This is a genomic window from Mycobacterium sp. NGS57, from assembly GCF_059812405.1.
In genome coordinates this window covers 1-57671 of sequence record NZ_JCALCP010000015.1, presented here as the reverse complement: position 1 = coordinate 57671, position 57671 = coordinate 1, and the positions used below count along the sequence as shown (strand labels likewise).

Sequence of the window (57671 nt, the reverse complement as noted above, 5' to 3'; positions counted from 1 at the left end):
CACGCGCCGTAGGGCGAGTTGAACGAGAACGACCGCGGTTCCAGGTCGTCGACGGCCAGCGCGTGCCCGTTGGGGCAGGCCAGCTTCTCGGAGAACCGCTGCTCGCGGGCGTGGCCATGTTCGTCGTGATCGTCGGGAAACTCCAGCACCACGATGCCGTCGGCCAGGTTCAGCGCGGTCTCCACCGAGTCGGTGAGCCGCTGCTTGGCGGAGGCCTTGACGGTGAGCCGGTCGACCACCACCTCGATGTCGTGCTTTTCCTGCTTCTTCAGCTTCGGCGGGTCGGTCAGCGGGTGCACGACGCCGTCGACCCGGACCCGGCTGTAGCCCTGCGCGTTGAGCTTGTCGAACAGGTCGGCGAACTCGCCCTTGCGGGTGCGCACCACCGGCGCGAGCACCAGAAAGCGGGTGCCCTCGGGCATCGCCAGCACCTGGTCGACGATTTGCTGGGGCGTCTGGCGGGCGATGCGATGACCGCAGACCGGGCAGTGCGGCGTGCCGGCGCGCGCGTAGAGCAGCCGCAGGTAGTCGTAGACCTCGGTGATGGTCCCGACGGTCGAGCGCGGGTTGCGGTTGGTCGACTTCTGATCGATCGACACGGCCGGCGACAGGCCCTCGATGAAGTCGACGTCCGGCTTGTCCATCTGCCCCAGGAACTGGCGGGCGTAGGCCGACAGGGACTCCACGTAGCGGCGCTGGCCCTCGGCGAAGATGGTGTCGAACGCCAGCGAGGACTTGCCCGACCCGGACAGGCCCGTGAACACGATCAACGAGTCGCGGGGCAGGTCGAGGTCGACGCCGCGCAGGTTGTGCTCGCGGGCGCCCTTGACGATCAGGCGGTCAGCCACTGGGTTCCTTTCACGGGACCCCTCTCACGACGTGCTATGGCGAATAATGGCGGATAGTACGCACACCGCATCCCATGCTATGTGCCCATACCGACAAGTCATTGCGGACCAGTAACGTGGCCGCTATGACCGTCCTGAACGACGACTACACCGGACACGTCGACCCCGGCACCGCGGCCCGCCGGACCCTACCCGGCGCCACGATTCTAAAGGCGTCGGTGGGCCCGATGGACAACAACGCCTATCTGGTGACGTGTTCCGCCACGGGCGAAACGCTGCTGATCGACGCCGCCAACGACGCCGACGACCTGATCGCCCTGATTCGGCAGCACGCGCCGAAGGTGTCACTGATCGTGACCAGCCACCAGCACTTCGACCACTGGCAGGCGCTGGAGGCCGTGGCGCAGGCGACCGGGGCGCCGACGGCCGCCAACGAGATCGACGCGGACCCGCTGCCGGTCAAGCCGGATCGTTTGCTGGCGGGCGGCGACACCGTGCAAATCGGCGAGCTCGTCTTGGACGTCATCCACCTGCGCGGGCACACGCCCGGCTCGATCGCGCTCGCCCTCGACGGGCCGGCTACCGGCGGGGTCACCCAGCTGTTCACCGGCGACTGCCTGTTTCCCGGCGGGGTTGGTAAGACGTGGCAGCCCGGGGATTTCGACCAGCTGCTCGAGGACGTCACCGCCCGGGTGTTCGACGTCTACGACGACTCCACGGTCATCTACCCCGGCCACGGCGACGACACCGTGCTGGGCGCCGAACGCCCTCACCTGAGCGAATGGCGCGAGCGCGGCTGGTAGAGCCGATCAGCTCGTCGTGTGCACGATCAGCACGTCGACCTTGGCCCGACGTGAGACGTTGGCCGGCACCGACCCGAGCAGCCGGCCCGCGATCGTGCTCAGGCCGACGTTGCCGACGACCAGCAGGTCGGCCTTTTCGTCCTCGGCCAGCTTGACCAGCGCGTCGACCGGCGCGCCGACGATCGGGCGCTCCTCGACGTTCGTGGCGCCGGCGGCGTGCGCCCTCTCCTTGGCGTCCTGCAGGATCGCGTAGATCGGCGCCGTGCCAGACACCTTGTAGCTCTCGTCGCGCAGCGCGTCCGCGGCCCGGGTGTCCTCGTGCTGGGGCAGGTACGCCGAGGCGATGATCAACTTGGTCTCGGCCCCCGAGATTTGGGCCGCCCGATCCACCGCACGCATCGATGAATCCGAGCCGTCGGTCCCGACCACCACGGTCCGATAGGCGCTCATTTACCCTCCCAGTTTCGGTTGGTCAGCCAGATGACACTATCGCGTTTGCCGGACAAAGAGGGGACCAGATTATCGGCTCCGCGTGGCGTGGCGCGAGCGGCATTTGCGGGGCCACGCTGCGCAAACGAGCCCGATCCGCGGCGGTGCGACGGCCGGGTCGGCGCCGCCGGGGCGGAAAGCCTTGCCTGGCGGAGGTTTTCGTCGAGTGCGGGCGGCGCGGCGCAAATGCGCCGCCCGGGACCCTACAGTGACAAGCATCATGGCCATGTCCACTGTCGATCCGGCCGCCTCCGACACCCCCGGCGTCGCTGACGAGGCCGCGTACGTCCGCCCGCGGGGCACGTTCGACCCGTGGGCGATCGCGGCGCTGGCCACCGTGATCAGCGCCGCGTGGGCGTGCCGGCCGTCGCTGTGGTTCGACGAGGGCGCGACGATCTCGGCCTCGGCCAGCCGGACCCTGCCCGAGCTGTGGCGGCTTTTGGGCCACATCGACGCCGTGCACGGGCTGTATTACCTGGTCATGCACGGTTGGTTCGCGATGTTCCCGCCGACCGAGTTCTGGTCGCGGGCGCCCAGCGCGCTGGCGATCGGCGCGGCGGCCGCCGGCGTCACGGTGTTCACCCGGCAGTTCGTCGAAGGGCGGGCCACCGCGGTGTGCGCGGGCGTGGTGTTCGCGATCCTGCCGCGCACCACCTGGGCGGGCATGGAAGCGCGCTCGTACGCCTTCGCCGCGGCCGCGGGGATCTGGCTGACGGTGCTGTTCGTCGCCGCCGCCCGGCGCAACCGCCCCCGATGGTGGCTGGGCTACGTGCCGGCGCTGATGGTGTCGATCCTGCTGAACCTCAACCTGGTGCTGTTGGTGCCGGTCTACGCCGCGATGCTGCCGTTGCTGGTGCCGCGGGGATCCCGCCGGTCTCCGGTGATCTGGTGGGCGGCCGGATCGGCCGTCGCCGTCGGCGCGATGACGCCGTTCCTGCTGTTCGCCCACGACCAGGTGTTCCAGGTCAACTGGATCTACCCGGTCAGCTGGCATTACGCGTTCGACATCGTCCTGCGGCAGTACTTCGACCACAGCGTTCCGTTCGCCATCGCCACGGGCGTGCTGGTCGTCGCGGCGGTGGCGGCCCGGCTCAGGGGCGCGCGCGGACCGGCGGGCGACACGCGGGCCCTGCTGCTGGGCTGCGTGGCGTGGCTCGTGCTGCCCACCGCGCTCGTCGTCGTCTACTCGGCCGTCAGCGAGCCGATCTACTACCCGCGCTACCTGATTTTCACCGCGCCCGCGGCGGCCGTCGTGATGGCGCTGTGCATCGTCACGGTCGCGCGCAAGCCGTGGCCGATCGCGGCCGTCGTGCTGCTGTTCGCGGCGGCCGCGCTGCCCAATTACCTGTTCACGCAGCGCTGGCCGTACGCCAAGGAGGGCTGGGACTACAGCCAGGTGGCCGACCTGATCGGCTCGCACGCCGCGCCCGGCGACTGCCTGATGGTGGACAACACCGTGCCCTGGCGGCCCGGGCCGATCCGCGCCCTGCTGGCCACCCGGCCGGCGGCCTTCCGGTCGCTGATCGACGTGGAGCGCGGCGCCTATGGGCCTCAGGTCGGCTGGTTGTGGGACGGCCACGTCGCGGTGTGGTTGACGACGGCCAAGATCAACAAGTGCCCGGCCATCTGGACGATCACCGACCACGACCCGTCGCTGCCCGATCACCAGGCGGGCCGGTCACTGCCGCCGGGCAAGGCCTTCGGGCGCGCGCCGGCGTACCGGTTCCCGGGTTACCTCGGCTTCCACATCGTGGAGCGGTGGCAGTTCCACTATTCGCAGGTGGTCAAATCGGTGCGCTGAGCTCGAATGTTGGTGATGTATCCTCGATACATACATCGTCAACATTGGGAGGCTGATGTGTCGGTGACTCAGGTAGACCTCGATGACGAAGCGCTGGCCGAGGTGATGCGAATCGCTGGGGTCCACACCAAAAAGGAGGCTGTCAACCTCGCGATGCGCGATTACGTCGAGCAGTTCCGGCGTATCGAGGCGATGGCGAGGTCTTACGAGCACGCCAGGGGGTGGGACTACGAGGGTTGGCTCGCGGCTCGGGCCGATGAGAGGGCTGTCGGGCCTTGATCTACTTCCTGGTGGATTCCTCCGCGGTCTGGCGTCTCCAACGGCAACCGGAGCTCTTCCAGGCCTGGAGCCCCGCGATTAGCAGGGGCGCCGTCGGATCGTGCGGTCCGCAGCGTGCCGAGTTCCGTCGCTCGGCGCGAAACGTCGAGGAGTTCGGCCAGATGAACCAGACGTTTCGTGACGTCTACCCGGATGTTCCCGTGCCGAAATCGGTGTGGCGCTGGATCGATGCGGCGCAGCACCGGCTGGCGGGCGCGGGCGCGGTGCGGGCCCTGTCAGTCGTCGATCTGCTGGTCTGCGGCACTGCCGCTGCCAGGGGTCTGGTGGTCCTGCATGACGATGCCGATTACGAACTCGCGGCGCGCCATCTTCCCGATGTCACAGCGCGCCGGCTGATAGCGGGCTGAGTTCAGCGGGTGCCGCGCACTGCGCGATACGACGCGACGACGCCGGCCGCTGTCAGCGCGGTGAAAACCGCGAACAGCCAACGGGCCGCCGCGGCCTCACCACCCCGGGTCGCGTTGACGACGACGCCGGCGATGCCCGCGCCGAACGCCCCCGAGACGAGCTGCACCGTGTTGATCGCCGCGGCCGCCGCGACGCCCTCGGCCGGGTCGTCGACGGAATCCATTGCGCGCACGGACAAATGGGGCCACGCCATCCCGATCCCGATCCCGGCCACCATCAACGCCAGCGTCCAGGCCGTCACGATCGCCGCCGACGCGTTGTCGCGCTGGGTCAGCGCGCCCAGCGCCAGCCCCGACGCCACCACCACCGGCGCGACCGCGATGACCCGGCCGATCGCGCGCGGATTCTCCAGCGAGGCGCTGACGATCTCGGAGACGGTCCAGCCGACCGCCAGCGCCGCGCCCAGAAAGCCCGCCGCCACCGGCGAGAGGTGCGCCAGCCGCTGCCCGAACAGCGGCACGTAGGTGTCCACCATCGCGCCGATCATCAGCACGCCCATGCTCAGGTAGATCCACTTCAGCGGCCCGGGCCCGAACACGCTGGGCGGCAACACCGATGCGCGCGCCCGCCAGTCGACGACCGCGAACGCCCCGAGCAGCACCACGGCGGCGGCGAGCAGCCCGGCCGTCGCGGCGATATTGTGCGGGAGCTGGGCGACGCTGACGGCCAGCGCCGCCGCGCCGATCAGCAGCAGTGACCACACCGGCACCCGCAAAACCGTTGTGGTACCGGCCCTTTCGGCACGGCCGGCGGGCAGCGCGATCGGCACCAGCAACGCCATCAGCGCCGTCAGGACCGCCATCGCCACGAACGCCCACCGCCACAATCCGAATTGCGCGAACAGCCCGCCCGTCGCGGGCCCGACCACCGTCGCCACCCCCCACATCGCCGATACCAGCGCCGAGGCCCGCGTCCACAGCGAGCGGGGCAGCGCCGCGTTGATGACCGCGTAGCCGAGGCCGGCCAGCAGCCCACCGGCCACGCCCTGCAACGCGCGCGCGGCGATCAGGACCCCCATGTCGGGGGCCGCCCCGCAGGCCAGGCTCGAGGCGCCGAACAGGGCCAGCCCCGTCAGGTACGACGGGCGCGCCCCGACGCGGACCAGCATCGGGTTGACCATGGTCGCCGCGACCACCGACCCGACCAGGTACAGCGTGGTCACCCAGGCGTACAGGCGGCTGCCGCCGATCTCGGCGACGGTGTCGGGCAGCAGGCTGATGGTCAGGAACTCGTTGGTGGCGTACAGCGCGACACCCCCGGCCAGCACGACCGACGTGCCCAGGTGCCTGGCGCCGAGCAGCTCGCGCCAGCTGCCGGTGACGTTGTCGGTGTGCGTCACTTCAGGCCGGCGGCATCCATCCCGCGCAGTTCCTTTTTGAGGTCGGCGATCTCGTCGCGGAAGCGCGCCGCCAGCTCGAACTGCAGGTCGCGGGCGGCGGCCATCATCTGCGCGGTGAGGTCCTTGATCAGGTCGGCCAGTTCGGCGCGCGGCATGTTGGAGGTGTCGCGGCCCTCGATCACGCCGGCGCTGACCGCGCGCCCGGGCTCGCCCTGCGCGCGCCGGCCGCGGGAAATGCTGCGCCCCGAGCCCATCTCGACGGTTTCACTGTCGTCGGCCTCGCGGTAGACCTGGTCGAGGATGTCGGCGATCTTCTTGCGCAGCGGCTGCGGATCGATGCCGTTGGCCTCGTTGTAGGCGGTCTGCTTGGCCCGGCGGCGTTCGGTCTCGTCGATCGCCTCTTTCATCGAGTCGGTGAGCTTGTCGGCGTACATGTGCACCTCGCCGGACACGTTGCGGGCGGCGCGGCCGATGGTCTGGATCAGGCTGCGGGTCGAGCGCAGGAAGCCCTCCTTGTCGGCGTCGAGGATCGCCACCAGCGACACCTCGGGCAGGTCGAGGCCCTCGCGCAGCAGGTTGATGCCGACCAGCACGTCGTAGTCGCCGAGCCGCAGCTGTCTGAGCAGCTCCACCCGGCGCAGCGTGTCGACCTCGGAGTGCAGGTAACGGACCCGGATGCCCATCTCGAGCAGGTAGTCGGTGAGGTCCTCGGCCATCTTCTTGGTCAGCGTGGTCACCAGCACCCGCTCGTCGGCGTCGGCGCGTTTGCGGATCTCGCCGATCAGGTCGTCGATCTGGCCCTTGGTCGGCTTGACCACCACCTTGGGGTCCACCAGGCCGGTGGGGCGGATCACCTGCTCGACGAACTCGCCGCCGGTCTGGCTCAGCTCGTAGGGGCCGGGGGTGGCGGAAAGATACACCGTCTGGCCGATCCGTGAGGCGAACTCCTCCCAGGTCAGCGGGCGGTTGTCGACGGCCGACGGCAGCCGGAACCCGTAGTCGACGAGGTTGCGTTTGCGGGACATGTCGCCCTCGTACATGCCGCCGATCTGCGGCACGGTGACGTGCGACTCGTCGATGACCATCAGGAAGTCTTCCGGGAAGTAGTCCAGCAGCGTGGCCGGCGGCGAGCCCGGGCCGCGCCCGTCGATGTGCCGCGAGTAGTTCTCGATGCCCGAGCAGAACCCGACCTGGCGCATCATCTCGATGTCGTAGTTGGTGCGCATCCGCAGCCGCTGGGCCTCCAAAAGCTTGCCCTGGTTCTCGAACTCGGCGAGCCGCTCGGCGAGCTCCTCCTCGATGGTGGAGATCGCGTGCGCCATGCGTTCCGGGCCGGCCACGTAGTGGGTGGCGGGGAAGATCCGCAGCGAGTCGACCTGGCGGACGACGTCGCCGGTCAGCGGGTGCAGGTAATACAGCGCCTCGATCTCGTCGCCGAAGAACTCGATGCGCACCGCGAGCTCCTCATACGACGGGATGATCTCGACGGTGTCGCCGCGCACCCGGAACGAGCCGCGGGTGAACGACAGGTCGTTGCGGGTGTACTGGACGTCGACCAGCAGCCGCAGCAGGCCGTCGCGGGGCACCTCGGTGCCGACCCGCAGCTCGACCGAGCGGTCCAGGTAGGACTGCGGGGTGCCCAGGCCGTAGATGCACGACACCGAGGCCACCACCACGACGTCGCGGCGGGACAGCAGCGACGACGTGGCGGAGTGCCGCAGGCGCTCCACGTCGTCGTTGATCGAGCTGTCCTTCTCGATGTAGGTGTCGGTCTGCGCGATGTACGCCTCCGGCTGGTAGTAGTCGTAGTACGACACGAAGTACTCGACGGCGTTGTGCGGCAACATCTCTCGCAGCTCGTTGGCCAGCTGGGCGGCCAGCGTCTTGTTCGGCGCCATCACCAGGGTGGGGCGCTGCAGGCGCTCGATGAGCCAGGCGGTGGTGGCCGACTTCCCGGTGCCGGTGGCGCCGAGCAGCACAACGTCGCGTTCTCCCGCCCTGATCCGCCGCTCCAGCTCCTCGATGGCGGCGGGCTGGTCGCCGGCCGGGGCGTGCGGGCTGACCACCTCGAAGTGGCCGCCGGCGCGCACCAGCCCCTCCACCTCCTCGGCGGCGGGGCGGTATTCCGAGTGCGCGATTACCGGATGTTCAGTGGCGAAGGCCATGGGACCAGGGTAGAGCGGGTCACCGACAAGCCGTCCGCCGCGAGGGGCCGCAAAATGCCGCGCCACGCGGCGTGGCGCCGTACAAACACGGGCGCTCGCGGTAAGAGGGAGGGCTAGTGCGAGGGGCGGGTCCAGGTCCGGGTGACCGGGTCGCACTGCAGCAGGTAGCCGTCGTTCGAGGTGGTCATGGCGAACACCGAGGTGTTGGGGCGGTCGCAGGAGCTGCCGGAGGCGTGCATGCCCATCGTGATCGGGGCCCGGGCCCAGGTGTTGCCCTCGCAGACGACCTGCTCATTGTTGGTCGGGTCGTAGGCCAGCTTGTCGACGTCGCCGCACAGCCCGCCGAGGACGGGCGGCGCAGGGTGCGACGGCGTGGCCGCCGCGCTGATCACCTGCGCGGGATCGGCCAGCGGCACGGCGGGGGCGTCGCCGATGCGGGCGGCGACCACCGGCACCCGCGCCACCGCGCCCTGGGCGCCGCATTCGTCGCTGAGCACCGTCTCGGTCACCGTGCCGCGCAGTGTGCCGTCGGCCTGCGGCGCCAGCGACCACGCGATCGTCTCCTGCTGGGTGGCCCGGACCTGCCCGTTCGGCTGGGTGCAGCCCAGCCGAACCTGCTGCGGCGTGCCCTGCCAGTAGCCGGCGACGAAGCGCAGCGCGTCGGTGTGGCCGCCGTCGGTGGTGCTGACCATCGTGTGGTTGGCGTGGTTGAGCTCGGTGCCGGTGGCCGCGCACCCGTCGGCCGTGCACGCCGAGCGAAAGGCCCACCAGCTGGTGGCGGCCCCGTCGTGGCGGACGGGGACGCCGTTGGCGGTCTGCTTGCTGCGGTCGAAGGTCAGCTGGTAGGTGCCGTTGAGCGCCGGCCCGCCGGGCAGCGCGGGGGCGGCGCTCGGCGCCGGCACCGACGGCTTGGAGGCGAGCGCCGGCGCGTTGGCCGGCGGGGTCGCCGCTTCGAACGAGTACAGGGTCGACCAGGTCGCCGCGATCGCGATCAGCACCGCGCACAGCAGCGCGGTCGCCCACCGGGTGCGCGACGAGAACCGGTGGTGCAGCCTCCGCCGGTGCGCGGGCTGCGGCGCCACGGCGTCGCCGGCTTCGCCGGCAACCTCGACGGCGGACGAGAAGGCGGACGAGAACGCGCGGCACCGTTCGAACCTGTCCTGAGGTTGCTTGGCAAGGGCCTTGGCGAAGACGTCGTCGAGGTGCGCCAGCTCCGGGCGGTGGTCGCTGAGCGTTGGCGGGTCGTCGTGCAGGTGCTGGCTGATCACCGCGACGGGATTGGGGTGCTGGAAGGGCGGCGCGCCGGTCAGCAGGTGAAAAGCCGTGGCGGCCAAGGCATATTGGTCCGCCCGGCCGTCGATGTTGGAGCCCGTCAGCTGTTCGGGCGCGGCGTAGGCCACGGTTCCGACCGCGACGTTCGTCTCGGTGATGCCGCTGATGTTGGCGAGGTGGCGGGCAACCCCGAAGTCCGCCAACAGGATTCGGCGCTCGCCCTCCTCCGGGTGGGTGAGCAGGATGTTGGCGGGCTTGACGTCGCGGTGCAGCAGCCCGCGGTCGTGCGCGTAGTCCAGCGCGCCGGCGACGGCCCGCACGATGGCGCACACCTCCTCGACCGGCAGGCCCTCGCGGTGGCGTTCCTTGACCAGCCGGGCGGCGTCGGTGCCCTCGACGTAGTCCATCGAAATCCACAGGTGCCCGCTGAATTCGCCGCGATCGTGCACGCCGACGATGTGCGGGTGCCACAGCGTGGCCGCCAGGTCGGCCTCGCGGTTGAACCTCTCGCGGAACTCGGTATCGGCGGTGACGGCCTCGGCGAGGACCTTGATGACGTCGCGGCGCGGCAGCCGGGGGTGCAACGCCAGGTAGACCTCGGCCATGCCGCCCGCGCCAAGCTGGCGCAGGATCGTGTAGCCCGCGAACGGCGCGCCGCCGCTCAGGGCGCGGCGCGGCCCGCCGGCCTCGGCGTCCGGGGCCGAATTGACCGGCGGAATGCGGTGCAGCAGGTGCGCGACGGTCGCCGAGGGCAGCGAGTGAAAGCCCGCGCGCAGGGCCTCGCGGGCCAGCCGTGGGTTGCTCAGCAACCGGCGCCCGGCGTCGAGTCGCCGGGTGGCCCCCCTACGTTCGTCCATCGATGGCTGCCCCTCCTGGTTCGCGTTCGAAGATGCCGGACCCCGGTGGGCGGTTGATCTCAGCAGGCTGTGAAACGGCTATGAGTCGCCGGAGCGACACAAAGACAAATCACAGGCGAGTCCCATGGAGGACACCGGAGCCGCGGACCGATACTTGAACGGTGACTCGACCCGCCCCGCCTGTCCTGACGATCCGGCACGAGGCTGCTGGTGGGTCCCAGCGTTCCTTCGCGGCCGGCCACGAGGTCGTCGTCGGCCGGGACACCAACGCCGACTTGCGGATTGCGGACCCCCGGATCTCCCGCGCGCATCTGATCGTGCGGTTCGATCAGGGCCGATGGCTGGCGATCGACAACGGCTCGCTGAACGGAACCTATGTCAACGGCTACCGGATGCCGGTCATCGACATCCACGACGGCCAGAGCATCAATGTCGGCAATCCGCAGGGGCCGCGGCTGACGTTCGCGGTCGGCCCGCAGCAGGGGCAGGCCAGCCAGCGGCCCCAGCCGCGGCCGGCGCGGGACTCCGGGCCGCCCACCCTGGCCTGGTCGGCGCCGCTGGAGCGGACGAACCCGACGGCCCCGCCGCGCGCGGTGCCGCCTCAGCCTCCCCCGCCGCCGCCCGGGCAGCCGGCGCGGCCTTCCGGCCCGATCAGGCGGCGCCCGGCGCCACCGCCACCCCTGTCGCCACCCGTGCAGACGACGCGGATCCCCGCCGCGCCGCAGCCGGCGGACGCGCCGCCGCCGGCCGAGTCCACGGTGATCGACGTCAAGAATGCCGACGTGTCGGACCTGGCCACCCGCTTCATGAAGCTGCTCTCGCCACGCATGTCGGCGGCCGCGCAAACGGCCGGCGCCAAGACGATCGGGCGCGCCGCCGACAGCGACATCGTCGTCTACGACGTCCTCGCTTCGCGCCACCACGCCACGCTGGTGCAGACCCCGCTCGGCACCGAGATCCGGGATAACAGCATCAACGGGACGTTCGTCAACGGCACCCGCGTGGGGTCGGCGATCCTTACCGACGACGACGTCGTGACCATCGGCAACGTCGACCTGGTGCTGCGCGACGGCACCCTGGTCCCGCTGAGTGAGGTCCCGTCACGCGGCGGCGGCCTGGAGGTGCGCAACGTCAAGTACGTCGTCGACAACGGCAAGCAGCTGCTCGACGACATCTCGCTGAGCGCCCGGCCCGGGACGCTGACCGCGGTGATCGGCGGGTCGGGCGCCGGCAAGAGCACGCTGGCCCGGCTGATCGCCGGCTACACCAGCCCCACCTCCGGCTCGGTGACCTTCGCGGGCCACGACATCCACGCCGAGTACGCGTCGTTGCGCAGCCGCATCGGCATGGTCCCCCAGGACGACGTGGTGCACCGCCAGCTCACCGTCAACCAGGCGCTGGGCTACGCCGCCGAGCTGCGGCTGCCGCCCGACACCGGCAAGGCCGACCGCGCCAAGGTCGTCGCCCAAGTGCTCCAGGAGCTTGACCTGACCAAGCACGCCGACACCCGCGTCGACAAGCTCTCCGGCGGGCAGCGCAAGCGCGCCTCGGTGGCGCTGGAGCTGCTGACCGGGCCGTCGCTGCTGATCCTCGACGAGCCGACGTCGGGCCTCGACCCCGCGCTGGACCACCAGGTCATGGCGATGCTGCGGCAGCTCGCCGACGCCGGCCGGGTGGTGATCGTGGTGACGCACATGCTGTCCTACCTCGACATCTGCGACCAGCTGCTGCTCGTCGCGCCGGGCGGCAAGACGGCCTACTTCGGCCCGCCCGACCGCATCGGTGACGCCATGGGCACCACCAACTGGGCCAAGATCTTCACCCAGGTGGGCGCCGACCCCGAGGAGGCGAACCGGCGGTTCCGGGCCGAGGCCCAGGAGCGACCGCAGAAGCCGCCCAGGAGCGACGAACCGGGCGACCTGGGCGCGCCCGTGCACACCAGCGTGCGCCGGCAGATCTCGACGGTGGCCCGCCGCCAGGTCCGCCTGGTCGTCGCCGACCGCGCCTATTTCGTCTTCCTGGCGCTGCTGCCGTTCATCCTGGGCGCGCTGTCGCTGACCGTGCCGGGCTCCAGCGGATTCCGCGTGCCCGACCCGCACGGCGGCACGCCCGACGAGTCCGCGCAGATACTCAACCTGCTGCTGCTGGCGGCGGCTTTCATGGGCACCGCGCTGACGATCCGCGACCTGGTCGGCGAGCGCGCGATCTTCCAGCGCGAACAGGCCGTCGGCCTCTCGACGTCGGCGTACCTGCTGGCCAAGACCGCGGTGTTCTGCGGGTTCGCCATCCTGCAGTCGGCGATCACGACGACGATCGTGGTGGTCGGCAAGGGCGCGCCGACCCGGGGCGCCGTCGTGCTGGGCCAGTCGACCGCGGCCGCCACCGTCGAGCTGTTCTTGACCGTCGCCGCGACGTGCGTGGCGTCGGCCATTCTGGGGCTTGCCATTTCGTCGCTGGTGCGGTCCAGCGAGCAGATCATGCCGCTGTTCGTGGTGTCGATCATGGCGCAGCTGGTGCTGTGCGGCGGCATGGTGCCGGTGACCGGCCGGCTGGCGCTGGACCAGCTGTCCTTCGCGATGCCGGCGCGCTGGGGGTACGCCGCCGCGGCGTCGACGGTCGACGTGCGGCACCTGGTGCCGGATTCGCTGCTGCCCCAGGACCGGTTCTGGCAGCACCTGGCCAAGATCTGGCTGATCGACATGGGCATGCTGGCCGCGTTGTCGGTGCTCTATGGCGGCTTCGTGCGCTGGAAGATCCGGTTACGCCGATAGGCTGAGCTCATCCATCCCCCGAAGCACGAAACGTTCGACCTGAACGCCCGCACCAACACCGACCCGAAGGGCATCGTGCGGGCCGTCGACGAGTACGTGGTGCGCCCGTGGGGGCTGTACCTGGCCCGCCCCACCCCCGGCCGGGCCCAGTTCCACTACCTCGAATCGTGGCTACTGCCCGCGCTGGGCCTGCGCGCCACCGTCTTTCACTTCAACGCCGGCCACGAGCGCGACCACGACTACTACCTCGACGTCGGCGAATACACGCCCGGCCCGACGGTGTGGCGTTCCGAGGACCACTACCTCGACCTCGAGGTGCGCACCGGCGCCGGGGCGGAGCTGACCGACATCGACGAACTGCTCGATGCCGTGCGCCATGGGTTGCTGGGGCCGGACATCGCCGAGCGGGCGGTACGGCGCGCAGTGGCCGCCGTCGACGGGCTGGCCCGCAACGGCTACGACCTGTCGCGGTGGCTCGGCACCCGCGGTGCGGACCTCACCTGGCGCGGCGCCGGAGCGGTTTCCTGACGGGGCCCAGGGGTATCACTGCGGGATGCGACGTGAAGACGCTCTGCCCGCGGCGGTGCGAGCGGCGCTGCACGACGAGCCGGTGCCCGACTGGCGCTCCCCCACCCTGGCCACCCTGACCGAGAAGCGGTTCTCCGACCCGGCCTGGATCTTCGAGCGCAAGTTCGACGGGATGCGCTGCCTGGCCTTCCGCGACGGCGACCGGGTGCGGCTGCTGTCGCGAAATCGACTGCCGCTCAACGGCACCTACCCGGAGTTGGTGGACGCGCTGGGCGCGCAGCGCACGACCCGGTTCGTGCTCGACGGCGAAGTGGTGGCGTTCGAGGGGCGCCGGACCAGCTTCGCCCGGCTGCAGGGACGGCTGGGCATCACCGACCCCGAGGTCGCCCGGGCGTCGCCGGTGCGGGTCTTCTACTACGTGTTCGACCTGCTGCATCTCGACGGCTCGTCGACCACCGAGGTGCCGCTGCTGTGGCGAAAGCGGCTGCTGCGCAAGGCCATTGATTTCGAGGATCCGCTGCGGTTCGCGCCGCACCGCCGCGAGGACGGCGTCTCGGCCTACCGCCAGGCGTGCGAACGCGGCGACGAGGGCGTGATCGCCAAGCTCGCCGACTCCCGCTACGACGGCCGCCGCTCACCGAACTGGCTGAAGTTCAAGTGCGTGCGCGACCAGGAATTCGTCGTCGGCGGCTACACGGGCCCCAAGGGCAGCCGCATCGAGTTGGGCGCGCTGCTGCTGGGCTACCACGACGGCCGCGACCTGGTCTACGCCGGCAAGGTGGGTACCGGTTTCGACGAGCCCACCCTGCGCCGCCTGCACGCTCGACTGTCGCCCCTCGAGCAGGGCTCGGCGCCGTTCACCCGGGGTCTGGTGCGCGAGAACGGCGCCCGCTGGGTGCGCCCGGAGCTGGTGGTCGAGGTCGGGTTCAGCGAGTGGACGCGCGACGGCAAGCTGCGCCATCCGCGCTACCTGGGTCTGCGCACCGACAAGGACCCCGCCGACGTCGTCCGGGAGACGCGCTGATGGCACCGCGGGTCGAGATCACCCATCCGGATCGCGTCGTGTTCCCGGCGGACGGCATCACCAAGGGCGAACTGGCCGACTATTACGGCGAGGTCGCCGCCACCATGGTGCCGCACCTGAAGGGCCGGGCGCTGACCGTGCAGCGGTTTCCCCGCGGCATCGGCGAAAAAGGTTTCGTGCAACAGGATTTCGCCGACTCGCTGCCGGACTGGATGGGCAAAGTCGAGGTGCGCCGGGAGGGAGGGGCGGGCGGCACCTTGATCCACCCGGTGGCCGACAGCCCGCAAGCATTGCGGTGGCTGGCCAACCAGAGCTGCGTGACCCTGCACGTGTGGCAGTCGCGGCGCGACCGGCTGCACCACCCCGACCGGCTGGTATTCGACCTCGACCCCTCCGACGGCGACTTCGCCGTGGTGCGGGCGACCGCCCGCACCGTGGCCGGGCTGCTCGACGACCTCGGGCTGGCGTGTTACGTGCAGACCACCGGGTCGCGCGGCCTGCACGTGGTGACCCCGGTGCGCCCCGACACCGATTTCGACACCGCCCGCCAGTTCGCCCGCGATGTCGCCGAGGTGGTCGCGGCCGACGACCCCGCGCACCGCACCGTGGAGGCCCGCAAGGACAAGCGGGGCGATCGCGTGTACCTGGACATCATGCGAAACGCCTACGCGCAGACCGCGGTCGCGCCGTACTCGGTCCGGGCCCGCGCGGGCGCCCCGGTGGCCACCCCGCTGGAGTGGGACGAGCTCGACACACACGGCTTGCGCGCGGACCGGTTCACGATCCGCGACCTGCCCAAACGCCTTGCCGGGCAACGCGACCCGTGGGCCGGCATGCCCCGGCACGCCCGTTCGCTGTCCGGCCCCGCGCGGCGCCTGGCGAAGCTTCGTGCCTGAGCTGCCCGACGTCGAGGGGTTTCGGCGCGGGCTGGCCCCCTGCCTTCCCGGCCGCCGGATCCGGCGCGTGCGGGTGCACGACCCCGGCATCCTGCGCAACACCACCGCCGCGGCGCTGGGCCGGCAACTGGAGGGCCGTCGCTTCGATGACCCGCGCCGGCACGGCAAGTGGCTGATCCTGCCGACCGACGGCCCGACGCTGCTGGTGCACAGCGGGATGACGGGGCATCCGCACTACGCCGCCGATGCCGCCGAGACTCACGAGCCGTACGAGCGGCTGGTGCTCGAGCTGGACCGGGGCGAACTGCGCTACGCCGACCTGCGCAAGCTGCGCGGGGTGTGGCTGGCCGACGACGACGAGGACGTCGCGGCCGTGACGGGGCCGCAAGGCCCCGACGCGCTGGGGCTCGGGTTGCCGGCGTTCCGCGAGGTGCTGCGGAGTCGACGGGGCCGTGTGAAGCCCACGCTGATGGACCAGTCGGTGATCGCGGGCCTGGGCAACTTGCTGACCGACGAGATTTGCTGGCGGGCCCTGATCGCGCCGTCTCGTCCGGTCGCCGACCTGAGGCCCGACGACGTCGCGCGGCTGCACACCGCGATGACCCGGGTGCTGCGCACGTCGGTGCGGCACGGCCGGGTGCCCGGGCTGCCGCGGTGGCTGACCGGGGTGCGCGACGAACCCGACCCGTCCTGCCCGCGGTGCGGCACCCGTCTCGCGCGCGGACGGGTCGGTGGGCGGACAACGATGTGGTGTCCTCGCTGCCAGTCCGAGTAATCTCGGCGGCTATGAGCAACCACAGGTGGATCGCGATCGCGGCCCTGACCGCCCTCGCGGCGGGTTCTCAGCTAAGCCCGGCGACCGCGCGGGCGGAGTTGCACAACATCACCTACCGCGCCCGGATCGACGCCATGACCACCGGCAGCCAGGCCACGTTCGTGATCAACGCCGGCCAGACGAACACCGCCGGTCTGGGCACGATGCCCGGCACGGTGTTCGAGGCCGACACCGTGCTGCCCGACCCGCAGCAGGCCGGCATGGCGATCGTGGTGCACTGGCCGTACTCGGCGAACGTGCACTGCGAGATCGACGTCGACGACAACGTCTTCGTTCAGGTCGACCAGGTCGTCCGGCCCGCGCCCGGCAATGCGGGTCCGCAGAACGGTGTGCTGCCGTGCGGGGCGCCGCTGCCCGGGTAGGCCCTTCAGTCACCCTGGCCACACCGGTCCCCGCCACGGACCACCACTCCAGTTGCCCGCCTCGGAGCGACAAGGGGCTGGTGTGACTGCTGTGACCAGCCGCCGCTACGCCCGCCACCCGGTCAAGCCGGCCCACTCCCACGCGCGCCGGTAGGCATCGGCGAACCACGGCTCCTTGGCGGCGACATAGGCCGAAACGTCACCGCCCGCAGCCTGTTCGGCCTCGCGCTTGACGGCCAGGTAGTCCGCGCGCGCCTCGGCGTCGGCCGTCAGCCAGTCCACGAACAGCAGCGCGAACCGCTGATTGGGCCGCCCGTCCACCCGGATGTGCACATTGGTCGGCCGGCCCGGGTCCGCCGAGCCGTGAATCCGCTTGCCCCACAGGGCAGGATCGGGGGCTTCGCCCCCCTTGGCCACGTCCTCGGTGATGCCTTCGATGCGGGGGTAGCCGGCCGCCAACAACGGCTCGGCGAGTTCGTCGGCCACGGAAAGCGATTCGACGCTGATCTGCACGTCGATGACGTCCTTGGCGGGGAAGTCCGGCACGGCCGTCGACCCGATGTGATCGATCCGCAGCGCCCGATGGCCGCACGCGGTCTTCAACCGGTTGACGATGCGCAGCGCCTGTTCCGGCCAGGCCGGGTCGGGCGACACCAATCGTGCGGGCGCCCTGGCGATTTCACCCGCACTCAGGTTGTGCGCGAACGGCACGATGCGGTCGTCCCACACCGTACGGGCCCGCTCGACCAATTCGTCTTGCGTGCCCGAGTTGTCCAGCCAGATGTCGGCGACCGCGCGGCGCTGCTCGTCGTCGGCCTGCGCGGCGATCCTGGCGCGGGCGTCTTCCTCCGGCATGCCGCGCTGGTCGACGAGCCGCCGCAGCCGCACCTCGACGTCGGCGTGCACGATGACCACGAGCGGGAACAACGGCGCCATCCCGGACTCCACCAGCAGCGGAATGTCCTCCACCACAACCGAATCGGCCGGGACCGACGCGATGATCTCCGCGCGCCGCTTGCCCACCAGCGGGTGCACGATCCCGTTGAGCACCCCGCGCGCGTCGTCGTCGCGAAACGCCTTGGCGGCCAACGCCGGGCGGTCCAGCGCTCCGTCGGGAAGCAGGATGTCGCCACCGAACGCGTCGACCAGGGCCGCCAGGCCCGCGGTGCCGGGCTCGACCACCTCGCGCGCGATCACGTCACCGTCGACGATGACCGCACCGCATTCGGCGAAGGTGGCCGAGAGCGCCGACTTGCCGGCGCCGATGCCACCGGTCAACCCGATGCGCAGCATCCGCGGCCGTATTAGGCGTTGCCGGCGAGCTTTTCGCGCAGGGCCGCCAATTGCGCGTCGCTGGCCAGCGAACCACCCGCCGACTTCTCCGACGACGTGCCGTTGGCCGGCGCCGACTCACCGGCGGCATGCGCCGCCGACTCGGCCTCGGCGAACTTCTCCATCTGCGCGGTGTGCATCTTGTGCCGCCGCTCGGCCTCGGCGTAGCGTGCCTCCCACTCCTGGCGCTGTGCGTCGAAGCCCTCGAGCCACTCGTTGGTCTCGGAGTCGAAGCCCTCGGGGAAGATGTAGTTGCCCTGCTCGTCGTAGCTGTCGGCCATGCCGTACTTCGCCGGGTCGAATTCCTCGGTGTAGTCCTCGTTGGCCTGCTTCAGCGACAACGAGATCCGGCGGCGCTCCAGGTCGATGTCGATGACCTTGACCATCGCGTCGTCGCCGACGGCGACCACCTGGTCGGGCACCTCGACGTGGCGCTCGGCCAGCTCGGAGATGTGCACCAGGCCCTCGATCCCCTCCTCGACGCGGACGAACGCGCCGAACGGAACCAGCTTGGTGACCTTGCCCGGCACGATCTGGCCGATCGCGTGGGTGCGCGCGAAGTGCCGCCACGGGTCTTCCTGAGTCGCCTTCAGCGACAACGAAACCCGCTCGCGGTCCATGTCGACGTCGAGCACCTCGACGGTGACCTCGTCGCCCACCTGTACCACCTCGGACGGGTGGTCGATGTGCTTCCAACTCAGCTCGGAGACGTGCACCAGGCCGTCCACCCCGCCGAGGTCGACGAACGCGCCGAAGTTGACGATCGAGGAGACCACACCCTTGCGGATGCTGCCCTTCTGCAGCTGGTTGAGGAACTCGCTGCGCACCTCGGACTGGGTCTGCTCCAGCCAGGCCCGCCGGGACAGCACCACGTTGTTGCGGTTCTTGTCCAGCTCGATGATCTTGGCCTCGATCTCCTTGCCGATGTACGGCTGCAGATCGCGCACCCGCCGCATCTCGACGAGTGAGGCGGGCAGGAAGCCGCGCAACCCGATGTCGAGGATCAGGCCGCCCTTGACCACTTCGATGACCGTGCCCTTGACGGCCTCGTCCTTCTCCTTGAGGGCCTCGATGGTGCCCCAGGCGCGCTCGTACTGGGCGCGCTTCTTGGACAGGATCAGCCGGCCCTCTTTGTCCTCCTTGGTGAGAACCAGGGCCTCGACCTCGTCACCGACGGAAACGACCTCGTTCGGGTCGACGTCGTGCTTGATGGAGAGCTCGCGGGCGGGGATGACCCCTTCGGTCTTGTAGCCGATGTCGAGGAGCACCTCGTCCCGGTCCACTTTGACGATCGTGCCCTCGACGATGTCGCCATCGTTGAAGTACTTGATCGTTTTGTCTATTGCGGCGAGAAAGTCCTCGCTCGAGCCAATGTCGTTGACGGCTACTTGGGGCGAGGTGACGGTGGGACTCGGCATGTTGTTGGGTTGCTCCGGACAGGTTGGGTCGTAGGGACAAAACGGGATTTACCTGTCGAGGCTACTCGACGTGGCACAACCTGGACAAACCCGGTGCCGTCGGCTCACGCCGGGCGGTGTTCCACGCGGGTGGTGAGCGCGCCGTGGTAGCTCATCGGCACGGGGAACGACAGCCACGCCTCGGACATCGGCCCGCCGTCGGCGCGGGCCGCGTCCACCACCTTCGACCTGCTGCGATGCCGCGATCTCGGCCTTCCCGCAATAGCGCGAGGGCGCCCGGGCGTCCGCCATCGTCATAAACGACCGTGTGTCTATTAGGGTGGGGGGTCGTCTTGAAAGGGCAGCGCGGCACCGCCGTCCCAGCACAGGGTAGTGAGGTGTTCGACCAGCGCGGACCGGGGCATGGTCCCGGCGCGGCACCACCATTCGGCGGCCGACACCGCCGACCCGACGATGGCGCGCGACCACGGCGCCGCGGCGGCGCGGGCTTCCTCGGAGCGCGACGACGCGGTCAGCATCAGTTCGACCGCGCCGGCCAGTTGCTCGAAGACGCCGGTCGACGGGTCGACGGTCAGGGCCCGGTAGAGGTTCGGCTCGGCTTCCAGCCACGTGGAGATGACGTCGAAGAACAGCGCCATGCGCTGCCGCAGGTCGATGGAACCGGCTGCGCGCGTGGTGATTTCATCGAGCAGGCGCTGCGCGGTGCGTTGGCTCAGCGCCGCCACCAGCGCGTCGCGGTTGGGGTACATCGCATACACCGCGGACCGGACGAAGCCGGCCTCGGCAGCGACGTCGACCAGGCCGGCGGCGGGACCCTTGGCGCGGATCGCCCGCTCGGCGGCGTCGAGCAGCACGGCCCGCCGCTCGGCCGGGTCCACCCGGGAGCCGGCCGGGCGACCGCGACCGCGCTTGACCGGGCGCATGCTCAGTGCGCCGCCGCGTCCCAGCTGCGGCCGTAGCCCACCGACACCTCCAGCGGGACGTCGAGCGGGTAGGCGCCGCCCATCTTGTCGCGGACCAGCTCCTCGAGCCGTTCGCGTTCGCCGGGCGCGATTTCGAACAGCAGCTCGTCGTGCACCTGCAGCAGCATGCGCGAGGCCAGCCCGGCCTCGTCGATCGCCTTGTCGACCTCGATCATCGCCACCTTGATGATGTCGGCGGCGCTGCCCTGGATGGGCGCGTTGAGCGCCGCCCGCTCGGCGGCCTCGCGCACCTGGCGGTTGCTGCTGTCCAGCTCGGGCAGGTAGCGCCGCCGGCCCAGCACCGTTTCGGTGTAGCCGTCCTTGCGGGCCTGCTCGACGACGTCCATCAGGTAGTCGCGCACCCCGCCGAACCGGGCGAAGTAGGCGTCCATCTGTTCCTTGGCATCTTCGGTGGAGATCTTCAGCTGTTGCGACAGGCCGTAGGCGCTCAGGCCGTAGGCCAGCCCGTACGACATCGCCTTGACCCGGCGGCGCAGTTCGGCGGTGACCTCCTCGATCGGCACGCCGAACGCCCGCGAGGCGACGAACGAGTGCAGGTCCTCCCCCGTATTGAAGGCTTCGATGAGGCCCGCGTCGCGGGACAGGTGGGCCATGATCCGCATCTCGATCTGGCTGTAGTCGGCCGTCATCAGCTCGGAGTAAGCCTTGCCGACCACGAACGCATCGCGGATCCGGCGGCCGGCCTCGGTGCGGATGGGGATGTTCTGCAGGTTGGGCTCGGTCGACGACAGCCGGCCCGTCGCCGCGATGGTCTGGTTGAACGTGGTGTGGATGCGCCCGTCGGAGGCCACCGAGTTCAGCAGCCCGTCGACGGTGACCTTGAGCCGGGTGACGTCGCGGTGGGTGAGCAGGTGTTGCAGGAACGGGTGGCCGGTCTTGTCGAACAGTGACTGCAGGGCGTCCGCATCGGTGGTGTAGCCGGTCTTGGTGCGCTTGGTCTTCGGCATCTCCAGCTCGTCGAAGAGCACCGTCTGCAATTGCTTGGGCGAGCCCAGGTTGATCTGCTTGCCGATCACCTCATAGGCCGCCTCGGCCGCGTCGCGGATCTGGTGGGCGAAATCGCTTTGCAGCTCGCCGAGCAACTCCAAATCCACTGCGATGCCGGCGTTTTCCATCCCGGCCAGCACCCGCTGCACCGGCAGTTCCATGCCGGATAGCAGCGACGTGGAGTTGATGCGGGCCAGCTCCTCGTCGAGCGCGTCGGCCAGGTCCAGCACCGCGACGGCCCGCAGGATCAGCGTCTGCACCGCCTGGTCGTCGGTGCCCTCGGTGTCGTCGAGCAGCGAAAGCTGTTGCTGCTCGGGGTTTTCCGCGCGCAGTTCGCGGCGCAGGTAGCGCAGCGACAGGTCGTCGAGGGAGAAGCTGCGCTGCCCGGGGCGCACCAGGTAGGCGGCCAGCGCGGTGTCGGAGGTGACGCCGGCCAGCGTCCAGCCCCGACCGGCCAGGTCGTGCATCGCCAGCTTGGCCTCGTGCAGCGCCTTGGGCGGGCCCGGGTCGGCCAGCCACGACGCCAGCGCGGCCTCGTCGTCGGGGTGCAGCGTCGCGGTGTCGAGGTAGCGGCCGTCGCCGTCGGCGGACACGATGGCCAGCGCGGTGGCGTCGGCGTCGTAGGCGAGGTGGGTGCCGACGACGGCCAGGCCGAACCGCCGCCCGGAGCTGTGCTCGGCCAGCCACGCGGCCAGCTCCCCGGCTTCCAGCGCGCCGCCGCGCACGTCGAACCCGGCGTCGACCTCGGGCTCGACCGCGGCCAGCGTCTCGAACAGCCGGTCGCGCAGCACCCGGAACTCCAGGTCGTCGAACAGGCGGTGGATCTGGTCGCGGTCCCACGGCAGCAGCCGCAGCGTGTCCGGGGTCTGGGCCAGCGGCACGTCCTTGACGAGGTCGGTGAGCTCGCGGTTGCGGATGACGCCGGCCAGGTTGGCGCGCAGCGCGTCGCCCACCTTGCCGCGCACCGAGTCGACGTTGTCGACCAGCCCCTGCAGCGAGCCGTACTCGGCGATCCACTTCGACGCGGTCTTCTCCCCCACCCCGGGGATGCCGGGCAGGTTGTCGCTGGGATCCCCGCGCAGGGCGGCGAAGTCGGGGTATTGCGTCGGGGTCAGCCCGTACTTCTCGACGACGGCCTCGGGGGTGAAGCGGGTCAGCTCGCTCACGCCCTTGCGCGGGTAGAGCACCGTCACGTCGTCGCTGACCAGCTGCAGGGAGTCGCGGTCGCCGGTGACCACCAGGACGCGGTAGCCCTCGTTCTCGGCCTGGGTGGCCAGCGTGGCGATCAGGTCGTCGGCCTCGAAGCCCTGCTCCGAGAGCACCGTGATGCCCAGCGCGTTGAGTACTTCCTTGGTGATGTCGATCTGGCCGTGGAACTCGTCGGGCGTCGCCGACCGGTTGGCCTTGTACTCGGGGTAGCGCTCGGAACGGAACGTCTGCCGGGAGACGTCGAACGCCGCGGCGATGTGGGTGGGGGCCTCGTCGCGCAGCAGGTTGATCAGCATGGCGGTGAAGCCGTAGACCGCGTTGGTGGTCAGCCCGCCGCGGGTCTTGAAGTTCTCGGCGGGCAGCGCGTAGAACGCCCGGAACGCCAGCGAATTGCCGTCCAGCAGCATGAGCGTCGGCTTGGGGTCCGCAGTCACGCTCTCACTCTAGGCACGCGGGGTGACGGGTCCGGCGCCGCGGCGAAACTGCAACACGTTTCAGTTTTGTGCCCGCGCTGGGTAGGCTGGCCGGGTGCAAGAGGTCACCAGCCCACAACCCGCGATCGACGGTTGGTTCGCCGCCGACGACACCGGCAAAGCCCACCTGATCGGCGCCAAGTGCCCCGCGTGCGGCACCTACGTGTTCCCGCCCCGGGAGAACAACTGCCCCAACCCCGGCTGCACCAACGACGCGCTGGAGTCGGTCGCGCTGTCGACGCGGGGAACGCTGTGGAGCTACACCGAAAACCGCTACGCGCCCCCGCCGCCGTACCCGTCGCCGGATCCGTTCGAGCCGTTCGCCGTCGCCGCGGTGCAACTTGCCGACGAGGGTTTGATCGTGCTGGGCAAGGTGGTCGAGGGCACGCTGGCCGCCGACCTGAAGGTCGGCATGGAGATGGAGCTGACCACCATGCCGCTGTTTGTCGACGACGAGGGCGTGCAGCGCGTCGTACACGCCTGGCGGCGCGCATCATGAGCGCGCCCGAACCCGTCTACATCCTGGGCGCGGGCATGCACCCGTGGGGCAAATGGGGCCGCGACTTCACCGAGTACGGCGTGGTGGCCGCCCGTGCCGCGCTGGCCGAGGCGGGCCTGGACTGGCGCCAGATCGAGTTGGTCGCCGGCGCCGACACCATCCGCAACGGCTATCCCGGGTTCGTCGCCGGGGCGACGTTCGCGCAGAAGCTGGGCTGGAACGGGGTGCCGGTCAGCTCGAGCTACGCCGCGTGCGCCAGCGGTTCGCAGGCGCTGCAGAGCGCGCGGGCCCACATCCTGGCGGGCCTGTGCGACGTCGCGCTGGTGATCGGCGCCGACACCACGCCCAAGGGCTTCTTCGCGCCCGTCGGGGGCGAACGCAAGAATGACCCCGACTGGCAGCGCTTCCACCTGATCGGCGCGACCAACACCGTGTACTTCGCGCTGCTGGCGCGGCGGCGGATGGACCTCTACGGCGCCACGCTCGAGGACTTCGCTCAGGTGAAGGTCAAGAACTCCCGGCACGGGCTCAACAATCCGAATGCCCGCTACCGCAAGGAGAATTCGATCGACGACGTGCTGGCCAGCCCGGTCGTCTCGGATCCCCTTCGGCTGCTTGACATCTGCGCGACGTCCGACGGCGCGGCCGCGTTGATCGTGGCGAGCAAGTCGTTCGCCGAGAAGCACCTGGGCTCGGTGGCGGGTGTGCCGTCGGTGCGCGCGATCAGCACGGTCACCCCGCGCTATCCCCAGCACCTGCCCGAATTGCCCGACATCGCAACGGATTCCACCGCGACGGTGCCGGCGCCGGATCGGGTGTTCAAGGACCAGATCCTCGACGCGGCCTACGCCGAGGCGGGCATCGGGCCCGAGGATTTGAGCCTGGCCGAGGTCTACGATCTGTCCACCGCTTTGGAGCTCGACTGGTACGAGCATTTGGGCCTGTGCGGTAAGGGCGAGGCCGAGGGCCTGCTGCGCAGCGGCGCCACCGCGATCGGCGGCAGGATCCCGGTGAACCCGTCGGGCGGGCTGGCCTGCTTCGGCGAGGCCATCCCGGCCCAGGCGATCGCGCAGGTGTGCGAGTTGGCCTGGCAGCTGCGCGGTCAGGCCACCGGCCGGCAGGTGGAGAACGCCACCGTCGGCGTCACCGCCAACCAGGGCCTGTTCGGCCACGGCTCGTCGGTGATCGTCGCCCGCTAGGTTTTTATTCGGCGCCCGTTGGGGCGCGAGCGTCCGCAAATGTACGCATTTGACGGCGTGTCGGCGTACAGACGCGGGCGCTCGCGGTTGGGGAAAGGCTATTCGGCGGGGTTGTCCAGGGTTTCCAGGACGACCTCGGCCACCCGCTTCATGGTGGTGCGCCGGTCCATCGCGGCGCGCTGAATCCACTTGAACGCCTCGGGCTCGGTCATGCCCTGCTTGCTCTGCAGCACGCCCTTGGCGCGTTCGACGAGCTTGCGGGTCTCCAGCTGGTCGGTCAGTGTGGCCACTTCCCGCTCCAGCTCGCTGATCTCGCCGAAGCGGCTGACGGCCAGCTCGATGGCCGGGATCAGGTCGCTGATGGTGAACGGCTTGACCAGGTAGGCCATGGCGCCGGCGTCGCGGGCCCGCTCGACCAGGTCGCGCTGGCTGAACGCGGTCAGCACCACGATCGGCGCGATGCGTTTGCCGGCGATCTCCGTCGCCGCGTCGATCCCGTCGCGGCGCGGCATCTTCACGTCCATGATCACCAGGTCCGGCTTGTGCAGCTCGGCCAGCTCGACGGCCTCCTGCCCGTCGCCGGCCTCGCCGACGATTTCGTAGCCCTCCTCCCGCAGCATCTCGGCCAGGTCCATGCGGATGAGCGCTTCGTCTTCGGCGATCAGGACCCGGCGCGGCGCGGCGGCGTCGGTGTCGGTCGTGGGGCCTGCCATGACCGACATTGTGTCGTGGGCGGCTGCCAGGGCGACGTCGGGGGTTGCTCTAAGGTGGGAGGCCGGATCGAGCCCTCGTATCCCAACTGGCAGAGGAAACGGATTCAAAACCCGTACAGTGTGAGTTCGAATCTCACCGAGGGCACCGTAGACAGGCATGGCCAAGCCGATCCCTTCAGCCGAAGCGACTCTTCGGTCTCGCTTCGACGTGTGGGACTGGCTCGCAGTCACCGGGCTCGGTATCTCCGCGGGTGTCGTCGTCCTGTCCGGAGCCCTGATCGGCAGTAACTCCAATCTCGTCAAACGATGGTGTCTGGCCGGCCTGATCGCAGGAACTCTGGCGTCAATCGTCCTGACTGGTCTGACTTATCGGCGAACCAAGGCTCGCGAAGTCGAGGCAATCGATAACGCTCGTCTGCGGGAGGAGACCGCACGGCGCATCGAGATAGCTGCTCGTACGGAAGCGCAGATCGAGATCGGCTCAGCGATAAATCCGATGATCACCAGCATGCTGAAGGGAATCGCCGACCTCCGGGGTGCCGGCCCAACTGATGCTTCAGCTGCTCGACGGAGCCTACGCGAAACGGTGCAAGAGCTCGCGGTGAACATCGCACCGAGAGTCGTCGGCCCCAAAGATGAAACGCGGTCATGCTACTTCGATTTTCAGCCCGGTCCCCCTAAAAGGCTGGTCCCTACCCATCAAGGCGGATGTGTTCGGTATTTGGACCCGAAGATCGAATCATTCGTCGCGGGCACCCGACATGGCGACCATGTCATCGGCAAGGTTCAGACAAATCAGTCTGAGTTCTATCCCGACTTGGATGAGTCGAAACCGGACGGATTTGATATCAGCACGTTGGGTTACCGAACATTCATTTCAGTACCGGTGGCGTCGGCCCTCGGCGCTAACAGCACCGCATACGGACTTCTATCGGTCGACGCGACAAAGGCAGGGCAACTCGGCACTACGGGGCTCGCCAACCGCGACGTGGCCCTGATGCAGGTGCTGGCAGGCCTGGTCACTGTCGCGATGGCAGTCGCCCACGAGCCAGAAACACCAGCGGCGAACGAGCAAGCGTGGACGCCGGCCAAAGCGTCAACGACGCCAGGCCGCGGCAAACATCGCCTAGACACGATCAGGCGACGCCTGTCGCGACGCAACGATGTCACCTGACTCCGCCTACACTGGACGTACGGTTCTGCCACACGGTCGCGAAAGGGGTGACAACGATGGCGGTCGAGATCGAACAGCGCGAAGATCAGCGCCGCGAGGCCGAGTACGTTGAGCAGCGGATCCTGCGCGACCCCGTCGGGTACTTTCGTGACGAAAGGGACCGCGTGACCAGGGAAGTCGAACAGGCTCTCGTCGAACACCCGACCGACTGAGAACGAGTAATAGCACCCGTTCCCGACCGCCACCGAACGATGATTGAGGCGCCGTTCCTGGGTGCGCCCACACCGCGATGATGCTCTACACCATCGGCCACGGCGCCAAAACCGCCGAGGAACTCACCGCCGCGCTGCGCCGGCACGACATCAGGCTGCTGGTCGACGTGCGCAGCTTCCCCGGCTCGCGGCGCAACCCCGACGTGTCCAAGCAGGCGATGCCGGAGTGGCTCAACGCCGCCGGGATCGCCTACCGGCACGAACCGGACCTCGGTGGGCGGCGCAAGCCGCCGACCACCCCGATACCGCGCGACCAGTGGTGGGAGAACGCGTCGTTCGCCAACTACGCCGCGCACACCCGCACGCCCGAATTCCAGGAGGCGTACCGGCGACTGCTGGACGAGGACGAGGCCACCAACGTGGCCGTGATGTGCGGGGAGCCGACCTGGTGGCGTTGCCATCGGCGCATGATCGCCGACCTGGCCACCCGCGACGGGCGCGAAGTGCAGCACATCATGCCCAACGGCTCGCTGTCGTTGCACAAGCCGTCCGACTGGCTCGCCCAGGACGCGGAATAGGCGTACGCCAAACAACGGTTACGCTGTGAATCGTGGCGGCTAAGAAATGCGGAGCCCCACCCCAGTCGGATGGCTCGCCGAATCGCCCGGACTGCGTCGCCGCGGTGCGGGCTCAGACCCGCGACCGCAATCAGCACTACGCGGACAGCGCCGCCCGCCGGGCGCGGGCTCTCACCATCGCCTCGTGGCTGGCCGTGCTGGTGAGCGCCACGTTCATGGTCATGCAGGTCGTCACCGGAACCTGGACGTGGCAGATCAGCGGCGTCAACGCCGCCGCCATGGCGACGTTTGCGATTGTTCCGTGGCTGCAGCGGTTCGGGGAATTGGTTGCGCCGCTTACCTTTATCGGCGCAGCCTACGTCACCGTCTTCGCCACCGCCTGGGACACCGGGACCGGTTCGGGAGTCGAACTGTTCTTCCTCGTAGGGGCCTGCCTGGTGGTGCTCCTGCTGGGCATCGAACACATCGTGTTGGCGTCGGCGCTGGCCACCGTCGCGGCCGCCCTCATCATCACGGTGGAGTTCCTGCTCCCGCGCGACACCGGGCTGCAGCCGGCCTGGGCCGTGTCGGCCGGCTTCGTCATCACGACCGTGTCCAGCATCGTGGTGGTGGTCGTGACGGTGTGGTTCGCGCTGCGGGACACGGCGCGCGCCGAGGCCGAAATGGAGGCCCAGTACGACCGCTCCGAGGCGCTGCTGGAGAACATGCTGCCCACCAGCATCGCCGAGCGGCTCAAGGAGCCCGACCGCAACGTCATCGCCGACAAATACGACGACGCCTCGGTGCTGTTCGCCGACATCGTCGGGTTCACCGAGCGCGCCAGCGCGATGTCGCCGGCCGAACTGGTGCGCGCCCTCGACCGCCTCTACGGCTCGTTCGACGCCCTCGTGGACAAGCACGGGCTGGAAAAGATCAAAGTGAGCGGCGACTGCTACATGGTGGTCAGCGGGGTCCCGCGCCCACGCCCCGACCACGCCCAGGCCCTGGCGAACTTCGCGCTCGACATGGCCGATGTTGCTGCGGGACTGGAGGATCCACAAGGACGGCGGGTGCCGCTGCGGGTGGGCATGGCCTGCGGGCCGGTGGTCGCGGGCGTGGTGGGCTCGCGCCGGTTCTTCTACGACGTGTGGGGCGACGCCGTCAACGTCGCCTCGCGGATGGAATCCACCGACTCGGTGGGACGTATCCAGGTGCCCGAGGCGATGTACGCGCGCCTGGCGGACGAGTTCGTGCTGCAGGAGCGCGGCCACATCGACGTCAAGGGCAAGGGCCCCATGCGCACCTGGTATCTGATCGGTCGCAAGGCCGCCGACCAGCCCACCGGCCTGCTCGCCGACCGACCGCACACCGCGCACGTGTGATCTTGCCCGTAGCGCCGGGACCTGCCCGCCTACTACACTGTGTCGTAGTTTGCCGCACCCGGGGAGATGACGGATGAATGTCGTCGACATTTCTAGGTGGCAGTTCGGGATCACCACCGTCTACCACTTCATCTTCGTGCCGCTCACCATCGGCCTGGCCCCCCTGATCGCCATCATGCAAACCGCGTGGGTGGTCACCGGCAACACCGCGTGGTATCGCCTGACGAAGTTCTTCGGCAAGCTGTTTTTGATCAACTTCGCCATCGGCGTGGCGACCGGCATCGTCCAGGAATTCCAGTTCGGCATGAACTGGTCGCAGTACTCCAAGTTCGTCGGCGACATCTTCGGCGCGCCGCTGGCGATGGAGGGCCTGGCCGCGTTCTTCTTCGAATCCACCTTCATCGGCCTGTGGATCTTCGGCTGGAGCCGGCTGCCGCGACTGGTCCACCTGGCGTGCATCTGGATCGTCGCGATCGCGGTCAACGTCTCCGCGTTCTTCATCATCGCGGCGAACTCGTTCATGCAGCACCCGGTCGGCGCGCACTACAACCCCGCCACCCGGCGCGCCGAGCTGGACAGCATCATGGCATTGCTCTCGAATAACACTGCGCAGGCGGCGTTTTCGCACGCGGTGGCAGGCTCGTTGCTGACCGCCGGGACGTTCGTCGCCGCCGTCAGCGCGTGGTCGCTGGTCCGGTCCCGCACCGATCCGGGCACCCTGTTTCGCCCGGCCGCCATCCTGGGCTGCCTGGTCGCGCTGCTGGCCGCCGTCGGCCTGTTCTTCACCGGCGACCGCCAGGGCAAGCTGATGTTCGTTCAGCAGCCGATGAAGATGGCGTCGGCGGAATCGTTGTGCGACACCCAAACCGATCCGCAGTTCTCCATCCTGACGATCGGCCGGCAGAACAACTGCGACGCGCTCACCCGCGTGATCGAGGTGCCCTACGTGCTGCCATACCTCGCCGAGGGCCGGTTCGGCGACGTCACCCTGCAAGGCGTGCGCGACATCCAGCGGGACTACCAGCAGCGATTCGGGCCGAACGACTACCGGCCCAACCTCTTTGTCACCTACTGGTCGTTCCGCGCCATGATCGGGCTGATGGCGATCCCGGTGCTGTTCGCGCTGGCGACGTTGTGGCTGACCCGCGGCGGCCGCGCACCCCGGCAACGCTGGTTCGTCTGGTTCGCGCTGCTGACCATCCCCACCCCGTTCCTGGCCAACAGCGCCGGCTGGATCTTCACCGAGATGGGCCGGCAACCCTGGATCGTCGCGCCCAACCCGACCGGCGACCAGCAGGTGCGGCTGACGGTCGCCCAGGGCGTCTCCGACCACGCGCCCGCCATGGTCGTCACCTCGCTGGTGACGTTCACGCTGACCTACGCGGTGCTCGCGGTCGTCTGGTTCTTCCTGCTCAAGCGCTACATCGTCGAGGGGCCGCGGGAGCACGACGCCGAGCCGGCGCCGCCGCGACCACCCGGCGACGACGAGGTGGCGCCGCTGTCGTTCGCGTACTAGCGCCGACCCGGAAAGGAGGTGGCCCGTGCAGGAGTGGTGGTTCGGCATCATCGGGATGCTGTTCTTCGGTTTCTTCATCCTGGAGGGTTTCGACTTCGGCGTGGGCATGCTGATGGAGCCGCTGGCCCGGATCGGCACCGGCGATCCGGAACTGCACCGCCGCACGGCGCTGAACACCATCGGGCCGGTCTGGGACGGCAACGAGGTCTGGCTGATCACCGGCGGCGCGGCGATGTTCGCGGCGTTTCCCGGCTGGTACGCCACCGTGTTCTCCACGCTGTACCTGCCGCTGCTGGCGATCCTGTTCGGCATGATCCTGCGCGCGGTCGCGATCGAATGGCGCGGCAAGATCGACGACACGAAGTGGCGCGGCTGGGCCGATTTCGGGATCGCGGCCGGGTCGTGGCTGCCCGCGGTGCTGTGGGGCGTGGCGTTCGCGATCCTGGTGCGCGGGCTGCCGGTGGACGCCGCCGGCCGCATCCACCTGTCGATCACCGACGTGCTCAACGCCTACACCGTGCTGGGCGGCCTGGCCACCGCCGGGCTGTTTTTGCTCTACGGCGCGGTGTTCGTCGCGTTGAAGACCTCCGGCACGATTCGTGACGACGCGCACCGGGTCGCGGTGTGGTTGTCGCTTCCGGTGACCGGACTGGTTGCGGCGTTTGGGCTTTGGACGCAGCTGTCCCACGGCAAGAGCTGGACCTGGGCGGCGCTGGCGGTGGCGGTCGCCGCGCAGCTGGGCGCGGTGCTGGCGGTGTGGCGGCGCACCTCCGACGGGCGGGCCTTCGCGTGCACCGCGGCGGTGGTCGCCGCCGTCGTCGTCCTGCTGTTCGGCGCGCTGTATCCGAACCTGGTGCCGTCCACGCTGAACGACGCGTGGAGCGTGACGATCTACAACGCGTCGTCGACGCCCTACACGCTGAAGATCATGACCTGGGTGACGGCGATCATGGCCCCGCTGACGGTGGTCTACCAGGCGTGGACGTACTGGGTGTTCCGGCAACGGATCTCGTCGGAGCGGATACCGCCGCCGATCGGCCTGGCGAGGCGCGCGTCCTGAGCGCCTCCGGTTCCCGGGCGCCACTGGACCCGCGACTGTGGCGGGCCTCCGCCGCGTTGCGTCGCTACCTGGTCGCCGTGGTGGGTTGCGGGGCGGTGATCTCCGGCTGCGCGATCGGCTCGGCGATCGTGCTGGCGGACATCGTCGCGCGCCTCGTGGGCGGTCCGCCGCGAGCCTGGGTGGGCCCGCTGTCAATCCTGTTGGCGCTGTGGGTCGTTCGCACGGTGACGCACTGGCTGCAGGCCCGCCTGGGGCAGCGCGGCGCCAGCGCCGTCATCGCCGACCTCAACGGTCAGGTGCTCGCCGCGGTCACCGCGCGTGACCCGAGAACGCTTGCCGCCCAGCGCGATGCCGCCGCGGTGGTGGTCACCCGCGGCCTGGACGGGCTGCGCCCCTACTTCACCGGATACCTGCCCACCCTGCTGCTCGCCGCGATCCTGACCCCGGCGACCGTGGCGGTAATCGCGCTCTACGACCTCAAATCGGTGGCGGTGGTGGCGATCACGCTGCCGTTGATCCCGGTCTTCATGGTGTTGATCGGGCTGGCGACGGCCGAACGCTCGGCGGCGGCGCTGGAGGCGATGACGACGCTGCAGGCCCGGCTGCTGGACCTGATCGCCGGAATCCCGACGCTGCGGGCGCTGGGACGCGGCCGGGGCCCCGAACACCGGATCACCGAACTCGCCGCCGCCCACCGGCGTTCGGCGATGGCCACGCTGCGGATCGCGTTCCTGTCCGCGCTGGTGCTCGAATTGCTGGCCACGCTGGGCGTGGCGCTGATCGCGGTCGGCATCGGGCTGCGCCTGGTGGTCGGCGAGATGACCCTGACCGCCGGGCTGACGGTGCTGCTGCTGGCGCCGGACGTGTACTGGCCGCTGCGCCGCATCGGCGTGGAATTTCATGCCGCCCAGGACGGAAGGGCCGCCGCCGACAAGGCGTTCGCCCTCATCGGCGAGCCCGCCGGGGCGAGGCTGCGAACCCGGGCCGTCCGCGCGCACGGCGCGCAGGTCCGCCTCGACGGGTTGAGCGTGGCGGGGCGCGACGACGATGCGCCGCGCGGGTTGTCCGCGGTGATCGATCCCGGCCGGGTGACGGTGCTGACCGGACCCAACGGCGCCGGCAAGAGCACCACGCTGCAGGTGATCGCCGGGCTCACCGCGCCGTCGTCGGGCCGGGTCACCGTCGCCGGGATCGACGTCGCCGACCTCGACCCCGCCGCGTGGTGGCACCAACTGTCCTGGCTGCCGCAGCGCCCGGTGCTGGTCCCGGGCACGGTGCGCGACAACCTGGTGCTGCTGGGCCCGCTCGACGACCTCGAGGCCGCGTGCGCCGCATCGGGTTTCGACACGGTACTGGACGAGCTGCCGGACGGCATGGACACGGTGCTGGGGCGCGGTGGCGTGGGGCTGTCCCTGGGCCAGCGCCAGCGGCTGGGCCTGGCCCGGGCGCTCGGCTCGGCGGCGCCGGTGCTGCTGCTCGACGAGCCCACCGCGCACCTGGACGCGCGCACCGAGGAGCGCGCGTTGCGGGCCATCGTCGCGCGGGCCCGCGCCGGCGCGACGGCAGTCGTGGTCGGCCATCGCGAGCCCGTCGTCGCCATCGGTGACCGGGTCGTCGAGGTGGGGGTGTCTCATGCCCCGGTCTGACCTCGCGGCTCTCGGCCTGCTGCGCCCGCGGCTTCCCCGGCTGCTGGGGGCCGTCGCGCTGGGCGTGCTGTCGCTGGGCAGCGCGCTGGCCCTGGCGGGGTTTTCGGCGTGGCTGATCACCCGGGCCTGGCAGATGCCGCCCGTGCTGGACCTGTCGGTCGCGGTCGTGGCGGTGCGCGCGTTCGCGATCTCGCGCGCCGTGCTGCACTACTGCGAGCGGCTGGCCACCCACGACACCGCGCTGCGCGCCGCCGGCGCGGCCCGGGCGCAGATCTATCGCCGGCTGGCCCGCGGGCCCGCGAGCGGCGCCGTCCGCCTGCCCAGCGGCGAGCTCGTCGCGCGGGTGGGCGCCGACGTCGACGAGCTGGCCAACGTGCTGGTGCGTGCCGTGGTGCCGATCGGCGTCGCGGCGGTGCTGGGGCTGGCCGCGACCGCCGTGGTGGCGGTCATTTCGCTGCCGGCCGCCGCCGTGCTGGCGGCCTGTCTGCTGATCGCCGGGATGGTCGCCCCCCGGCTCGCCGGGCGGGCCGCCGCCGCACAGGAAGACGTTGCCCGCCAGCATCATTCCGACCGCGACACGTCGGCGATGATCGCACTCGAGCACGGGCCGGAGTTGCGCGCCGCCGGCGCGTTGCCCGGCGTCATCGCCGATGCGCGGCGCCGCCAGCACGACTGGGCGGCAACCCTCGACGCCGCCGCGCGGCCGGCCGCGATCGCCGAGGCGATGCCGACCGCGGCGATCGGCGCCAGCGTGCTGGGCGCGGTGGCGGCCGGGATCGGGCTGGCGCACGCGGTCGCGCCCACCACCCTGGCCATCCTGATGTTGTTGCCGCTGTCGGCGTTCGAGGCCACCACCCCGCTGCCGGCCGCGGCCGTGCAGTTGACCCGCTCGCGCATCGCCGCCCGCCGCCTGCTCGACCTGGCGCCGGCGGAGGTCCCGGCCGGGCCGCGCGAGCCGGTGCCCGCCGGCGCCCTGTCGGCCGATGTCATGTCCGGACACCCCGGCGCGGCCCGGCCGACCAGGGTGGCACTCGACCTGTCGGCCGGCACCAGGCTGGCCGTCACCGGCGCCAGCGGTTGCGGCAAGACGACGCTGCTGACGACGCTGGCCGGGTTGCTGCCGCCGCTGGACGGGCGGGTGACGCTGGGCGGCACCGACGTTCGCCTTCTCGACGACGACGAATTGCACCGGGCGGTCAGCTTTTTCGCGGAGGACGGGCACGTCTTCGCCACCACAGTCCGCGACAATCTGCTCGTCGCCCGCGGCGACTGCCGCGACGACGAACTGACGGCGGCACTGGGCGCGGTCGGCCTCGGCGGGTGGCTCGCCGGGCTGCCCGAAGGCCTGTCGACGGTGTTAACCGGTGGCGCGCAGGCTATCTCGGCCGGCCAGCGCAGAAGGCTGCTACTGGCCCGCGCGGTGCTCTCCCCCGCGCGCGTCGTGCTCCTCGACGAGCCCACCGAACACCTCGACGCCGCCGACGCCGAACGGGTGCTGTGGGATCTGCTGGGCCCGGACTCCGCGCTGATGTCCGCGGATCGAACCGTCGTCGTCGCTACTCACCAGCTGCCCAAGGGGATTGGGTGCCGCGAACTGGCGCTCACAGGTGGCGTCGGCGCGGCATGAACTCCAGCGTCAGCAGCACGACGGCGAGCGGAATCACCTGCGTGATCGAAATCAACGCGTAGCGGCGGGCGTCCAGCGCGTGGAACTTGCGCACGTACCGGTACAGCGACTCGAGCGCGATCAACGGGTCGAGGATGTGGATCAACCGGTAGAAGACGCGCTGGGTCCGGCCGCGGTCCTTGTCGTCGAAGATCTCCGGGAACGCCGCGAACGACAGCGACACCCGTTGCGCCCCGGTCTCTTTGGCGGTCATGATCATGTCGACGCTGAGTCGTTCGTCGATACCGTTGGGGGCCCCGCGGCGCCGCCACGGGATGTCGAGGGTGATGTCGCCGCCCCTGCCGGCGGTCGCATACCGGTGAAAGCCCTGCACCTGCCCCGAGGCGTCGCGCGCGATGATCAGTTGGATGCCGGGGAATCGGCCCTCCAGCACGCCGTCGAGGTTCATGTAGAAGCCGCGGTCGGCGTGCGCGCCGCTGGGTGAGGCCCGCACCACGTCGATGAGCTCGGCGAGGCGCTGATCGTCGAGTTCCTGCTCGGCCACGAGCTCGGTGGTGATGCCGCAGTTGTGGGTGCGTTTGACGGCCTGGCGCAGGTTGCGGAACTTGCGCCCGACCATCTCGAAGCTCGACGCGTCGATGACGACGTCGCGCCCGATCGGCACGGCGCGCAGCGACTGCCCGATCACCGCCGGGTCGCTCCACAGCGGCAGGCGCCGCTCGCTGCACCCCACCACCGCGATCCGCCAGCCGTGGGCGTGGCACGTCGCGGCGAAGTCGGCGACCAACTCGGGGAACTTCTCCTCGTCACCGACGGGATCCGCGCCCACCACGGCGAACCCGAGGCGGGTGCGGTAGGCCAGCGCGGCCCTGCCGTCGGCGGTGAAGTGGTAGCACTTGCCCGTCTGCATGGCGAACGGCGCCAGCGGGTCGTCGCAAGTGGCGTCGATCAGCCCCCAGATCCGGGGCAGGTCCTCGGGTCGCGGGCGCGTCGCCGTCGGCCACATCAGGGCCAGCCCCGAGCCGGCGATCAGCAGATCGCCCAGCAGGTCGAAGGACAGCACGTGCGAGCCCAGGCCCGCCAGCACGAAAAAGGCGGCGGCCACGGCATGCAGGGCCGTCACCGGGCGACCCAGGAAGATGCCGCGGGCGATGAACGCGACCGCGCCCAGGATCGCCAGCGACCAGCCCAGCCGGTCGCTGTAGTGCCACGCCGGCTGGTGGTGGTAGCGCAGAAGGATGACGATCAGCCAGCCCGTCGCGCCGACCAGGGCCAGGGCGCCGATCCAGCGCGCCGCCCGCGAGTCGACGTGGACGACAACGCGTTCGCGCGCGCGGGGTTTGGTTGCGACGTCGACCGGTAACCCGTTCAACTCTCACCTCCCGATGCGCTGCCAAACAGCTGGGCGACCGTGTGTCGCCTCTGCACCGAATACCCGGCTGCTACAAATTTACGCCGATACCGGCCCCGGCCGGCCGATATCGCGGTCATCGTGCGGATATTCCGTCGGTTTGTCTATCGGCGCGAGGGCGGAAAGTATTTCAGCACGCCCTCCTGGACCACCGTGGCGACGAGTTGCCCGGAGCCGTCGAAGAAGTGGCCGGTGCCCAGCCCGCGCGAGTCCGCGGCCACCGGCGACGACGTGGAGTACAGCAGCCAGTCGTTGAAGTCGACCTGGCGGTGAAACCAAACGGAATGGTTGGCCGACGCGGCGAAGATGCGGTCGAATCCCCACGACAGCCCGTGGGTGGTGATGACCGAGTCCAGCACGGTGGTGTCCGAGGAGTACACCATGGTCGCCGTGTGCAGCACCGGGTCGTCGGGAACCGTGCCGAGCGCCTTCATCCAGACCCTGTTGTGCGGCAGCCGTTCGCCCTTCTCGCGCATCACCCAGGCCGGGTCGTTGGTGTAGCGCCATTCGATGGGCTGCAGCGCGTTGACGAAGTGCGGCACGGTCTCCTCGTAGCCTCTGAGCAACTCCGCGATCGGCGGCTGCGTGTGCGGGCGCGCCACCTCCGGCGGGTCGACGGCGTGTTCGAGGCCGCGCCCGCCGGACATGTAGGAGATCATCGCCGAGGACAGCAGGACGCCGTCCTGCACGGCGTCGACGCGCCGGTTGGCGAAGCGACGCTCGTCGCGCAATCCGATGACGTGGAACTCGATGTCCTTGCCGATGTCGCCGCCGTTGATGAAGTGCACCGACAGCGCGCTGGGCGGCAGGTCGTCGCGCTTGAGGGTGCGACTGCCGGCGACGAACGATTGCGCCATCAACTGCCCCCCGAACGTCCGCATCGGGTTCTTGCTCGGGTGCGACCCGACGAATCGGTCGTCGGCGACGCGGTTGAGGTCGAGCGCCGCCAGCAGTTCGTCGAAGTCGGAAACGTCTTTCGGCACGGTCAGACGTCGTCCTCGCCGATCCGGTGCACGTGAATCAGGTTGGTCGACCCCACGGTGCCCGGCGGGGCGCCGGCGACGATGACCACCAGGTCGCCGCGCCGGTAGCGGCCCAGCTCCAGCAGCGACTTGTCCACCTGGCGGATCATGCCGTCGGTGGAGGTCATCATCGGGACGATGAACGTCTCGGTGCCCCAGGTCATGGCGAGCTGGCTGCGCACCTCGGGCCACGCGGTGAAGGCCAGCAGGGGCAGCGGGGTGTGCAGGCGCGCCAGCCGCTTGACGGTGTCGCCGGACTGGGTGAACGCGACCAGGGCCTTGGCGTCCAGGCGCTCCCCGATGTCGCGGGCGGCATACGAGATCACGCCGCGCTTGGTACGCGGCACATGCGTCAACGGCGGGGCGGCCGTGGAATTCTCCTCGACCGCGCAGATGATGCGCGACATCGTGCGGACGGCCGCCATCGGATGCTTGCCGATCGACGTCTCCCCCGAGAGCATCAGGGCGTCGGCGCCGTCGAGCACGGCGTTGGCGACGTCGGACGCTTCGGCCCGGGTGGGGCGCGAGTTCTCGATCATCGAGTCGAGCATCTGGGTGGCCACGATGACGGGTTTGGCGTTCTCCCTGGCGATTTGGATGGCCCGCTTCTGCACCAGCGGGACCTCTTCCAGCGGCAGCTCGACGCCCAGGTCGCCGCGGGCCACCATGATGGCGTCGAAAGCCAGCACGATGGCCTCGAGGTTGTCCACGGCTTCGGGCTTTTCGAGCTTGGCGATCACCGGGACCCGCCGCCCGGCCCGATCCATCACCTCGTGGACGAGTTCGACGTCGGACGGCGAGCGCACGAACGACAGCGCGACGAGGTCGACGCCGAGGTTGAGAGCGAAGGTCAGGTCTTCGATGTCCTTGTCCGACAAGGCGGGTGCGGAGACGTTCATGCCGGGCAGCGACATGCCCTTGTTGTTGCTGACCGGGCCGCCTTCGACGACGGTGCAGACGACGTCGTCGCCCTCGATGGCGTCGACCACCAGGCTGACGTTGCCGTCGTCGACCAGGACGCGGTCACCGACCGTGGCGTCCTTGGCCAGCCGCTTGTAGGTGGTCGAGACGCGGTCGTGGCTGCCTTCGCAATCGGCGACGGTGATGCGGACCGTTTCGCCGTCGGCCCAGAACGTGGGGCCGGTCGCGAAGCGGCCCAGCCTGATCTTGGGGCCCTGCAGGTCGGCCAGCAGGCCGACGGCGCGTCCGGTGGTGTCGGAGGCGGCGCGCACGCGGTCGTAGGCGGCCTTGTGGTCGGCGTAGTCGCCGTGGCTGAAGTTCATTCGAGCGACGTCCATTCCGGCCTCAACCAGCGCCAGGATCAGCTCGTCGGTATTAGTCGCAGGGCCGAGGGTGCAGACGATCTTCCCGCGTCTACTCACGGCGAACCAGCATAGTCGGGCGGGTGGTTGGCCGTGGCGACGCGGCTATCCGCTCAGAATCGTGGGGACCAGCGGGAAACCGGGCGCGTTGCGCGCCACCGTCCACACGATCGCCGCGACTGTGATCGTCACCACCGCCGGTAGTGGCATCGGCGGCCGGCCGCGGCGGCGCGTGAACAGGATCCAGACGGCCAGCAACGGGATGCCGACGAGCAGGAAGATGTTGTCGTTGACGGTGGCGGCCAGGTCGCCGTGCAGCAGATCGTGCGTCATCCGAAGCCCGCCGCAGAAGGGGCAATTCCAGCCCGTGAGCCACTTGAACGGGCACAGCGGATACACCGAATTCGTGTCGTGCGGGTCGACGAGGGCGACGTAACCCAGCGCGCCGGCCAGCACCGCGCCGGTGCCGATGGCGAGGTATGCGCGGTGACGCTGCGGGCGGCGGTGCTGCGGCGGCGGCCCTGCCCGGTCAGTCACGTTTGTCAGCATGCCAGATCTGCTGCGACGTGTCGCCCGTCTCCGGCGCTCGCCGCGCCGACGTATGGCCTCGTAGGCGAATTTGTACGGGTTGCGGAAGAGTTAGCGTGCCTCCCGGATCGACGCCGCCACAAGGTCTTTCGGCCTAACCCGATCGTTTCGGCTTTACATTGCACTGCTCGCACTCGAAGGTCGACAAGCTCGCCGGCACCGACTGTAAATGTTGGCAGCGAAGGCTCAGTGGTGAAGGCGGCGGGTACGTCCAAAGGGAGTCCGCGTGGCATGAGCATCCGCCGAAGGACCAGCGTCGCCAAAGCGCTATGGCACGTCGTCGTCTTCGTCGTCGAGGAAGCGTTCGGGGTGGTGATACGAATTGGTCCTCGGCTGCCCGTGGTCAAGGTGAGGGGGTGGGATCCATTCGGTTTGGCCGTGGGCGTTGGTGCGGGTGGTCCAGCCTTGTTCGGCCAGGCGGTTGTCGGGGCCGCAGGCCAGGGTGAGTTCGTCGATGTAGGTGCGCCGGGTGGCCTGCCAGCCGTTGATGTGGTGGACCTGGCTGTGATAGGCCGGGGCGTCACAACCCGGCCGCGTGCAGCCGCGATCCTTGGCGTACAACACAATCCGCTGGGGCGGGGACGCGAGGCGTTTGGTGTGATACAGCGCCAGCGCCTTCCCCTTGTCGAAAATCGCCACGTAATGGTGGGCGTGGCCGGCCCAGCGGATCACATCCGACATCGGCACCAAGCTGCCCCCAGCAGTCAAAGCCTTGCCCGCGGCGGCCTCCAACTCGGCGAGGGTGGTCAGCGCCACGATTGTCACCGGTAGTCCGTTGTGCGAACCCAGTTTCCCCGACGCGAACAGCGCGCGCAGCGCGGCCACGAATGCATCGTGGTTGCGTTGCGGGGCGCTGCGGTGATCGCGACGCACCGCGGCCTCATCGGGGATGTCGTCGACGACGGGGGTTTCGTCCTCGGGGTTGCACGCCCCGGGAGCGGCCAGCTTGGCCAACATGGCCTCGATCGCCGCCCGCAACTCCTGGGTGACCAGGCCGCTGATGCGCGACATGCCGTCGTATTCGGGCTTGCCGAACACGATGCCGCGGCGGCGGGCGCGTTCCTGCTCTTTGAATGCGCCGTCGGGGTTTATCCAGTCCATGATCCGCTGGGCATATTTGGCCACCTCATCGGGGCGATACTGGGCGGCCTTGCCGGCCAGGTCTTTGTCGGCGGCCTCCCGGGTGGCCACGTCCACGTCGACGGGCAGATGGTCGAAAAAATCGCGGATCACTTTGACGTGCCGGTCCCCAATGAGCCCGTCGCGCTGGGCGGCCGCCGTCGCACTCAACCGCGGCGCCAGCAGCTCACCGGTCAATGCCCGACGCTCACCGAGGTCTTCGGCTTCCTCGATGCGCCGGATTGCTTCGGCCTTGGTGATGCGCAACCGATTCGCCAACGCCACCCGCAGCGTGCCCCCCAACTCTGCCTCGCCGGCTTGGGCGGCCAGCTGATTGATCAACGCGTGCTGAGGCGTGCGCAGCTGGCGGCAAACACGCTCGATGCGCTCCAGCGCGCGCAACCGCTCCGGAGTCGTGAACGCATCAAACGACAACGCGCCCAACCTGTCCAGGTCAGCGTCGAGCGCGTCGAACACCTCGACGATCTCCTCGCGGCTGCTGCAACCCATACCATGACACTACGAATGGGCACCGACAACTAATCGGACAATGTGACCACTGAAGCCAAAGTGACACAAGGGATTACAGACAATAGGAGCGAAGGGAGCCGTTCACGCAGGACGAGCCCGGTTGTCAGCGGTTCCTACGGCTACTCAACCGGAAGCTGAATCGCCGCCGGGTTGCAGCGGCAGTGTCCGATGTTCTCGCGTCATCGACGGAGGGTTTCGTGGGTGGCGTCTCGGCTACCTCGTCGGCCTCGGATGATTCTGAATCCGCTTCGGGATCTTCGGGTTCGGGCTCGGCTTCTAGCTCTTCGGGTTCGGGTTCTGCGGCGTCAGCCTCGTCGGCCTCTGTCGCGACGGCTTCTGCTTCCGCGGCCTCTGACTCCACAGCTTCACTCTCGACGTCCTCCGCGACAGCGGCTTCGGCCTCAGCGACTTCGGACTCTTTGTCTTCGACCTCCGCCGCCACAACCTCGGCTTCGGGCTCCTCGGCCTCGTCAGCCTCGGCCTCCGGCTTTTGCTCCTCAGCCGCTTCAGGCTCCTCAGCCTCTGCCTCGTCGGCTTCGGGCTCGTCGGCTGCGACCGTGGGTTCTTCGATCTGGGCCGTCTCGGCGTCGCCCTCGCGGACTTCGGTGTCGTCGTCGTCCCCACCAACCGCTGCCGCGCCGGCCACCCCATCAGCCACCGTCACCGGCTCGGGTTCAGGCGCCGCGACGTAATCGATGCCACCCAGCGTCAACGGACCCTCGCGGCCCTTCGGCGCCAGGATCATGTACACCACGGCCCCGATGAACACGAAAGTCGATGTGAACACGTTGATCCGGATCCCCGCGATCAGCGTTGCCGTGTCGTTGCGCAGCAGCTCGACGCCGAACCGCCCGACGCAGTAGCCGGCCACATAGAGCGCAAACAGCCGCCCGTGACCGAACCTGAACCGGCGATCCACGAGGATCAGCACGACGAAAATCAGGACGTTCCAGATCAATTCGTACAGAAACGTCGGTTGCACGACGAACGCGACCTGCCCGGTCGAGACGCCGTCGAGCGAATGGGGATCGACATACCCCGACGGGTCACGCCGGTAGAAGATCTCCAAACCCCACGGCAGCGTGGTCTCCCGGCCGTAGAGCTCCTGGTTGAAATAATTGCCCAACCGGCCGATCGCCTGCGCCAAAACGATTCCCGGCGCCAGCGCGTCGCCGAAGGCCGGCAACGGAATCCCCCGGCGCCGGCAGCCGATCCACGCGCCGACACCGCCGAGCGCTACCGCACCCCAGATGCCCAGCCCGCCGTCCCAGATCCGCAGCGCCGCGAAGGATCCGGCACCGCCGGGACCCCAATAGGTCCGCCAGTCGGTGGCCAGGTGATAGAGCCGGCCGCCCAGCAACCCGAACGGCACCGCCCACAGCGCGATGTCGTAGATCACGCCCCGCTGGCCGCCGCGGGCCGCCCAGCGCCGGTCGCCGATCACCAACGCCGCCACGATGCCGAGGATGATGAACAGCGCGTACGCCCGAATCGGCAACGGTCCCAGGTGCCACACCCCCCGCGGCGGGCTGGGGAAGGCGGCGAGCACCCGCGTCATGAGGCGGCTCCCCGCACACCGGTGGCGAGTTCCTCGGTGAGGGCGCGCAGCGCGGGCAGGCCGCCGTCGCCCAGCGCCGACACCAGCGCGGACCCGACGATCACACCGTCGGCGTAGCCGCCGATCTGCGCGGCCTGCTCCCGCGACCGCACCCCCAGGCCGACGCCGACGGGGATGTCGGATACCTCCTTGACCCTGCCCACCAGCTCCGGTGCGGCCTGCGACACCGCGTCACGCGCGCCCGTCACGCCCATCGTCGAGGCCGCGTAGACGAATCCGCGCGACGCCTCCACCGTCGTCACCAACCGCTGCGGCGTCGACGACGGCGCCACCAGAAATATGCGATCCAACCGATGCTCCTCGGATGCCGCCAGCCACTGGCCGGCTTCGTCGGGAATGAGGTCGGGGGTGATCAGGCCGTGCCCGCCGGCGGCGGCCAGGTCCCGGGCGAACGCGTCAATGCCGTAGCGCAGCACCGGATTCCAGTACGTCATCACCACCGCGCGCCCGCCCGCCCCGCTGATCGCCTCGACGGCGGCCAGCGTGTCCCGCAACCGCACTCCCCCCTGCAGCGCGGCCTCGGTCGCCCGGGCAATCGTCGGCCCGTCCATGCCCGGATCCGAATACGGCACACCGACTTCGATGATGTCGCAACCGGATTCGACGAGGGCGATCATCGCCGCCACGGAGGCCGGCACGTCGGGGTAACCGGTCGGCAGGTACCCGATCAGCGCCGCGCGGTTGCCCGCGCGGCACAAATCAAACGTCGGCCCCAGCCGGCTCGCCTGGCTCTGCTGCACCGTCATCGCCCACCGGGCCCCAACAGCCCGAACCACTTCGCGGCCGTCTCGACATCCTTGTCACCGCGCCCCGAGAGGTTCACCACAATGACTGCGCCCCTGCCTAATTCGTTGCCCAGCTTGAGCGCCCCGGCGACCGCGTGCGCGGATTCGATGGCCGGGATGATTCCCTCCGTGCGGCACAGCAGGCCGAACGCCTCCATCGCCTCGGTGTCGGTGATCGGCCGGTACTCGGCGCGACCGGTTTCCCGCAGCCAGGCGTGTTCGGGGCCGACCCCCGGATAGTCCAGACCCGCCGAGATCGAATGGGATTCGATGGTCTGGCCGTCCTCGTCCTGCAGCAGATAGGAGAACGAGCCCTGGAAGGCCCCGGGCGAACCGCCGGTGAATGTGGCCGCGTGCCTGCCGGTCTCGACGCCGTCGCCGGCCGCCTCGAACCCGATCAGCCGCACGCCGGGATCGTCGATGAACGCGTGGAAGATCCCGATCGCGTTGGATCCGCCGCCGACGCACGCGGTGACCGCGTCGGGCAGCCGGCCGGCCTGCGCCTGGACCTGGGCGCGGGCCTCCAGGCCGATGACGCGCTGAAAGTCACGCACCATGACCGGGAACGGATGCGGCCCGGCCGCCGTGCCGAAGCAGTAGTAGGTGCTGTCGGCGTTGGTGACCCAGTCGCGGAACGCCTCGTTGATGGCGTCCTTGAGCGTTTGCGAACCGGTCTCGACCGAGACGACCTCGGCGCCCAGCAGCCGCATCCGGGCCACGTTGAGCGCCTGGCGCGCGGTGTCGACGGCGCCCATGTAGACCACACACTCCAGCCCGAGCAGCGCGCACGCGGTGGCCGTGGCCACGCCGTGCTGACCGGCCCCGGTCTCGGCGATCACCCGGTTCTTGCCCATCCGCTTGGCCAGCAGGGCCTGGCCGAGCACGTTGTTGATCTTGTGAGAACCGGTGTGGTTCAAGTCTTCTCGTTTGAGGAAGATCCGCGCCGCGCCGGCGTGCCCGGACAGGCGGGTGGCCTCGTACAACGGTGACGGCCGGCCCGCGTAGTTGGCCTGCAGCTCGTCGAGAGTGTCCAGGAAGTCGGGGTTGACGCGCTCCTTTTCGTAGGCGGCGGTGACCTCCTCGATCACCGCCATCAGCGCCTCGGCGACGTAGCGGCCCCCGTACACGCCGAAATGCCCACCCGGGTCGGGGTCGTGACGGGTGGGTTCGGCGATGGCCGCACTCGAAAGCGGAAGCTCCGGGCGGGACGGACCTACCATCACCAATGCTCGACGCAGGAACGGCTCATCGGCGGACTAGCGAGACGGTTTCGGGCAGGACGGGTGGGTGCCCGCGGTGACCAGATCGGCAACCGCCGCGCGGGGATCGCCGCTTTTGACCAGACCCTCGCCGACCAACACGGCGTCGGCGCCGGCACCGGCGTAGGCCAGCAGGTCCCCGGTGCCGCGCACCCCGGATTCGGCGACCCTGATCACCTTGCTGGGCAGCCCGGGAGCGATGCGCGCGAAGCAATCCCGGTCCACGGTCAGCGTGGTGAGATCGCGGGCGTTGACGCCGATCACGTTGGCCCCCGCCTTCAGCGCCCGGTCGGCTTCCTCCTCGGTGTGCACTTCGACGAGGGCCGTCATTCCGAGCGATTCGGTGCGGTCGAGCATCGACACCAATGCCGACTGCTCCAAGGCGGCGACGATCAGCAGCAGCATGTCGGCGCCGTGCGCGCGCGCCTCGTGGATCTGATAGGGCTGCACCACAAAGTCTTTGCGCAAGATCGGGATTGACACCGCGGCCCGCACCGCGTCGAGGTCGTCGAGCGAGCCCCGGAAGCGTCGCTGCTCGGTCAAGACGCTGATGATGCGCGCGCCGCCGTCCTCGTAGGCCCGGGCCAGCTTCGCCGGATCGTTAATGGGCGCTAGCGAACCCGCCGACGGGCTGGCGCGCTTGACCTCGGCGATGACGCCGATGCCGGGCTCGCGCAGCGCGGCCATGACGTCCCGCGGCGGCGGCGCGGCGGCCGCGGCCGCCTTGATCTCGGTGAGGCTGATAACGGCTTCACGCGCGGCGACGTCGGCCCGAACTCCCTCGAGGATGGAGTCAAGCACGGACGCCGGGCTCATGCGTGTCGATCCCTTCCCACTGCCATCCCACTGTCGCCACGATTACTCAGCCGATTTCGATGACGTCACGCAAGGGTAGCGACCGTCACCGCACGGCCGTTCACCGACCCTCGGTGTCAGACCCGCGGGCATCATCGGTCGGGTCGCGCCCCTCGTCAAGCTCATCCCAGATCATCCGCTCCGACATATCCGTGCCCTCCAGCATCGCCCCGTCGGCGCCTTCGCGGAGCGCATTCGGGCGGCGGGTCGCGGGCCGCGCCGATTTCGCCGCGTATTTCGCCGCGCTCTGCCGCGCCGAGCGCATCAACAGGACCGACGCGATCAGCGTGCTTACCGCGGCGCCCACCGCGATCCCCGCCCCCCAGTGCCGCCGCTCGATTCCCACCAGGAACATCACCGGGACATGCGCCAGCTCGGCGCCCCGCACCGCCACCTGCGGCACCACCCACAGGCTCACGCCCAGGTAGCCGACCGCGAGGCTGGCCGCCGCCAGCAGCGCCGCCAGCACCCGCAGCGACCAGCCGCGCACCGCCAGCGCCGCGACGGCCGTTGCCAGCATGAGCAGCGCCAACGGCAGCAGCGCCGTCGACCACGTCGCCCCGGACAGGGTCACCTGCTTGGGCGGACCCAGCCCGTCGAACGAGCGGATCACCACCCACGGCAGTCGCGACGCCACCCACAGCGCCCCCGCGGCGGCCACCAGCAGCAGTTGGGCGACGACGATCGGGAGCCGGCCCGGACGGGAATCAGCCATCGCCGCTCGGGGCCGTCAGCGTCTCGGCGGCGGCGATCGCGTTGAGCACCGCGCGCGCCTTGTTGGCGGCCTCGGTGTATTCGTAGGGGCCGTTGGAGTCGGCCACCACCCCGCCGCCGGCCTGAACGTAGGCGGTGCCGTCGCGCATCAGCGCGGTGCGGATCGCGATCGCGAAGTCGGCGTTGCCGGCGAAGTCGAGGTAGCCGACCACGCCGCCGTAGAGCCCGCGGCGCGTCTTCTCCACCTCTTCGATCAACTCCATGGCCCGCACCTTGGGCGCGCCCGACAGCGTGCCGGCCGGGAAGCAGGCCGTCACCGCGTCCAGCGCGGTGCGGCCCTCTCCGAGCCTCCCGGTCACCGTGGAGACCAGGTGCATGACGTGGCTGTAGCGCTCGATGTGGCTGTAGTCGTCGACGCGCACGGTGCCCGGCGTGCAGACCCGGCCCAGGTCGTTGCGGCCCAGGTCGACCAGCATCAGGTGCTCGGCGCGTTCCTTGTCGTCGGCGAGCAGCTCCTTTTCCAGCAGGGTGTCCTCTTCGTCGGTCTGTCCACGCCATCGGGTCCCGGCGATCGGGTGCGTGGTGGCCCAGCCGTCGGCCACGGTGACCAGCGCCTCCGGGCTGGAGCCGACGATCGAAAAGTCCGTTGTCCCAGCGTTATTCGGCACGTGCAGCAGATACATGTAGGGGCTGGGATTGGTGGCCCGCAGCATCCGGTACACGTCGATGGGCGCGACGGCGGTGTCCATCTCGAAGCGCTGGGAGGGCACCACCTGAAAGGCCTCACCGGCCGCGATCTGCTCGACGAGGTAGTCGACGATCTTGCCGTATTCCTCGACCGTGCGCTGGGAGCGATGCCGGGGTTCGGGGCGGCCGAAGGTGGCCACGGTCGACGGCAGCGGCTGGCCCAGCGCCGCGGTCATCACGTCCAGCCGGGCGACCGCGTCGTCGTAGGCCTCGTCGACGCGGTCGTCGGTGCCGTTCCAGTTCACGGCGTTGGCGATCAGCGTGATGGTGCCCTCGTGGTGGTCGACGGCCGCCAGGTCGGTGGCCAGCAGCAGCACCATGTCGGGCAGTTGGAGGTCGTCGACGGCCAGGTCGGGCAGCCGTTCCAGGCGCCGCACCAGGTCGTAGGCGAAGAACCCCACCATGCCGCCCGAGAGCGGTGGCAGCCCGTGCAGCGGACCGGTGGCCAGCAACTCGAGGGTCGCGCGCAGCGCGTCGAGCGGGTCGCCGCCGGTGGGCGCGTCCCGGGGAACGGCGCCCAGCCACACCGCTTCGCCGTCGCGCACGGTCAGCGCCGACGGCGCCCCCGCGCCGATGAACGACCACCGCGACCAGGACCGGCCGTTCTCGGCGGACTCCAGCAGGAACGTGCCGGGCCGGTTCGCGGCGAGTTTGCGGTAGGCCGACAGCGGGGTTTCGCTGTCGGCCAGGACCTTGCGGGTCACCGGAACCACGCGGTGTTCCGCGGCCAGGTGGCGGAACTCCTCCCGGGAGGTGGTGGCGGCGAGGTGGTCGGGCACCGGCCCATCCTCCCAGACGGGGGCGGACGGCTCGCGGGCGTAACGTCACGGCCATGAAAACTGGTGACACGGTGGCCGACTTCGAACTGCCCGACCAGACCGGAACCCCCCGCACGCTCAGCACCCTGCTCGCCGACGGGCCCGTCGTGCTGTTCTTCTACCCCGCGGCGATGACGCCCGGCTGCACCAAGGAGGCCTGCCACTTCCGCGATTTGGCCGCCGAATTCGCCGCCGTCGGGGCCAATCGGGTCGGCATCAGCGCCGACGCCGTGGAAAAGCAGGCCAAGTTCGCCGAGATGCGCAAGTTCGACTACCCGCTGCTGTCCGACACCGAGGGGACCGTCGCCGCGCAGTTCGGCGTCAAGCGCGGGCTGCTGGGCAAGCTGATGCCGGTCAAGCGCACCACGTTCGTCATCGACACCGACCGCACGGTGCTCGACGTGATCTCCAGCGAGTTCAACATGGACACCCACGCCGACAAGGCGCTGGCGACGCTGCGGGCGCGTTCGTCGGCCTAGGGCGGCCTAGGGGATGACCGCCAGGAAGATGTAGGCGGCCAGCAGCACCAGGTGCACCTCGCCCTGCAGCCGGGTGGCCCGGCCGGGCACCACGGTCAGCATGCTGATCACCACGGTCAGCGCGAGCAACACCAGCTGGGTGGGCTGCAGGCCCAGCACCAGCGGTCCCTTCAGCCAGATGCTGGCCACCGCGATGGTCGGGATGGTCAGCCCGATGCTGGCCATCGCCGAGCCGTAGGCCAGGTTCAGGCTGGTCTGGATGCGGCCGCGCCGCGCAGCGCGCACCGCCGCGAGCGTCTCGGGCAGCAGCACCAGCATCGCGATTACCACCCCCACGAACGTCTGCGGGAACCCGGCCGCCGTCACCAGCCGCTCGATGGCCGGCGATTCCTGTTCGGCCAGACCCACCACCGCCACCAGGGCCACGAGCAGCAGCACAAGGCTGGTCAGCGCCTCGCGGGCGCTCGGCGGCTCCGCGTGACCGCCCTCGAGATCGTCGAACACCCGCTTCTGGCCCTTCTGCGCGACGGGCAGGAAAAAGTCGCGGTGACGCACGGTCTGGGTGAACACGAACAGCAGGTACAGCAGCAGCGAGGCGACCGCGGCGAAGGCGAGCTGGCCCGGTGAGAACTGCTTGCCCGGGTGGCTGACGGTGAACGCGGGCAACGCCAGGCTCAGCGTCGCCAGCGTCGTGAGGGTGGCCAGCGCGCCCCGCTACCCTCGGCGTTGAACAGCGTCACGCCGTAGCGCCGGGAACCCCACGACAGCGACAGTCCCGCGATCCCGTTGGTGGTGATCATGAACGCCGCGAACGCCGTGTCGCGGGCCAGGGTGGCCGCCTCGTTGCCGCCCGAGGCCATCAACGCGACGATGATGGCCACCTCGATGATCGTCACCGCGGCCGCGAGCACCAGGGACCCGAACGGCTCGCCGACGCGCGCCGCGACCACCTCCGCGTGCTGGACCGCGGCGAGCACGGCGCCGATCAGCAGCGCGGCCTGCAACCCGATCACCGCCGGCCCGGCGTGTTCGTCCCAGGTGGCCGTCAGCGCGACGACGGCGACTAGCGGCACCACGGTGGCCCAGGAGGTCCAGGGCAGCCTTTTCAACATTGCCCGCCATTCTGCCGTGGCCTCAGTAGCATGCTCACATGCCCGAAAGCGGTGGTCTGACCGAGGGACAGGTGTTCGCCGGTTACACCATCGTCCGGCGGTTGGGGACCGGCGGCATGGGCCAGGTGTATCTGGCGCAGCACCCGCGGCTGCCGCGCCGCGACGCCCTCAAGATCCTGCCCGGCGAACTGACCGCGAATGACGAGTTCCGCCAACGCTTCAACCGCGAGGCCGACCTGGCCGCCAGCCTCTACAACGAGCACATCGTCGGTATCCACGACCGCGGCGAGTACGACGGGCAACTGTGGATCTCGATGGACTACGTCGAGGGCACCGACGCCGCGCGGCTGCTGCGCACCCGGTATCCGTCCGGGATGCCGAAAGCCGATGTGGTGGAGATCATTTCGGCCGTCGCCGACGCTCTGGACTACGCCCATTCGCGCGGGCTGCTGCATCGTGACGTCAAACCGGCCAACATCCTGCTGACCGATCCCAACCCGCGCCGGCGGATCCTGCTGGCCGACTTCGGCATTGCCCGCGAACTCGGTGACATCAGCGGTTTGACCGCGACCAACATGCTCGTGGGCACCACCGCATACTGCGCACCCGAGCAGCTGCAGGGCGCGGACCTCGACGGCCGGGCCGACCAGTACGCGCTGGGCTGCACCGCGTTCGACCTGCTGGCCGGCTCGGCCCCGTTTCGCCATTCCAATCCGGCGGTCGTCATCACGCAGCACCTGTCCGCGCCGCCACCGCCGATCAGCGAGCGCCGGCCCGAGCTGGCCAACCTCGACGGCCCCTTGGCCAAGGCCCTGGCCAAGAAGCCCGACGAGCGCTACCCGACGTGCTCCGATTTCGCGGCGGCCCTGTCCAGCCAGCTCGACACCGTCCCCGCCGAGGTGAACCCCGGCCCGACGGAGGTCATCGCGGCGCCGACGGAGGCGATCGCCGAGCCGAAGCCGCGGGCCCCGGCTAAGGCACCCGCGGCACCCGAGGCGTCCCGGGGCGGGCGCGGACCGGCGGTGGTGATCGCGGCGCTCGTCGCTGCCGCGGTACTCGCGGTAGGCGCCTACGTCGGCGTGCGCATGCTCGGCGGCGCGGGGCACAAGCAACGTGCCGACAACGCTCCGACGCAGTCGGCGGCCCCGGCGCCGGGCGCCGTCGCCCCGCCCGCGCCGGCCTCGGCGATCAGGCTCACCGGTCAGATCACCGACCAGTCGGGGGTGCTCGGCCCGGTGGAGCGCGAGGCGGTAAACCGGGCGCTCAACAAGCTGTCCACCGAGCGCGGCACCCGCCTGTGGGTGGTGTACGTCAGGGACTTCGGCGGCCTCAAGCCGTTCCGGTGGGCCGAGGACACCATGCGCGCCAACAGCTTCACCGACAGCGACGCCATCCTGGCCGTCGCCACCGACGGGCCGTCGTACTCGTTCCGGGTCCCGAACGCGGTGCTGCAGGGCAAGGCCATTGACCTCGAACTCATCCGGCGGGACCGCATCGGCCCGGCCGTCTACCGCCACGAATGGACGCGCGCGGCGATCGCCGCGGCCAACGGGTTGGATGTCGCCCCCGGCTAGTTCTCCGGTTCCAGCAGCACGTCGGCGTCGAAACAGCTGTGGTCACCGGTGTGGCAGGCGCCGCCGACCTGGTCGACGGTCACCAGCACGGTGTCGCCGTCGCAGTCCAGGCGCACGGAGTGCACGCGCTGGGTGTGACCGGACGTCGCGCCCTTGACCCACTGCTCGGCGCGGGAGCGCGAATAGTACGTCGCCTCACGGGTTTCCAGCGTGCGGGCCAGCGCCGCGTCGTCCATCCACGCGACCATCAGCACGTCGCCGCTGCCGCGCTCCTGCACGACGGCGGCGATCAGCCCGTCGGCGTTGCGCTTGAGGCGCGTGGCGATGGCGGGGTCGAGCGTCATCGGACCGTGATCCCCTCGGCGGCCATGGCGTCCTTGACCTGCCGGATGGTCAGCTCCCGGAAGTGAAAGACGCTGGCCGCCAGCACCGCATCCGCGCCGGCGGCGACCGCGGGCGCGAAGTGCCGCACCGCCCCGGCGCCGCCGCTGGCGATCACCGGCACCGTGACCGCCGCGCGGACCGCACGCAGCATCGGCAGGTCGAATCCCGCCTTGGTGCCGTCGGCGTCCATCGAGTTGAGCAGGATCTCGCCGACCCCGAGTTCGGCGCCCCGCGCGGCCCACTCGACGGCGTCGATGCCGGTGCCGCGCCGGCCGCCGTGGGTGGTCACCTCCCAGCCCGACGGGGTGGCAGCCGATCCCGCCGGCACCGTGCGGGCGTCGACGGACAACACGATGCACTGCGACCCGAATTGGGTTGCCATTTCCGCCAATAGGTCGGGCCGGGCGATGGCGGCGGTGTTGACCGAGACCTTGTCGGCACCGGCGCGCAGCAGCGTGTCGACGTCGGCGACCGTGCGCACCCCGCCGCCGACCGTGAGCGGGATGAACACCTGCTCGGCGGTGCGGCGCACCACCTCCAGCATGGTCGCCCGGCCCGACGACGACGCCGTCACGTCCAGGAAGGTCAGCTCGTCGGCGCCCTCGGCGTCGTAGGCCGCCGCCAGCTCGACCGGATCGCCGGCGTCGCGCAGGTTTTCGAAGTTGACGCCCTTGACCACGCGCCCGGCGTCGACGTCCAGGCACGGGATCACGCGCACGGCGAGGCGGGTGTCGGCCATCTCAGTAGTCCCCCGGTTCGCCGACGGCGCGCAGGATCTCGAGGACTTCGCCGTGCGCGCCGGGCGCCGCGGCCAGCACCGACTCCGACGCCGGGGTCCACGGTTTGCCGGCCAGGTCGGTGACGACCCCGCCCGCGGCTCTCACCTGCGCGACCCCGGCCGCGTGATCCCAGATGTGGCCGCCGAACGTTATTGCGGCACTGAGTATCCCGTCGGCGACGTAGGTGAGGTCGATGCCGGTGGAGCCGTGCATGCGCAGCCGCGACGACACCCGGCTCAGGTTCTCCAGCACGGCGATCCGGTAGCGCCCGGGGTACGGGCCCCGCGAATCGGCGCTGAACGTTCCGACGGCCACCAGGCTGTCGGCAAGCTCCGTGGTCTCCAATGCCGGTTGCGGCTCACCGTTTTTGATCAGCGGCCCGCCGGCCGCGGCGGTGTAACGCTCGCCGACGAACGGCAGCCAGGTCAGTCCCACGACCGGATCGCCGTCGTGCAACAGCGCCAGCAGGATCGCGGCCATCGGCGATCCCGCCGCGTAGTTGAACGTGCCGTCGATGGGGTCGAGCACCCACACCCACGACGAGTCGACGTCGGTGCCGCCGAATTCCTCGCCGTGCACCCCGATCCCGGTAGTCGCCTGCAGCGCGGTGACAACCTGCCGCTCGATGGCGAGGTCGATCTCGGTGGCGAAGTCGTTGCCCTTCTTCGAAACCGCCGAGTCGGCGCGGTGGCCCTCCACGAAGCGCGGCACGGCGGCGTCGAGGATCGAGGCCGCCACCGACGTCAGCGCGGTCAGGTCCATGTGCGCCTTCACCGCTTCACCGCTGCACCGCTGCCAGGGCCTCCGGCAGCGTGAACCGTCCGGCGTAGAGGGCCTTGCCGACGATGGCGCCCTCGACGCCGCGGCCGGTGAGGGTCGCGATCGCGCGCAGGTCGTCCAGGCTGGACACCCCGCCCGACGCGATCACCGGCGCGTCGGTGCGTTCGGCCACGGCGGCCAGCAGGTCGAGGTTCGGGCCGCCCAGCGTCCCGTCCTTGGTGACGTCGGTGACCACATACCGCGAACACCCTTGAGCGTCAAGGCGTTCCAGCACATCCCACAGGTCGCCGCCGTCGGTCTCCCAGCCGCGGCCGCGCAGCCGGTGCCGGCCTTCTGGGTGGCTAGGGTCAATTTGGACATCCAGCCCGACGGCGACCCTGTCGCCGTGCTCGGCGATCGCGCGCGCACACCATTGCGGGTTTTCCAAAGCCGCCGTTCCCAGGTTGACCCGGGTGCAGCCGGTGGCCAGCGCGGCGGCCAGGGAGTCGTCGTCGCGGATCCCGCCGGACAGTTCCACCTGCACGTCGAGCTTGCCCACCACCTCGGCGAGCAACTCGCGATTGGAGCCGCGGCCGAACGCGGCGTCCAGGTCGACCAGGTGGATCCACTCGGCCCCGTCGCGCTGCCAGCCCAGGGCGGCGTCCAGCGCCGAGCCGTACTCGGTTTCGCTGCCCGCCTTGCCCTGCACCAGACGCACGGCGCGGCCGTCGACCACGTCGACGGCGGGTAACAAAGTCAGCACTTTTCCTCCTGCGCGCCGAGAGTGCAACTGGCGACGCATCTTCTCGGGTTTTGCGTCGCTAGTTGCACTTTCGCGAAGTTGATCACAGTCCCTCGACCCAATTGCTCAACACGGCCGCACCGGCATCACCGCTTTTTTCCGGATGGAATTGGGTCGCGGCCAGCGGCCCGTCCTCGACCGCGGCCAGAAACGGCACCCGGTGGGTCGCCCACGTCAGCACCGCCCCCGGGGAGCCCTCCCAGCGCTGGGCGGCGTAGGAGTGCACGAAGTAGAAGCGGGTGCCGGCGTCCAGCCCTTTGAACAGCGCGCTGCCCGGCCCGGAATCGACGACGTTCCAGCCCATGTGCGGGATCACCGGCGCGTCCAGCCGGGTGACCGCCCCGGGCCACTGCCCGCAGCCCCGGGTGTCCACGCCGAATTCGACGCCGTGGGCGAACAGGATCTGCATGCCGACGCACACGCCCAGGACCGGGTGCCCGGCCGCCACCCGGTCGGCGATGATCCGCTCGCCCGCGATCTTGCGCAGGCCCGTCATGCACGCCTCGAAGGCGCCGACTCCCGGGACGACCAGGCCGTCGGCGGCGGCGGCGGCGTCCGCGTCGGCGGTCACCTCGACCGACGCCCCGGCCCGCTGCAGCGCACGCTGCGCCGAGCGCAGGTTGCCCGAGCCGTAATCGAGAATGACCACCGATTTGGAACTCACAGAACGCCTTTGGTGGACGGCACGCCGGACACCCGGGGGTCGCGCTCGACGGCCTGGCGCAGCGCGCGGGCCACCGCCTTGTACTCCGCCTCGGTGATGTGGTGCGGATCGCGCCCATAGAGCACCCGCACGTGCAGCGCGATGCGGGCGTTGGCGGCCAGCGTCTCGAATACGTGCCGGTTCACGACCGTGTGGTAGGGCACCGAGCTGCCCGCAATCGTGATGTGCCGCAGGTGATCCGGCTCACCCGTGTGCACGCAGTAGGCGCGCCCGGACACGTCGACCACGGCGTGGGCCAGCGCCTCGTCCATCGGGATGAAGGCGTCGCCGAAGCGGCGGATGCCCTTCTTGTCGCCGAGGGCCTCCCCGAGCGCCTGACCGAGAGCGATCGCGGTGTCCTCGATGGTGTGGTGCCCCTCGATCTCGACGTCGCCCTGGGTGCGCACGGTCAGGTCGAAGCTGGCGTGGCTGCCCAGCGCGGTCAGCATGTGGTCGTAGAACGGCACCCCGGTGTCGACGTGGACCTGCCCGGTGCCGTCCAGGTCGAGCTCGACGACGATGTCGGATTCCTTGGTGCGCCGTTCGATACGCGCGCAACGGCTTTCGGTGGTGGTCACGGGGCTCCTACGGGGGTGGCTGGGACCAGGTCGGTCGCGGCGATGGGGGCGCTGGCGCGCAGGAAGGCGTCGTTCTCGTCCGCCAGCCCGGTGGTGGCGCGCAGGTAGCCGGGGATCCCGACGTCGCGGATCAGGACGCCTGCGTCCAGGTAGCGCTGCCAGGCCGCCGGCGCGTCGGCGAATTGCCCGAACAGCACGAAGTTGGCGTCGCTCGGGATCACCCGAAACCCCATGCCGCTCAACGCTTTGCTGACCCGTTCCCGTTCCTGAATCAGTGTTGCCACGCTGCTCAGGGTGTCGTCGGCGTGCCGCAGCGCCGCGCGGGCCGCGGCCTGGGTGACCGACGACAGGTGGTACGGCAGCCGCACCAGCAGCATCGCGTCGATCAACGCGGGCGTGGCGATCAGGTACCCGAGGCGCCCGCCGGCGAACGCGAACGCCTTGCTCATGGTGCGGGTGACCACGAGCCGCGTCGGATACTCCTCGACCAGCGACACCGCGCTGGGTTGCGAGGAAAACTCGCCATAGGCCTCGTCGACGATCAGGATGCCGGACACCACCTCGAGCAGGCGGCGCAGGTCGGGCAGCGAAACGCTTTGCCCCGACGGGTTGTTGGGGCTGGCGATGAAGACGACGTCGGGCCGGCGTTCGACGACGGCGGCGACCGCGGTGTCCACGTCGAGGGCGAAGTCGTCGCCGCGCGCGGCCTCGAGCCATTCGGTGCGGGTGCCGTCGGCGATGATCGGATGCATCGAGTAGGACGGGACGAACCCGACCGCGGTGCGCCCCGGACCGCCGAACGCCTGCAACAACTGCTGCAGGATCTCGTTGGAACCGTTGGCGGCCCATAGGTTTTCGACACCGAGCCGGGTGCCCGTCTGCGCGGTGAGGTAGCTCGCCAAATCGCGGCGCAGCGCCACCGCGTCCCGGTCGGGATAGCGGTGCAGGTCCGCGGCGGCGTCGGCCACCGACCGCACCACGTCGTCGACCAGCGCCCGGCTGGGCGGGTGCGGGTTCTCGTTGGTGTTCAGCCGCACCGGGACGGCCAATTGCGGTGCCCCGTAGGGCGATTTGCCCCGCAGGTCGTCGCGCAGGGGCAGGTCGTCCAGGGTCGGCTTGCCGGGTCCTGTCACCGCTCGAACCTCCGCCGTACCGCCTCGCCGTGCGATGGCAGATCCTCGGCCTTGGCCAGCGTGACCACGTGCCCGGACACGTCTTTGAGGGCGGCCTCGGTGTAGTCGACGACGTGGATGCCGCGCAGGAACGTCTGCACCGACAGGCCGCTGGAGTGGCGGGCGCTGCCGCCGGTGGGCAGCACGTGGTTGGATCCGGCGCAGTAGTCGCCGAGGCTCACCGGCGCGTAGGGGCCGACGAAAATCGCTCCGGCCGAACGGATTCGGTCGGCCACCCGCGCGGCGTCGACGGTCTGGATCTCCAGGTGCTCGGCGGCGTAGGCGTTGACGACCTCGACCCCGGCGTCGAGGTCGTCGACCAGAATGATCGCCGATTGGGGGCCGCCCAGCGCGGCCGTCACCCGTTCGCGGTGCACCGTCGTCTCCAGCTGGGCGGCCAGTTCGCGTTCGGTGGCGCCGGCCAGCTTCTCGCTCGCGGTCACCAGGACGCTACCGGCCATCTCGTCGTGTTCGGCCTGGCTGATCAGGTCGGCGGCCACGTGCGCCGGGTCGGCGGTGTGGTCGGCCAGGATCGCGATCTCGGTCGGGCCGGCCTCGGCGTCGATGCCCACGCGCGAGCGGCACAGCCGCTTTGCGGCCGTGACGTAGATGTTGCCGGGTCCGGTGACCATGTCGACGGGCCTGAGCTCCGTTCCGTCGGTGTCGGTGCCGCCGTAGGCCAGCAGCGCCACGGCCTGCGCCCCCCCGACAGCCCACACCTCCTCGACCCCGAGCAGCCGCGCCGCGGCCAGGATCGTCGGGTGCGGCAGCCCTTGAAACTGGGACTGCGGCGGGCTGGCCACCACCAGCGAGCCGACGCCCGCGGCCTGCGCCGGCACCACGTTCATCACCACGCTGGACGGGTACACCGCGTTGCCGCCGGGCACGTACAGGCCCACCCGCTCGACGGGGACCCACCGCTCGGTGACCGTCGCGCCGGGGCCCAGCGTGGTGGTGACGTCGGCGCGCCGCTGGTCGGCGTGCACGGCGCGGGCGCGTTCGATCATCACCCGCAGCGCCTCGGCCACGTCGGCGTCCAGCCCGGCCAGCGCCCGTTCGAGCGCGGCGGTGGGCACCCGCGCGGCCGGGGGCCGCACGCCGTCGAATTGCGCCCCGTATTCCAGCGCCGCCTCGGCCCCGCGCTCGGCGACGGCCTGCACGATCGGGCGCACCCGGGGCAGCACGCTGTCCACGTCGGCGCCGCCGCGCGGCAGCGCCGCGCGCAGCCGGGCGGCCGTCAACTCCGCGCCGCGCAGGTCAATGCGGGCGATCGGCGACGGTGGGGCGGGGTTCACGTTGTCCATTGTCCCAGAGCAGCTCAAGTGAATAACCGACCGGTACAGTGCGGTCATGTCCAGAAAGGATCATCCCAACAACGCCCCGGGCATCCCGATGGTCTTTCCGGTCTGGTTTGAGAACCTTCAGGTCAAGTACTTGAATTCGGCGATCAAGCCGATCGCGCGCTTCCTTCCCGGAACCGCGACCATCAAGCATCGCGGTCGCACGTCCGGAAAGGAGTACGAAACGATCATCACCCCTTACCGCAAGGGCAACGTCCTGGCGATCGCGCTGGGCCACGGCAAGACGAACTGGGCCAAGAACGTGCTGGCCGCCGGCTCGGCGGACGTGCAGTTCGGCCGCGACCGCGTGGTGCACATCACCAATCCGCGGATCCTGCCCGCCGGCTCCGACGGTGCGGGGCTGCCGTTCATGGCGCGCGTGCAGCTGCGGCGGATGGGGATTTTCGTCGGCGACGTCGCCTGACTCACTGCCCACGCTCGCGAGAGTGCAACTGGCGACACGTTTTCCGAGTAGC

General features: G+C 70.0%; 49 protein-coding genes, 1 tRNA gene and 4 pseudogenes (1 of these 54 running past the window's edge). 24 read left to right on the top strand and 30 right to left on the bottom strand.

Translation table 11 applies throughout. From position 1 onward, the window contains the following. Window positions 1-848 carry the 5' end (the start) of an excinuclease ABC subunit UvrA gene (gene uvrA / locus AC5Y43_RS23035; RefSeq protein WP_499976360.1) on the bottom strand. 2065 nt of this gene lie to the left of the window's left edge, so the window shows 848 of its 2913 coding nt (coding positions 1-848); the start codon lies at window positions 846-848; its stop codon lies off the left edge, out of view. A gap of 125 nt (window positions 849-973) precedes the next feature. Here uvrA and AC5Y43_RS23030 point away from each other — a divergent pair, with 125 nt between their 5' ends. Further along, the gene (locus tag AC5Y43_RS23030; protein ID WP_499976356.1) at window positions 974-1651 is read left to right on the top strand and encodes an MBL fold metallo-hydrolase; all 678 of its coding nucleotides are present in this window, start codon (window positions 974-976) and stop codon (window positions 1649-1651) included. A gap of 6 nt (window positions 1652-1657) precedes the next feature. On the opposite strand, the gene AC5Y43_RS23025 is transcribed toward AC5Y43_RS23030, so the two are convergent. Further along, window positions 1658-2101, bottom strand: coding sequence for a universal stress protein (locus tag AC5Y43_RS23025; RefSeq protein WP_499976353.1), 444 nt, complete (start codon window positions 2099-2101; stop codon window positions 1658-1660). 259 nt (window positions 2102-2360) lie between these two features. Between AC5Y43_RS23025 and AC5Y43_RS23020 the strand changes: the two genes are divergently transcribed. From AC5Y43_RS23020 to AC5Y43_RS23010, 3 genes and pseudogenes are all read left to right on the top strand, one after another. Continuing rightward, window positions 2361-3941 (top strand): mannosyltransferase, encoded by a 1581-nt coding sequence (locus AC5Y43_RS23020; protein WP_499976351.1) that lies wholly within the window; start codon window positions 2361-2363, stop codon window positions 3939-3941. Window positions 3942-3998: 57 nt separating this feature from the next. Next, window positions 3999-4151 (top strand): annotated as a pseudogene (locus tag AC5Y43_RS23015) (type II toxin-antitoxin system VapB family antitoxin); the annotation flags it as partial. Window positions 4152-4216: 65 nt separating this feature from the next. Further along, on the top strand, window positions 4217-4627 hold the full coding sequence (locus tag AC5Y43_RS23010; protein ID WP_499976349.1) for a PIN domain-containing protein: 411 nt from the start codon (window positions 4217-4219) through the stop codon (window positions 4625-4627). Window positions 4628-4629: 2 nt separating this feature from the next. Here the strand turns inward: AC5Y43_RS23010 and AC5Y43_RS23005 are convergent, their stop codons facing one another. The 3 genes from AC5Y43_RS23005 to AC5Y43_RS22995 all read right to left on the bottom strand — a co-directional run bounded on the left by AC5Y43_RS23005 (window position 4630) and on the right by AC5Y43_RS22995 (window position 10321). Further along, window positions 4630-6027: an MFS transporter gene (locus AC5Y43_RS23005; RefSeq protein ID WP_499976345.1), complete on the bottom strand. Its 1398-nt coding sequence runs from the start codon at window positions 6025-6027 to the stop codon at window positions 4630-4632. Beyond that, on the bottom strand, window positions 6024-8192 hold the full coding sequence (gene uvrB / locus AC5Y43_RS23000) for an excinuclease ABC subunit UvrB (protein WP_499976343.1): 2169 nt from the start codon (window positions 8190-8192) through the stop codon (window positions 6024-6026). The genes AC5Y43_RS23005 and uvrB overlap by 4 nt, the downstream gene beginning before the upstream one ends. Before the next feature lie 113 nt (window positions 8193-8305). Beyond that, window positions 8306-10321 carry a serine/threonine-protein kinase gene (locus AC5Y43_RS22995; protein ID WP_499976341.1) on the bottom strand — a complete coding sequence of 672 codons (2016 nt, stop codon included), beginning with the start codon at window positions 10319-10321 and terminating at the stop codon, window positions 8306-8308. Between the two features lie 161 nt (window positions 10322-10482). Here AC5Y43_RS22995 and AC5Y43_RS22990 point away from each other — a divergent pair, with 161 nt between their 5' ends. From AC5Y43_RS22990 to AC5Y43_RS22965, 6 genes are all read left to right on the top strand, one after another. After that, window positions 10483-13092: an ATP-binding cassette domain-containing protein gene (locus AC5Y43_RS22990; RefSeq protein WP_499976336.1), complete on the top strand. Its 2610-nt coding sequence runs from the start codon at window positions 10483-10485 to the stop codon at window positions 13090-13092. A gap of 75 nt (window positions 13093-13167) precedes the next feature. Continuing rightward, window positions 13168-13620: a ribonuclease FAU-1 family protein gene (locus AC5Y43_RS22985; protein WP_499976332.1), complete on the top strand. Its 453-nt coding sequence runs from the start codon at window positions 13168-13170 to the stop codon at window positions 13618-13620. A 25-nt stretch (window positions 13621-13645) separates the two neighbouring features. After that, window positions 13646-14644, top strand: coding sequence for a non-homologous end-joining DNA ligase (gene ligD / locus AC5Y43_RS22980; protein WP_499976330.1), 999 nt, complete (start codon window positions 13646-13648; stop codon window positions 14642-14644). Continuing rightward, entirely contained in the window at window positions 14644-15540 is an 897-nt protein-coding gene (ligD, locus tag AC5Y43_RS22975) for a non-homologous end-joining DNA ligase (RefSeq protein ID WP_499976328.1), read from the top strand. The genes ligD (AC5Y43_RS22980) and ligD (AC5Y43_RS22975) overlap by 1 nt, the downstream gene beginning before the upstream one ends. After that, window positions 15533-16315, top strand: a complete 783-nt coding sequence (locus AC5Y43_RS22970; RefSeq protein WP_499976325.1) for an Fpg/Nei family DNA glycosylase — start codon at window positions 15533-15535, stop codon at window positions 16313-16315. The genes ligD (AC5Y43_RS22975) and AC5Y43_RS22970 overlap by 8 nt, the downstream gene beginning before the upstream one ends. 11 nt (window positions 16316-16326) lie before the next feature. Further along, the gene (locus tag AC5Y43_RS22965; protein ID WP_499976321.1) at window positions 16327-16737 is read left to right on the top strand and encodes a hypothetical protein; all 411 of its coding nucleotides are present in this window, start codon (window positions 16327-16329) and stop codon (window positions 16735-16737) included. A 105-nt stretch (window positions 16738-16842) separates the two neighbouring features. Here the strand turns inward: AC5Y43_RS22965 and coaE are convergent, their stop codons facing one another. The 4 genes from coaE to polA all read right to left on the bottom strand — a co-directional run bounded on the left by coaE (window position 16843) and on the right by polA (window position 23073). Then, window positions 16843-18030, bottom strand: a complete 1188-nt coding sequence (gene coaE / locus AC5Y43_RS22960) for a dephospho-CoA kinase (RefSeq protein WP_499976319.1) — start codon at window positions 18028-18030, stop codon at window positions 16843-16845. 11 nt (window positions 18031-18041) lie between these two features. Next, on the bottom strand, window positions 18042-19487 hold the full coding sequence (gene rpsA / locus AC5Y43_RS22955) for a 30S ribosomal protein S1 (RefSeq protein WP_499976317.1): 1446 nt from the start codon (window positions 19485-19487) through the stop codon (window positions 18042-18044). 314 nt (window positions 19488-19801) lie between these two features. Next, window positions 19802-20410, bottom strand: a complete 609-nt coding sequence (locus AC5Y43_RS22950; RefSeq protein ID WP_499976316.1) for a TetR family transcriptional regulator — start codon at window positions 20408-20410, stop codon at window positions 19802-19804. Window positions 20411-20412: 2 nt separating this feature from the next. Beyond that, entirely contained in the window at window positions 20413-23073 is a 2661-nt protein-coding gene (polA, locus tag AC5Y43_RS22945) for a DNA polymerase I (RefSeq protein WP_499976422.1), read from the bottom strand. Between the two features lie 121 nt (window positions 23074-23194). Here polA and AC5Y43_RS22940 point away from each other — a divergent pair, with 121 nt between their 5' ends. Continuing rightward, window positions 23195-23638, top strand: coding sequence for a Zn-ribbon domain-containing OB-fold protein (locus AC5Y43_RS22940; RefSeq protein ID WP_499976314.1), 444 nt, complete (start codon window positions 23195-23197; stop codon window positions 23636-23638). Beyond that, window positions 23635-24837: a lipid-transfer protein gene (locus tag AC5Y43_RS22935; protein WP_499976313.1), complete on the top strand. Its 1203-nt coding sequence runs from the start codon at window positions 23635-23637 to the stop codon at window positions 24835-24837. The genes AC5Y43_RS22940 and AC5Y43_RS22935 overlap by 4 nt, the downstream gene beginning before the upstream one ends. 98 nt (window positions 24838-24935) lie before the next feature. Here AC5Y43_RS22935 and AC5Y43_RS22930 read toward each other — a convergent pair whose 3' ends face one another. Next, a complete protein-coding gene (locus tag AC5Y43_RS22930; protein ID WP_499976312.1) occupies window positions 24936-25550 on the bottom strand; it encodes an ANTAR domain-containing response regulator in 615 nt (204 codons plus the stop codon). A gap of 71 nt (window positions 25551-25621) precedes the next feature. Between AC5Y43_RS22930 and AC5Y43_RS22925 the strand changes: the two genes are divergently transcribed. The 9 genes and pseudogenes from AC5Y43_RS22925 (at window position 25622) to cydC (ending at window position 34786) form a co-directional block, all read left to right on the top strand. Next, window positions 25622-25695, top strand: a tRNA-Leu gene (locus AC5Y43_RS22925). A gap of 12 nt (window positions 25696-25707) precedes the next feature. Beyond that, the gene (locus tag AC5Y43_RS22920) at window positions 25708-26724 is read left to right on the top strand and encodes a hypothetical protein (RefSeq protein ID WP_499976309.1); all 1017 of its coding nucleotides are present in this window, start codon (window positions 25708-25710) and stop codon (window positions 26722-26724) included. Between the two features lie 56 nt (window positions 26725-26780). Further along, window positions 26781-26936 carry a hypothetical protein gene (locus AC5Y43_RS22915; RefSeq protein ID WP_499976306.1) on the top strand — a complete coding sequence of 52 codons (156 nt, stop codon included), beginning with the start codon at window positions 26781-26783 and terminating at the stop codon, window positions 26934-26936. Window positions 26937-27013: 77 nt separating this feature from the next. After that, entirely contained in the window at window positions 27014-27514 is a 501-nt protein-coding gene (locus AC5Y43_RS22910; RefSeq protein WP_499976304.1) for a DUF488 domain-containing protein, read from the top strand. Window positions 27515-27546: 32 nt separating this feature from the next. Then, window positions 27547-28875 (top strand): adenylate/guanylate cyclase domain-containing protein, encoded by a 1329-nt coding sequence (locus tag AC5Y43_RS22905; protein WP_499976303.1) that lies wholly within the window; start codon window positions 27547-27549, stop codon window positions 28873-28875. Window positions 28876-28948: 73 nt separating this feature from the next. After that, entirely contained in the window at window positions 28949-30391 is a 1443-nt protein-coding gene (locus AC5Y43_RS22900) for a cytochrome ubiquinol oxidase subunit I (RefSeq protein WP_499976300.1), read from the top strand. A 25-nt stretch (window positions 30392-30416) separates the two neighbouring features. After that, window positions 30417-31451, top strand: coding sequence for a cytochrome d ubiquinol oxidase subunit II (gene cydB, locus AC5Y43_RS22895; RefSeq protein ID WP_499976294.1), 1035 nt, complete (start codon window positions 30417-30419; stop codon window positions 31449-31451). 56 nt (window positions 31452-31507) lie between these two features. Then, window positions 31508-33097, top strand: a complete 1590-nt coding sequence (cydD, locus tag AC5Y43_RS22890) for a thiol reductant ABC exporter subunit CydD (RefSeq protein ID WP_499976419.1) — start codon at window positions 31508-31510, stop codon at window positions 33095-33097. Next, a pseudogene (gene cydC / locus AC5Y43_RS22885) lies at window positions 33084-34786 on the top strand (thiol reductant ABC exporter subunit CydC). The gene cydD and the pseudogene cydC overlap by 14 nt, the downstream one beginning before the upstream one ends. Window positions 34787-34836: 50 nt before the next feature. Here cydC and AC5Y43_RS22880 read toward each other — a convergent pair. From AC5Y43_RS22880 to AC5Y43_RS22830, 11 genes and pseudogenes are all read right to left on the bottom strand, one after another. Continuing rightward, window positions 34837-35634: pseudogene (locus AC5Y43_RS22880) on the bottom strand (bifunctional lysylphosphatidylglycerol flippase/synthetase MprF); the annotation flags it as partial. 605 nt (window positions 35635-36239) lie between these two features. Further along, window positions 36240-37124, bottom strand: coding sequence for an acyl-CoA thioesterase II (locus AC5Y43_RS22875; protein ID WP_499976417.1), 885 nt, complete (start codon window positions 37122-37124; stop codon window positions 36240-36242). Beyond that, window positions 37121-38539, bottom strand: coding sequence for a pyruvate kinase (pyk, locus tag AC5Y43_RS22870; RefSeq protein WP_499976291.1), 1419 nt, complete (start codon window positions 38537-38539; stop codon window positions 37121-37123). Before pyk ends, AC5Y43_RS22875 begins: the two co-directional genes overlap by 4 nt. A 45-nt stretch (window positions 38540-38584) precedes the next feature. Further along, entirely contained in the window at window positions 38585-39028 is a 444-nt protein-coding gene (locus tag AC5Y43_RS22865) for a DUF2752 domain-containing protein (RefSeq protein WP_499976289.1), read from the bottom strand. Between the two features lie 306 nt (window positions 39029-39334). Further along, window positions 39335-40696: an HNH endonuclease signature motif containing protein gene (locus tag AC5Y43_RS22860; protein WP_499976286.1), complete on the bottom strand. Its 1362-nt coding sequence runs from the start codon at window positions 40694-40696 to the stop codon at window positions 39335-39337. A gap of 124 nt (window positions 40697-40820) precedes the next feature. Further along, window positions 40821-42275 (bottom strand): prolipoprotein diacylglyceryl transferase, encoded by a 1455-nt coding sequence (locus AC5Y43_RS22855; RefSeq protein ID WP_499976285.1) that lies wholly within the window; start codon window positions 42273-42275, stop codon window positions 40821-40823. Beyond that, a complete protein-coding gene (trpA, locus tag AC5Y43_RS22850; RefSeq protein ID WP_499976283.1) occupies window positions 42272-43081 on the bottom strand; it encodes a tryptophan synthase subunit alpha in 810 nt (269 codons plus the stop codon). Before trpA ends, AC5Y43_RS22855 begins: the two co-directional genes overlap by 4 nt. Continuing rightward, window positions 43078-44340 (bottom strand): tryptophan synthase subunit beta, encoded by a 1263-nt coding sequence (gene trpB, locus AC5Y43_RS22845; RefSeq protein ID WP_499976280.1) that lies wholly within the window; start codon window positions 44338-44340, stop codon window positions 43078-43080. The genes trpA and trpB overlap by 4 nt, the downstream gene beginning before the upstream one ends. A gap of 36 nt (window positions 44341-44376) precedes the next feature. Beyond that, window positions 44377-45195: an indole-3-glycerol phosphate synthase TrpC gene (trpC, locus tag AC5Y43_RS22840; protein ID WP_499976277.1), complete on the bottom strand. Its 819-nt coding sequence runs from the start codon at window positions 45193-45195 to the stop codon at window positions 44377-44379. A 100-nt stretch (window positions 45196-45295) separates the two neighbouring features. Then, window positions 45296-45949, bottom strand: coding sequence for a TIGR02234 family membrane protein (locus AC5Y43_RS22835; RefSeq protein WP_499976274.1), 654 nt, complete (start codon window positions 45947-45949; stop codon window positions 45296-45298). After that, entirely contained in the window at window positions 45942-47474 is a 1533-nt protein-coding gene (locus AC5Y43_RS22830) for an anthranilate synthase component I (RefSeq protein WP_499976272.1), read from the bottom strand. Before AC5Y43_RS22830 ends, AC5Y43_RS22835 begins: the two co-directional genes overlap by 8 nt. A 53-nt stretch (window positions 47475-47527) precedes the next feature. On the opposite strand from AC5Y43_RS22830, the gene AC5Y43_RS22825 reads away from it, so the two are divergent. Then, window positions 47528-47992, top strand: a complete 465-nt coding sequence (locus AC5Y43_RS22825) for a peroxiredoxin (protein ID WP_499976270.1) — start codon at window positions 47528-47530, stop codon at window positions 47990-47992. A 6-nt stretch (window positions 47993-47998) separates the two neighbouring features. Here the strand turns inward: AC5Y43_RS22825 and AC5Y43_RS22820 are convergent. Next, window positions 47999-49104 (bottom strand): annotated as a pseudogene (locus AC5Y43_RS22820) (calcium:cation antiporter). 38 nt (window positions 49105-49142) lie between these two features. Here AC5Y43_RS22820 and AC5Y43_RS22815 point away from each other — a divergent pair. Next, the gene (locus AC5Y43_RS22815) at window positions 49143-50678 is read left to right on the top strand and encodes a serine/threonine-protein kinase (protein ID WP_499976268.1); all 1536 of its coding nucleotides are present in this window, start codon (window positions 49143-49145) and stop codon (window positions 50676-50678) included. Here AC5Y43_RS22815 and hisI read toward each other — a convergent pair. From hisI to hisD, 8 genes are all read right to left on the bottom strand, one after another. Beyond that, window positions 50675-51022: a phosphoribosyl-AMP cyclohydrolase gene (gene hisI / locus AC5Y43_RS22810; RefSeq protein WP_499976266.1), complete on the bottom strand. Its 348-nt coding sequence runs from the start codon at window positions 51020-51022 to the stop codon at window positions 50675-50677. The two genes, AC5Y43_RS22815 and hisI, sit on opposite strands and share 4 nt — an antisense overlap. Further along, window positions 51019-51801, bottom strand: coding sequence for an imidazole glycerol phosphate synthase subunit HisF (gene hisF / locus AC5Y43_RS22805; protein ID WP_499976264.1), 783 nt, complete (start codon window positions 51799-51801; stop codon window positions 51019-51021). The genes hisI and hisF overlap by 4 nt, the downstream gene beginning before the upstream one ends. Window position 51802: 1 nt before the next feature. Then, complete coding sequence (locus AC5Y43_RS22800) at window positions 51803-52603, bottom strand: inositol monophosphatase family protein (RefSeq protein WP_499976415.1); 801 nt, start codon at window positions 52601-52603, stop codon at window positions 51803-51805. 16 nt (window positions 52604-52619) lie between these two features. Further along, complete coding sequence (priA, locus tag AC5Y43_RS22795; protein ID WP_499976261.1) at window positions 52620-53363, bottom strand: bifunctional 1-(5-phosphoribosyl)-5-((5-phosphoribosylamino)methylideneamino)imidazole-4-carboxamide isomerase/phosphoribosylanthranilate isomerase PriA; 744 nt, start codon at window positions 53361-53363, stop codon at window positions 52620-52622. 82 nt (window positions 53364-53445) lie between these two features. Continuing rightward, entirely contained in the window at window positions 53446-54066 is a 621-nt protein-coding gene (gene hisH, locus AC5Y43_RS22790) for an imidazole glycerol phosphate synthase subunit HisH (protein ID WP_499976258.1), read from the bottom strand. Beyond that, entirely contained in the window at window positions 54063-54683 is a 621-nt protein-coding gene (hisB, locus tag AC5Y43_RS22785) for an imidazoleglycerol-phosphate dehydratase HisB (protein WP_499976256.1), read from the bottom strand. Before hisB ends, hisH begins: the two co-directional genes overlap by 4 nt. Beyond that, window positions 54680-55816, bottom strand: a complete 1137-nt coding sequence (locus tag AC5Y43_RS22780; protein WP_499976255.1) for a histidinol-phosphate transaminase — start codon at window positions 55814-55816, stop codon at window positions 54680-54682. The genes hisB and AC5Y43_RS22780 overlap by 4 nt, the downstream gene beginning before the upstream one ends. Beyond that, the gene (hisD, locus tag AC5Y43_RS22775; RefSeq protein ID WP_499976254.1) at window positions 55813-57159 is read right to left on the bottom strand and encodes a histidinol dehydrogenase; all 1347 of its coding nucleotides are present in this window, start codon (window positions 57157-57159) and stop codon (window positions 55813-55815) included. Before hisD ends, AC5Y43_RS22780 begins: the two co-directional genes overlap by 4 nt. Before the next feature lie 46 nt (window positions 57160-57205). Here hisD and AC5Y43_RS22770 point away from each other — a divergent pair, with 46 nt between their 5' ends. Further along, a complete protein-coding gene (locus AC5Y43_RS22770) occupies window positions 57206-57619 on the top strand; it encodes a nitroreductase family deazaflavin-dependent oxidoreductase (protein WP_499976252.1) in 414 nt (137 codons plus the stop codon). The last annotated feature ends 52 nt before the right edge of the window (window positions 57620-57671 follow it).

What these genes read in the sequence shown, in the direction of transcription:
- AC5Y43_RS22815 (WP_499976268.1), top strand. Translation starts at nt 49,143, where the DNA reads ATGCCCGAAAGCGGTGGTCTGACCGAGGGACAGGTGTTCGCCGGTTAC.
- AC5Y43_RS22855 (WP_499976285.1), bottom strand. Translation starts at nt 42,275, where the DNA reads ATGACGCGGGTGCTCGCCGCCTTCCCCAGCCCGCCGCGGGGGGTGTGG.
- AC5Y43_RS22915 (WP_499976306.1), top strand. Translation starts at nt 26,781, where the DNA reads ATGGCGGTCGAGATCGAACAGCGCGAAGATCAGCGCCGCGAGGCCGAG.
- AC5Y43_RS22995 (WP_499976341.1), bottom strand. Translation starts at nt 10,321, where the DNA reads ATGGACGAACGTAGGGGGGCCACCCGGCGACTCGACGCCGGGCGCCGG.
- trpC (WP_499976277.1), bottom strand. Translation starts at nt 45,195, where the DNA reads ATGAGCCCGGCGTCCGTGCTTGACTCCATCCTCGAGGGAGTTCGGGCC.
- AC5Y43_RS22865 (WP_499976289.1), bottom strand. Translation starts at nt 39,028, where the DNA reads ATGCTGACAAACGTGACTGACCGGGCAGGGCCGCCGCCGCAGCACCGC.
- AC5Y43_RS22930 (WP_499976312.1), bottom strand. Translation starts at nt 25,550, where the DNA reads ATGGCAGGCCCCACGACCGACACCGACGCCGCCGCGCCGCGCCGGGTC.
- AC5Y43_RS22835 (WP_499976274.1), bottom strand. Translation starts at nt 45,949, where the DNA reads ATGGCTGATTCCCGTCCGGGCCGGCTCCCGATCGTCGTCGCCCAACTG.
- coaE (WP_499976319.1), bottom strand. Translation starts at nt 18,030, where the DNA reads ATGCTGCGCATCGGGTTGACCGGTGGCATCGGCGCCGGCAAGTCGGCG.
- rpsA (WP_499976317.1), bottom strand. Translation starts at nt 19,487, where the DNA reads ATGCCGAGTCCCACCGTCACCTCGCCCCAAGTAGCCGTCAACGACATT.
- AC5Y43_RS22900 (WP_499976300.1), top strand. Translation starts at nt 28,949, where the DNA reads ATGAATGTCGTCGACATTTCTAGGTGGCAGTTCGGGATCACCACCGTC.
- ligD (WP_499976328.1), top strand. Translation starts at nt 14,644, where the DNA reads ATGGCACCGCGGGTCGAGATCACCCATCCGGATCGCGTCGTGTTCCCG.
- AC5Y43_RS22965 (WP_499976321.1), top strand. Translation starts at nt 16,327, where the DNA reads ATGAGCAACCACAGGTGGATCGCGATCGCGGCCCTGACCGCCCTCGCG.
- trpA (WP_499976283.1), bottom strand. Translation starts at nt 43,081, where the DNA reads ATGACGGTGCAGCAGAGCCAGGCGAGCCGGCTGGGGCCGACGTTTGAT.
- AC5Y43_RS22910 (WP_499976304.1), top strand. Translation starts at nt 27,014, where the DNA reads ATGATGCTCTACACCATCGGCCACGGCGCCAAAACCGCCGAGGAACTC.
- AC5Y43_RS22825 (WP_499976270.1), top strand. Translation starts at nt 47,528, where the DNA reads ATGAAAACTGGTGACACGGTGGCCGACTTCGAACTGCCCGACCAGACC.
- AC5Y43_RS23030 (WP_499976356.1), top strand. Translation starts at nt 974, where the DNA reads ATGACCGTCCTGAACGACGACTACACCGGACACGTCGACCCCGGCACC.
- AC5Y43_RS22800 (WP_499976415.1), bottom strand. Translation starts at nt 52,603, where the DNA reads ATGGACCTGACCGCGCTGACGTCGGTGGCGGCCTCGATCCTCGACGCC.
- hisF (WP_499976264.1), bottom strand. Translation starts at nt 51,801, where the DNA reads ATGGCCGACACCCGCCTCGCCGTGCGCGTGATCCCGTGCCTGGACGTC.
- AC5Y43_RS23025 (WP_499976353.1), bottom strand. Translation starts at nt 2,101, where the DNA reads ATGAGCGCCTATCGGACCGTGGTGGTCGGGACCGACGGCTCGGATTCA.
- hisD (WP_499976254.1), bottom strand. Translation starts at nt 57,159, where the DNA reads ATGGACAACGTGAACCCCGCCCCACCGTCGCCGATCGCCCGCATTGAC.
- AC5Y43_RS22770 (WP_499976252.1), top strand. Translation starts at nt 57,206, where the DNA reads ATGTCCAGAAAGGATCATCCCAACAACGCCCCGGGCATCCCGATGGTC.
- AC5Y43_RS23020 (WP_499976351.1), top strand. Translation starts at nt 2,361, where the DNA reads ATGGCCATGTCCACTGTCGATCCGGCCGCCTCCGACACCCCCGGCGTC.
- AC5Y43_RS22935 (WP_499976313.1), top strand. Translation starts at nt 23,635, where the DNA reads ATGAGCGCGCCCGAACCCGTCTACATCCTGGGCGCGGGCATGCACCCG.
- trpB (WP_499976280.1), bottom strand. Translation starts at nt 44,340, where the DNA reads ATGGTAGGTCCGTCCCGCCCGGAGCTTCCGCTTTCGAGTGCGGCCATC.
- hisI (WP_499976266.1), bottom strand. Translation starts at nt 51,022, where the DNA reads ATGACGCTCGACCCCGCCATCGCCACGCGCCTCAAGCGCAACGCCGAC.
- AC5Y43_RS22950 (WP_499976316.1), bottom strand. Translation starts at nt 20,410, where the DNA reads ATGCGCCCGGTCAAGCGCGGTCGCGGTCGCCCGGCCGGCTCCCGGGTG.
- AC5Y43_RS22920 (WP_499976309.1), top strand. Translation starts at nt 25,708, where the DNA reads ATGGCCAAGCCGATCCCTTCAGCCGAAGCGACTCTTCGGTCTCGCTTC.
- ligD (WP_499976330.1), top strand. Translation starts at nt 13,646, where the DNA reads ATGCGACGTGAAGACGCTCTGCCCGCGGCGGTGCGAGCGGCGCTGCAC.
- AC5Y43_RS22860 (WP_499976286.1), bottom strand. Translation starts at nt 40,696, where the DNA reads ATGGGTTGCAGCAGCCGCGAGGAGATCGTCGAGGTGTTCGACGCGCTC.
- polA (WP_499976422.1), bottom strand. Translation starts at nt 23,073, where the DNA reads ATGCTGCTGGACGGCAATTCGCTGGCGTTCCGGGCGTTCTACGCGCTG.
- uvrB (WP_499976343.1), bottom strand. Translation starts at nt 8,192, where the DNA reads ATGGCCTTCGCCACTGAACATCCGGTAATCGCGCACTCGGAATACCGC.